Below are 57,527 nucleotides of genomic sequence, written 5' to 3'. Positions count from 1 at the left end.
AGTTAACTTCATTGACTTTCAACAGCGCAAAGTAACGTTCACCCTCTTTGGGCGGGCGAATCTTACCAGAGATGGTATCACCAGTGCGGAGGTTGAAACGTCGGATTTGGCTGGGGGAAACGTAGATGTCATCAGGACCGGCGAGGTAGGAGCTGTCTGCGGAGCGGAGGAAACCAAATCCATCCTGCAAAATCTCCAGCACACCGTCGCCAAATATATCTTCGCCACTCTTAGCGTGCTGCTTCAGGATGGCAAAAATGATGTCCTGCTTGCGCATACGAGCCTGGTTCTCAAGCCCCATATTTTCGCCGAGAGTGATCAGCTCAGAAACCGGCGTATTCTTTAATTCGGTAAGATTCATAGTGGTGTGGGTTCTTAAACTCGGGGTAAATCTCGAACTTAATTTGTGAATGGTATGGCAGGGTCATCCATGCCTGTTTTAGCGGCCATCAACTCATGTCTGTTCGCTGCCTGCTTACGGGAAGAACACAGAACTGAAACGACAAGACGGATTGAGTGACAAGCCCGGAATCTATCTACTTCTCTCGCGGCGATGGTGCTCAGCGGGAAGTATCGGGTACAAACTACAAAGGTATGTTTAAAACGAAGTCAAAACAAACTTAGCACGACTGAAGCCGGGCGTCCAGCGATCCCAAAAAATTAGGAACGCAGCACGCCAGGCTGGGTTTGCGCTGGATTATGCCAGGTTGGCGTCCAGGAACTCTTTCAGTTGACCCTTAGACAGCGCACCGACTTTGGTGGCTGCTACTTCGCCGTTTTTGAACAGCAGCAGGGTCGGAATACCGCGGATACCATACTTAGGCGCAGTGCCCGGGTTCTGGTCGATATTCAGTTTGGCAACGGTCAGTTTGCCCTGATACTCGTCAGCGATTTCATCCAGAATCGGAGCGATCATTTTGCACGGACCGCACCACTCTGCCCAGAAATCGACGAGGGTCAGCCCTTCAGCTTTAAGTACATCCGTGTCAAAACTGTCGTCAGTCAGGTGAATAATTTTATCGCTCATATTTAACTCCACAGGAATAAGCCTGGCGTGCTGATGTAGCATGAAACTACAACGTATTGATGCCACATTAACCAACTAAAGGTTGACTTTATTTCACCGGATACGCTTTCGTAAAGCAATAGTAAGCTGATATTCTACCACACTATGAGCAAAACACATTTAACAGAACAGAAGTTTACCGACTTCGCCCTGCACCCTAAGGTGATCGAAGCCCTTGAAAACAAAGGCTTTCATAATTGCACACATATCCAGGCGCTGGCGCTCCCGCTAACGCTGGCTGGTCGTGATGTAGCAGGACAGGCGCAAACCGGTACCGGGAAAACGATGGCGTTTCTGACGTCAACGTTTCATTATCTTCTCTCTCATCCGGCGATCGCAGACCGCAAGGTGAACCAACCGCGCGCGCTGATCATGGCGCCAACCCGTGAACTGGCGGTGCAGATCCATGCGGATGCCGAACCCCTGGCGCAGACTACCGGCCTGAAATTAGGCCTCGCCTACGGCGGCGATGGCTATGACAAACAACTTAAAGTCCTGGAAAGCGGCGTCGACATTCTGATCGGCACCACCGGGCGTCTGATCGATTACGCAAAACAGAACCACATCAACCTTGGCGCGATTCAGGTGGTGGTGCTGGATGAAGCCGATCGTATGTATGACCTGGGCTTTATCAAAGACATTCGCTGGCTGTTCCGTCGTATGCCTGCGGTCACTGAACGTCTCAACATGCTGTTCTCCGCCACCCTGTCCTACCGCGTACGTGAACTCGCTTTTGAACAGATGAACAACGCTGAATATGTGGAAGTCGAACCGGAGCAAAAAACCGGCCACCGCATCAAAGAAGAGCTGTTCTATCCGTCTAACGAAGAAAAAATGCGTCTGTTGCAGACGTTGATTGAAGAAGAGTGGCCGGATCGCGCCATCATTTTCGCCAATACCAAACACCGTTGCGAAGACATCTGGGGCCATTTAGCCGCCGACGGGCACCGTGTAGGCCTGCTGACAGGCGACGTGGCGCAGAAAAAACGCCTGCGTATTCTGGAAGAATTTACCCGTGGCGACCTGGACATCCTGGTAGCGACTGACGTGGCCGCGCGCGGTCTGCACATTCCAGCCGTTACGCACGTCTTCAACTACGATCTGCCGGATGACTGTGAAGACTACGTGCACCGTATTGGCCGTACCGGCCGTGCGGGCGCAAGCGGTCATTCCATCAGCCTGGCCTGCGAAGAGTACGCGCTGAACCTGCCGGCGATTGAAACTTACACCGGCCACTCTATTCCGGTCAGCAAATACAATCCGGACGCGCTACTGAAAGATCTGCCGAAGCCGTTGCGCCTCACCCGCGCCCGTCCAGGCAATAATCAGCGCCGCCCTGGCGCACCGCGTAATCGTCGTCGTCCGGGTTAAAAAAAGATGCTCACCACTACTTCGCTATACGCCGCAATAGATTTAGGCTCTAACAGCTTTCATATGCTGGTTGTACGCGAGGTGGCGGGGAGCATACAGACCCTGAGCCGCATCAAACGCAAAGTCCGCCTGGCGGCGGGTTTGAGCAGCGATCTTGTGCTCTCGCCCGAAGCCATGGAGCGCGGCTGGCAATGCCTGCGTCTGTTCGCAGAACGTTTGCAGGACATCCCGCAGGTACAAATTCAGGTGGTCGCCACGGCGACGCTGCGCCTGGCCGTCAACGCCCATGTCTTTATCACGAAAGCGCAGGAAATCCTTGGCTGCCCGGTGCAACTCATCAGCGGCGAGGAGGAAGCGCGCCTGATTTATCAGGGCGTGGCGCACACCACCGGTGGCGACGATCGCCGTCTGGTGGTGGATATTGGCGGCGCCAGCACCGAACTGGTGACCGGCACCGGCGCGCAGGCCACGTCCCTGTTCAGCCTGTCGATGGGCTGCGTCACCTGGCTTGAGCGTTACTTCACCGACCGTAATCTGGCGAAAGAGCATTTCGACGAGGCGGAACGCGCCGCGCGCGAGGTGATCCGCCCGGTATCGGGCGAACTGCGCGCGCACGGCTGGAAAGTCTGCGTCGGCGCGTCCGGCACGGTGCAGGCGCTACAGGAAATCATGATGGCGCAGGGCATGGACGAGCGCATCACGCTGGCCAAACTTCAGCAGCTCAAACAGCGCGCCATTCAGTGTGGTCGTCTTGAGGAGCTGGAAATCGAAGGCCTGACGCTGGAGCGGGCGCTGGTTTTCCCGAGCGGGCTGGCGATCCTTATCGCCATCTTCACCGAGCTGGATATTCAGTGTATGACTCTGGCAGGCGGCGCGCTGCGCGAAGGCCTGGTGTACGGCATGCTGCATCTGTCGGTGGATCAGGACATTCGCAACCGCACGCTGCGTAACATTCAGCGCCGTTTTATGGTCGATACCGAACAGGCTTTGCGCGTCGCGCAGCTGGCAACCCGTTTTGCCGCGCAGGTGGAAGGCGTCTGGGATCTCCAGCCGCTGTCGCGCGATCTGCTGGTCAGCGCCTGTCAACTGCACGAAATCGGCCTCAGCGTCGATTTTAAATCCGCGCCGCAGCACGCTGCCTATCTGGTACGCAATCTGGATCTGCCGGGCTTCACCCCTGCACAGAAAAAGCTGCTGGCGACCCTGTTGCTTAACCAGACCAGTACGGTCGATCTCTCCTCGTTGCATCAGCAAAACGCCGTGCCGCCGCGCGTGGCGGAACACCTGTGCCGTCTGCTGCGTCTGGCGATTATTTTCGCCAGCCGTCGTCGTGACGATTTGTTGCCGGCCATCACCCTGACGGCGGTGGAAGAAAGTCTGACGCTGTCCCTGCCGCATGACTGGCTGACCAGCCACCCGCTGGGCGCTGAGCTTATCGATCAGGAGTGTCAGTGGCAGAGCTACGTCCACTGGCCGTTAACCGTCCTGTAACGCCTTTTTATTCCACCCTCTGCCTGCGCATAAAAATTCATCATAACCACAGCCAGCAGCATTTTATTCCATCACACCTGCCTTTGCCCGATTTGCACCGCGCCTGCGCTGGCGTTAAGGTGGGGCAAATTCAAAGAGACCGACAGACCACCTGCTATGACATTTTCACTTTTCGGCGACAAATTCACCCGCCATTCAGGCATCACCCGCCTGATGGAGGATCTCAACGACGGCCTGCGCACGCCTGGCGCCATCATGCTCGGCGGCGGCAACCCGGCGCAAATCCCGGAAATGACCGATTATTTCCACCAGCTGCTTGCCGATATGCTCAGCTCCGGCAAAGCCACTGATGCATTATGCAATTACGACGGTCCACAGGGTAAGTCAGAGCTGCTGGTCTGCCTTGCACAAATGCTGCGGGAAACTCAGGGCTGGGATATTGAGCCGCAGAATATTGCACTGACAAACGGCAGCCAGAGCGCGTTTTTCTACTTGTTCAATCTGTTCGCGGGTCGTCGTGCCGATGGAAGCACCAGAAAAGTGCTGTTCCCGCTGGCGCCGGAATACATCGGCTATGCCGATTCCGGCCTGGAAGAAGATCTTTTCGTCTCGGCGCGCCCCAACATTGAACTGCTGCCGGAAGGCCAGTTTAAATATCACGTTGATTTCGAACACCTGCACATCGGGGAAGAAACCGGCATGATCTGCGTATCGCGTCCGACCAACCCGACCGGTAACGTGATCACCGATGATGAGCTGATGAAGCTGGACGCGCTGGCGAATCAGCACGGCATTCCGCTGGTCATCGATAACGCCTATGGCGTGCCCTTCCCCGGGATCATCTTCAGCGATGCGCGCCCGCTGTGGAACCCGAACACCGTGCTGTGTATGAGTCTCTCCAAGCTCGGCCTGCCCGGCAGCCGCTGCGGGATCATCATTGCGGATGAAAAAATTATCTCGGCGATCCGCAATATGAACGGCATTATCAGCCTCGCGCCCGGCGGTATCGGCCCGGCAATGATGTGCGAGATGATCAAGCGTAACGATCTGCTGCGCCTGTCCGAAACGGTTATCAAACCCTTCTATCAGCAGCGCGTACAGGAGACGGTTGCGACAATACGCCGCTATTTGCCGGAAGAGCGCTGCCTGATCCACAAGCCGGAAGGAGCCATTTTCCTCTGGCTGTGGTTTAAGGATCTGCCGATCACCACCGAACTGCTGTACCAGCGTCTGAAAAAACGCGGCGTACTGATGGTGCCGGGCGACTACTTCTTCCCGGGCCTCGACAAACCCTGGCCGCACACGCACCAGTGTATGCGCATGAACTATGTTCCTGATCCGGACAAAATCGAGGCAGGCATTAAAGTGCTTGCCGAAGAGATTGAATTCGCCTGGCAGGAAAGTCAGGTTTAAAAAGAATATATCCGGGCTTGTGTGATCAAGTCCGGAATATTTCGCCGCCCGTAGTTACGCCCCATATTAAAATAATGTTTTTGATGCGATATATCCGCATCAGTTATTAGCATGCTTATTAACTTATAAATAATTTAATTGGGGCTACATATCCTTGTGGGGTTTCAGCGCCGCTTACGCTTCCACATAAAAAATAAATATATTGATAAACAAGGATTTTTTTAAATACACTTTATTTGATTATTAGGAATAATCACAATTTATTAACTTTATTTAAAAATACATGCAACAAAAGTTGTTGCCGTCAAAAAGCTACTTACACTCATTAATACGCCGTCCGGCGTTTTATTTAGTGGAGTATGATCATGGCTACTAATAACGTTAGCCACCTGAGCGTCATTACGGTGGCCGTACTTCTTGCATTCTCATTATCTGCCTGTAGCGGCGGCGGTTCTCATTCCAGTGTGAAAAAAACGCCAACCGCAGGGACGAGCACAGGAGCGGGGACTAACGATGGGACGTCAACGGCGAACAACGGCTCGGGCGGCGGAGGTTCCGGCGGTACGGGTACAGGCGCTGGCGGCAGCGGCGCGAATGGCGGAGCTGGAGGTTCCGGCACAGGTACAGGTGGATCGGGTTCCGGCGGCAACGGATCGGGTTCTGGCGGCAGCGGATCCGGCGGCAGTACAGGTGGTGGTGGCGGTACGGGTGGCGGTGGCTCTGACGGCGGCTCAGGCGGCACAGATACTGCCGCTAACGGCGCGGTCAGCACCATTCTCAGCGATACCGGTGAAACCCTTTCCGGTGTAGGTACCACGCTCGATAATCTCGGTAGCCAGTTACCCACCAGCAATCCGGTGACCTCCACCGTGGCGACCACCGTCAGCGGCGTTGGCACCGCCATTGATACCACCGGCAGCGGCATCACCAACGGTATCGGCGATCGTTCAAACGTCAACGGTGTGGGCACCACATTAAGCGGCGTGACCACTACAGTGACCTCGCTGGGCGGCACCGTGTCTGACGTCGGCACCAATCTTGCCAGCACAACCTCAGGATCGTCACTAAGCGGCGTAACCGGCGCGGCGGGGGCCGTCGTTAACAGCACCGGTCAGGTCGTCAGCGGTACGGGCACCGCATTAACGAACGTCGTGCAGAGTGATGGGGTGTCCCGCCTTACCACCGGCACCACCACGCTGGTCAAAAACACCACCGCAGGCGTGGAACGTGTTACTCAGGGCGTGGGCGGCGCTACCGGTCTGGGCACGCCGGTCAACAATCTGCTAACCAGCGTAGGCACAGGCGTTACCAGCGTGGGCAACAATGTCAGCAGCAGTAATTCCGGACTGAGCGGCGTCGGCCAGGTGGTCAGCAATCTCGGCCAGACGGTGACGGATGGCGGCGGCGTGGTAAAACCGGCCACCGTGACCACGCCTCCGGCCAGCTCAACGGGTGGTATCGCAGTGGATGCGACGGCGGATGCCAGTAAAACCGGTCTGGTAGCCAATGTCGGCGCCACGGTCAATAACCTGACTGCCGGACTGACCGCCAGCGCCGGGACGACAACCAGCAATGACACCAGTGGAACGACCGCCTCAGGTCCGCTTAGCGGCGTGACCGGTATCGTTGGCGGACTATTAAAACCGAAACAATAACACGCTGTACCGTGCCCCCGCCCGGGGGCACGTTTTCCTGAAGGGAATGCATCATGAGACTACACCTCTGCTATGCGCTCATGTGCGGCGCGGTGCTCGGCATCGCCCGGGCGGATACCCTCCCCGCCATTATCGATCCGGTTAACCCGTCAAAAGCCGTTCCCGGTGAACAGGATCCCACCGCGGTTCAACGCCGTGTGCCGACGGTGACGGTGCCGAAATCCGCCACGCAGCTCACCCCGGATACGCCGATCCTGGTCAAACATATTCAGTTTATTGGCGGCAAGCTTTACCCGCTGAAAAGCCTGCTTGCCCCCTTTCGCCCTTATGCGGGCAAAACCGTACCGCTGAAAGAGATCATCCGGCTGGTGAATGACATTACCACCCGCTACCGGGCCGATGGCTATCCGCTCTCTTATGCCTGGCTGCCGGACAATAATTTTCACCATGGCAAAATTAACATCGTGCTGGTCGAAGGGTATGTTGCCCACAGTGATATTAAGAGCAACAACGCCAGCATCGCCGCACGCCTGAAGCGGCTGGCGGAAAAAATGATGACCGAAAAGCCATTGCGACAGGAAACATTCGATCGCTACAGCCTGCTGATGACCCGCACGCCGGGCACCAAAGTGGATGTGAATGCGCAGCTGCCGAAGAATATTTATGGCGCGGCGGCGATGAAAGTGGACGCCAGCCAGCCGCGTATCTGGGATCTCTCTTCCACGCTCGACGTGCGCAGAGGCGAAAACCTGGCGCTGGTCAACGGCACCTTGAGCAACCTCACAAGTTATGGCGATCAGCTCGGCGTCGCCACTTTTATCCCGCTGGACGGTGAAACCCGCAAGACTTATGTCGGGCTTAATTATCAGCAGTTCCTCACTGACGAAGGGCTGAGTATGCAGCTTCGGGGCAGCTTTTATCGTGACGATCCTGAGGAGTTCACTCCCTTGCTTAATCTTAACGGGTTCACGGTGGATGCCCGCCAGCAATCAACGCAATACAACGGCGGTATCAGTTTTGGCTATCCGCTGCTGCTCACCCGCCAGAAGCAAATCAGCCTTTCCGGCGGCGTGGACTACACCAACAAACGTAACGATATCGACCTGCGGGCGCGCGGCTTCGGGCAGACCATTCCGCTGGAATCCCAGAGCCAGCATACCCGTTATCCGGCGCTGGATCTGGGGATCACCGGTTACCGGGAATTCAGTAAGGCCAGCATTAACGCCCGGCTGAACCTGCGCCAGGGGCTGGATACCTTTGACGCGGACGTCTCCCCCGCAGCGGGTACCGATCTCAGCTTTACCCGCTGGAAAGGCAACCTTGATGCAGGCTGGATGATGACGGAGAAATGGCGACTGAGTTCATCCATGGAAGGCGTCTGGTCTGATACGACGCTGCCGGATCCGGAGCGCGTACAGTTCGGCGCACAGCGTTTCGGGCGCGGCTATCAGGACGGCGAAGCCAGCGGCGATTACGGCTATGGCGGTCAACTGGAGCTGCGCTACCTGCACAGTCGTAAAGAGAGCAAATGGCTGGCGACGGTACAACCCTATGTGCTGGCCGACACCGCACGCACCTGGTATAACGCGTCCGGCTTTCGCCAGCAGCGGTTAAGCTCGGTGGCGGCAGGCGTGATGGTCGGCGATAACAAACACTATACGCTGGCGGTGGAAGCCGCCCGTCCCACAGGCGATCTGCCCACCGACAACCGCCGTCGCGACTGGCGCTATAACCTCACAGTGACGTGGAATTTTAATAACTTACGTTAATGGAGTGACTGAATTTTCTGTAAACCGATAATAATTTCATGAATTTATATGTTCCTTGCAGTAGCGCCGTTTCCAGACGGCGGGCGTTAAGCCGGTGTGCTTACGGAAAATTTTTCTGAAATAGCCGACATCGCTGAAGCCGCACAGCGTGGCAATCTCTTTCAGCGAACACGCATCGCTGAGTAAAAACTTTTCTGCCGTCCGCACCCGCTGGCGGTGGATCGCTTCCGTCAGCGTGAGGTGAAACGTCCGCCGGTAAACGCGCCCGAGGTAATCGGCATTGCAGTGTAATTCCCGCGCGAGCGTGGCGGTGGAAACGGGCAGATGATACTGCGTACGAATAAGCTGCTGCGCTTTCCAGGCAAAAGACACTCCCCGATCGTCTTGCTGCGTTTCGGCACTTCCGGTCAGGGTAATTTGTTGCAGGATCAGTAATAAAATAAGTTCCAGAGCGACACTGCGCGTTAATTTTTCCTGTTCGCTCAGAAACTGGCGGAACAAGGAAATAACATATTGCGGATCCTCTGGCGTAGTATGCTGCGGTACGGTAAGCGTTAGCGTCGACTCAACAGGCAGGCTGCTTTCCTGCACTTCAAAATGCAGCCAGTAGAATTTAAGATCGGCGGGAAAATCCTCCACGCCTACGTGACGCCGCTGTGGCCATAATAATAGACTTTGCCCGGCGCTAACCTTAAATAGCTGCCCTTCTTCCTCGATCGTCAACGTCCCCTTTTCGACGAAAATCACTTCCCATGAATTCAGTTTACGAGCCGGATGACGCCCCATACCGCGTGAAATAAATAAACCGCCATTTTGCACTTTAATCGGATGTATTATGGATAAATTAAGCATGAATATTCAATTTCCTGTTCTTATCGCCAATAATTAAAGGCTTATAAATTGATTATTAATGAATTATTCCCCGTCAGCTCGATCGGCTTCACACTTTTCCGATGAGGTCGGGATCGTCATCTTTTTATACTTCTTTGTTGCCTTGTGGGCGGTAATAATCCGGGCAGAATTAATAAGGTCATAACCCATAATAACGGCCTGTGGTGTTTCACGGGCAACGTAAAAACGGCCTCTCCACGCTGCGAGGAGTTATCGATGACCTCTACATCTCTGTCTGAAACAGATATCGCCCATTCTAATCACGACGCCCTATTATCGGTACGCGAAAAAATAGGTTACGGCCTGGGCGATGCCGGCGGCACGGTTATTACCTGCCTGATAATGAATTTCCTTACCTTTTTTTATACCGATATTTTTGGACTAACACCGGCGTTGGTCGGCACGCTGTTTATCGCCTTACGCGTCTTTGATGCTATTTCCGATCCGGTGATGGGCATTATTGCCGACCGTACGCAAAGTCGTTGGGGACGATTTCGTCCCTGGCAGCTGTGGGTGGCCATACCGATTGGCATTATTGGTTTCCTGACCTTCACCGTACCGGATGCCAGCATGGGCGTAAAAATTGCCTGGGCGTTCGGCACCTATCTGCTGCTGTCCGTGGGCTACACGGCGATTAACGTTCCTTACTGCGCGCTAATCAATACCATGACGACACGGCACAATGAGGTGATTTCGTGCCAGTCCTGGCGCTTCGTACTGTGCGGCGTGGCGGGTTTTCTGGTCTCGGTTGGTCTGCCGTGGATGGTGGACGTGCTGGGCAAGGGCGACGCCGCCCGGGGTTATCAGCTGGGCGTTGGCGTGCTGTGCACGCTCGCCGTGGTGATGTTTTTATGCTGCTTTTTCTGGGTCCGTGAACGCGTGCCGCTGGCGCTGATGGGTAAATTTACCCTGCGCGAACACCTTGCCGGGCTGCGTAAAAACGATCAGCTGTTACTGATGCTGGTGATGTCATTCCTGCTGATCAACGTGTTCAATATTCGCGGCGGCGGCTACATGTATTTCATCACCTACGTGCTGGAGGGCAGTACGGCTTATACCTCGCTGTTTTTTACCATGGTGACTTTCGCCTCGATTTTAGGCTCGGTGATTGTTAACCCCCTGACCCGACGTATTGATGCCGTAAAACTGTATTACTACACCAATCTGGTCCTGGCCGCGCTGGCTGTCGGGATGTGGTTTTTACCGGGCGGCCCGGCGTATCAGACACTATGGCTGGCGGTCATTCTTGGTAACGGCGTGATCCTCGGCTTCACGCTGCCGCTGCACTTTTCGCTGATGGCCTTTTCCGATGACTACGGTGAATGGAAAACCGGCGTCCGTTCTTCCGGCATGAACTTTGCCTTCAACCTGTTTTTTATCAAGCTCGCCTGGGCATCCAGCGCCGGGATCATCAGCCTGCTTTTTATCGTCGTCGCCTACCAGCCCGGCGCAGACAATCAAACTCCCGCCTCGCTACAGGGCATTACGGCGATGGAAACGCTGTTGCCCGCCCTTTTCCACCTGCTGCTGGCCGTCACTATTCGTGCCTGCAAACTTAATAACCCGATGATGTCGCGTATTGCCACCGATTTGCGTCAGCGCCATGTTCAGTCTTGAGGAGAAGATAATGAAAGTAATGGAAACCGACCTGCACACGCTCAAGGTCACCGATCCGTTTTTAGGCGAGTATCAGCGTCTGGTACGCGATGTGGTGATCCCTTACCAGTGGGATGCACTGAATGATCGTATTCCGGATGCCGATCCCAGCCATGCGATTGCTAATTTCCGCATCGCCGCTGATCTGCAGGAGGGAGAATTTTACGGCATGGTTTTTCAGGACAGCGATGTGGCGAAATGGCTCGAAGCCGTCGCCTGGTCCCTGTGCCAGAAGCCCGACCCCGAACTGGAAAAGACTGCCGATGATGTCATTACGCTCATCGCCGCCGCACAGTGTGATGACGGGTACCTCAATACCTGGTTCACGGTTAAAGCGCCCGGCGAGCGCTGGACGAATCTTGCGGAATGCCATGAATTGTACACTGCTGGCCATATGATCGAAGCGGCGGTAGCTTATTTTCAGGCCACCGGGAAACGTGTTCTGCTCGACGTGGGCTGCCGTCTTGCCGATCACATTGATCGTGTATTTGGCCCGGGCGTGGACCAGCTGCAGGGCTATGATGGGCATCCGGAAATCGAACTGGCCCTGATGCGCCTGTATGAAGTCACCGGCGAGACGCGTTATCGCGATCTCGTGGCCTACTCCGTTGAACAGCGCGGCACTCAGCCGCATTTTTATGACAGTGAATTCGAGAAGCGTGGCGGCACCTGGCACTGGCCGAATCATGGCACCGCGTGGATGGTGAAAGACAAGGCCTATAGTCAGGCGCACGTACCGCTTTCAGAACAGGACAGTGCCATCGGTCATGCGGTACGTTTTGTCTATCTGATGACTGGCGTGGCGCATCTGGCGCGTCTGGCCGGAGATGAGCAAAAACGTCAGGATTGTCTGCGGTTGTGGCAAAACATGGCACGCCGTCAGCTCTATATTACCGGCGGCATCGGCTCGCAGAGCCGTGGTGAAGCGTTCAGTCACGATTACGATCTGCCGAACGATACGGTGTATGCAGAAAGCTGCGCCTCCATTGGCCTGATGATGTTTGCCCGGCGGATGCTGGAAATGGAAGGCGACAGCCATTATGCCGACGTCATGGAGCGCGCACTATACAACACGGTGCTCGGCGGGATGGCACTGGACGGCAAACACTTCTTTTACGTTAATCCACTGGAAGTGCAGCCCCGTTCGCTGCCATTTAATCATATTTATGACCACATACAACCGGTGCGCCAGCGGTGGTTTGGCTGCGCCTGCTGTCCGCCGAATATCGCCCGTCTGCTGACCTCCATCGGCCATTACATTTATACCCCACAGGCAGATACCCTGTTTATTAATTTATACATTGGCAACCGGGCAGAGATTCCGGTTGGGGAGCGAACGTTGCGCTTACAGCTGAGCGGCAATTACCCGTGGCAGGAAAATCTTACCCTGCGTATCGAGTCGCCGGAGCCGGTGGAACATATCCTGGCCCTGCGCCTGCCGGACTGGTGCCCCAACCCGACAATTACGCTGAATGGCGGCCCGGCCATGGGTGAGATTCGCAAAGGTTATCTGCATCTTCGCCGTGTCTGGCAGGAAGGCGATACGCTTTCCCTGACGCTGCCAATGCCCGTGCGTCGGGTGTATGGCAACCCGCTGGTGCGCCATCAGGCTGGTAAAGTCGCCGTACAGCGCGGACCGCTGGTGTATTGTCTGGAACAGGCCGATAACGGCGAAGAGCTGCATAATCTCTGGCTGCCGGAGGACAGTGTCTTTACTACGCTGGACGGTAAGGGAATTTTTGCGCATAAAGTGCTGATTCAGGCGGATGGTTATAAACGTACCGCCGCACAGGCCGAGCAGCAACCGCTGTGGCATTACGATACTTCTCCCGTCAGACGTACCCCTCAGAAGCTGACGTTTATTCCCTGGTTCAGTTGGGCGAATCGAGGCGAAGGAGAGATGCGTATCTGGGTGAATGAAGAGTAACGGCATATTAGATCCGCGCGGGAATTCAGCCCATAATAGTAATTCATTAAACTCAACAGGATGTTGTATGGATACTGAAAACCGCGCGGTGACCGACATGAAACGTATTAAGGCCCGCAGCATTTATCGTTTACTGCTTATCGGCCTGAGTATTCCCATGGCCGTACTGGGCTTTATCTTTGGCTTATTCGCCTGCTTTGGCTACGACACCGTGAGCTGGAACCAGCAGTATATTCATGGTTTGCTTGCACTGCCGGTCGGGCTGCTTATCGGCATTCTTATGAGTGCGATCATGACGGCCATTCTTGGCTCACTGAGCTGCCTTGGGCTTTGGATCTACAGCCGCTTCAGGCCGCTGAGAATCGCTGTACTGGATTAATCTATCCTGCCACCCCGTCATAATTTAAGAATAAGTGAAGGTGTTTATTACCTTACTTTACGTTGCGCTGGCCTGCCTGAACCATACTTAGCCTGAGCGGTTATCACAGGAAAAAAACTATGCAGTATTTTATTGGTTTTGACGTGGGTGGTACACACATCAAGCACGGCGTGATTGATGAGAATGGCGAGGAACTGACCTCGGACGAGTACGACACGCCGGAAGACGTTGAGACGTTTAAGCAGAAATGGCAGGCGGTGGTTGAGGGCTATCAAAAGGAGCACGACATCGTCGCCGTTGGCATCAGTTTCCCCGGATACATCAACATCCGTACCGGCGTTGCCATGAAAGCCGGAGCGCTGGACTTTATGGACGGCATTAACCTGCGCGAGCTGTTTGCGGAACTCAGCGATCTGCCGGTGATTGTCGAGAACGATGCCAACTGTGCCGCGCTGGGCGAGCGCTGGCTGGGTGCGGCGCAGGATTACGACAACGTCGTCTGTATCACCGTCGGCACCGGTATCGGCGGCGGCATTATCTTTGACGGCGAACTGTATCGCGGATCGCATTTCCGCGCCGGCGAGTTTGGCGTGATGCCGGTCGGTAACGACGGCGAATGCATGCATGAAGTGGCGTCCGCCAGTGGTCTGATGGAAGCCTGCCGCCGTGCGCTGGCGCTGTCCGCCGAAGAGATGCCTCACGGCAAAGAGATTTTCGAACGTATGGACAGTGACGTGCATCTGCGCGAAGCCGTTAATCAGTGGGCGCGCTTTCTGTCGCGTGGCATTTACAGCGTGATTTCCATGTACGATCCGCAGGTCGTGCTGATTGGCGGCGGGTTAAGCGAGCAGGAGAAAGTTTATCAACTGCTCGATCGCCATCTGGAAACCTTCGAGATGTGGGAATTTCTGAAAGCGCCCATCCTGCCGTGCAAGCTGGGTAACCAGGCGGGCAGGCTCGGCGCGGTATGGCTGGCAAAACAGCAGGTTAAAGCCGGGTAAAAACCCGGCTGGATTCAGCTATTTTCCGGGAACAGCTGTGCATCCCGCAGCAGATGGTCGTTGCCGCGTCGGCGGGTAAAGCCGATGCGGTCAAAATATTCGAGGATCTGGATCGCCAGCTTACGCCCGACGTTCAGCCGATCGCGGAAATCTGCTGCGCAGGTTGATCCCCGCGCCTGATCCAGTTCGCGGATCATACTGGCAAAGGCGACGATCCGATCGTTACGGTAATAGCGATCTTTGACGATCGCCGTTATCAGTCCCTGCTGCGCCGCCTGTCGTAATACACTCCGCATTAACTGCTCATCCGTGCCCGTTTCCCGCGCCAGATCGCGTACCCACCAGGGTTCATCAGCAAACAGCGGTGCCGCACGCTGCCAGATCGTCGCCTGCTCTTCGGTAAAACCGGCTTTGTGTTCCGGCAGATGCAGCCAGCCATGATGGCTGGCAATGTCGCCGCTTTCCCGCATCCGCTCGATTAACGTCAGCACCAGCGCGTCGTCTTCCATCGGCAGCGCCATGCGCCGCAGACGCTCGCGTCCGGGGCCGGGCTCGTCTTTATGCTGTTCGTGATAGGTTGCCAGGGTGTCGAGCAGTTTGCGCTGCCAGCCTGCGGCCACTGCTGCGCTCAGTACGCTATCCCCCGACTGGATCAGCCCGTCATTGCGGGTTAAGGCGTCAATTCCGCTGCGGCTTAACTGCCGCGCCCAGCCGAAGCGGCTCAGGGAGACGGCACCGCGGATCAGGTGCGCCGCCAGCGCGCTGGCATCGTCCTGCGCGGCGGCAAGCGTGGCGAGCCAGTCCAGATACGCTGTTTTACGTTTGCCACGGCGGGGCGGATCGAGCATCACCACCCGCGCGCCAGCCAGCGTGATACGCGCCGAAATATCACGCAGCACCAGCCGATCGTTATCCGCCAGCCACAGCGGGCTGTCGAGCACCAGCTCGGCCAGATCGTCGGTCAGCAGCGAGACGCGGCCGGTGATATGGCTGGCGGCATGGTGAATATGTAATGGCTGCCACTGCGTCAGGGGCGTATGACTTTGCAGCGCCACGATAACGCGGGACGACGGCTCCGACGCCGCCTCGCTGAGCAACCAGTCGCCGCGGTTAAGCGCCTCTTTTTCAGCATCGCCGGTAATGTTCAGGGCGATACGCTGCCCGGCGATTGCATGATCGACCGGCTGGTTTTGCGCATGCAGACCGCGCACGCGCATGGGTTTGTTGATGCCGGTCAGCCACAGGGTATCGCCGGTGCGCACCTCGCCCGACAGCGCCGTGCCGGTCACCACCAGCCCTGCGCCCTTCACGGTAAAGGCGCGGTCAATCGCCAGCCGGAAACGCTGATGCTGCACGTGTTCCCGCTCCGGGAGATGGAGCAGATGCTCGCGCAGTTCATCGATGCCGCGTTGGGCGGTCGCGGCGGTGATAAATAGCGCCGCGTCGGTAAAGCCGTATTCACGCAGCGTGGCGCGCACCTCGTCCTGGACGGCGGCAATGCGCGCCTCGTCCACCCGGTCGGCTTTGGTCAGCGCCACGGTCAGGGTTGGCTGGCCGGTCAGCTGCAAAATCGCCAGATGTTCGCGGGTCTGCGCCATCACGCCATCATCACAGGCCACCACCAGCAGCGCGTGATCGATACCGCCGACGCCTGCCAGCATATTGGCGAGAAACTTTTCATGGCCCGGCACATCAATAAATCCTGGTACGCGGCCATCAGCCTGCGGCCAGTAGGCATAACCCAGATCGATGGTCATGCCGCGCTTTTTCTCTTCCGGCAGGCGGTCGGCATTTACACCGGTGATCGCTTCCAGCAGTGTCGTTTTGCCGTGATCCACATGTCCGGCGGTGGCAATAATCATTTCAGTAACATCTCCAGAAAACGGGTTTCGTCCTCAAGACAGCGTAAATCGAGCCACAGGCGGCCATCGGTGATGCGGCCAATCACCGGGACTTCACCTGTGCGCCATTGCGCCGCGAGCGTTTCAAGCCTGCTGCCGCGCCCGTCCTGCGGGGTGAAGGTCAGGGCCACGCTCGGCAGCCGATCCACCGGCAGGGAACCGCTGCCAATCTGCGACAGACAGTCTTCGATCTGCACATGGAAGTCAGAAAAATGCGCGGCCAGTACCGGCTGAAGTTTTTCCGCCAGGGCGCGGATCGTCGCGGTATCGCGGGTCAGCAATCGCAGCGTCGGCAGATCCTGCGTGAGTTTTTCCGGATGCAGGTAGAGGCGCAGCGTGGCCTCCAGCGCGGCGAGGGTCATCTTGTCTGCCCGCAGCGCGCGTTTTAACGGGTGCTGTTGCAGACGGGCAATCAGCGCTTTTTTGCCGACGATGATCCCGGCCTGCGGGCCGCCGAGCAGTTTATCGCCGGAGAAGCTGACCAGGCTGATGCCCGCGGCGATCAACGCCTGCGGCATGGGCTCTTTCGGCAGGCCGTACTGGCTGAGATCCACCAGCGAGCCGCTGCCTAAATCCACCACCACCGGCACGTCCCGCTCGTTGCCAATAGCTACCAGTTCCGCTTCGTCCACGGCTTTCGTAAAACCTTCGATCTGATAATTACTGGTATGCACTTTCATCAGCAGCGCAGTATTGTCGTTGATGGCCTGACGATAGTCTTTCGCGTGGGTGCGGTTAGTGGTGCCGACTTCATGCAGCTCGCAGCCTGCCTGGCGCATGACGTCCGGAATGCGAAATGCGCCGCCAATCTCCACCAGCTCGCCGCGCGACACCACCACTTCCTGGCCGCTGGCCGTAGCCGCCAGCATTAACAGTACCGCCGCCGCGTTGTTATTGACGATACAGGCGTCTTCCGCCCCCGTCAGACGGCACAGCATGGCGGCCAGCGCGCTGTCACGATGTCCGCGCCCGGCACCATCCAGATCGTACTCCAGCGACACCGGAGAACGCATCGCCTGTGCCACCGCCTCGATCGCCGCTTCCGCCTGTAATGCCCGCCCGAGATTGGTGTGCAGCACGGTGCCGGTCAGGTTGATCACCGGACGGATAGCGCTCTGCTGCTGATGGTGAAGATGCTGACGTGTGGCCCCGGCCCAGTCAGCGCTCCAGTCCGGCAGCGTCTGGCTGTCGTGAATGGCGGCGCGGGCCTCGTTCTGCAACAGGCGCAGCGCCTCCACCACCCGCGTATGGCCAAAAGTTGCTAACAGCGGGCGGAAGGCGTCATCACGCAATAAACGGTCGGTTGCCGGGATCTGGCTGAACAGGGAACGATTTTCAGGGGTCATGACACTGCCTTGCTGTGATTGGCCCCTCCGTCGGGAAGGGGTCGACGTGAGGGGATTGTACAGCGTCTTTGCTCAGGCTGTCATAATGCGTATCAAGCCTTTGGCGGTTCGGTGCGGGCAAAGCTTTCGCGCTGGAAGAGCGTTTCCACCAGCTTCACCAGCTGCGGACGCTCCACGCACCAGCCCGGCGACACGCGGCGGAAATTCAGATAGCCAATCGCACAGGCGACAGCGATGTTCGCCAGATCGAGGGACTGCGACTGCAACACGCCGTTGGCGGCGTATTGTTCCAGGGCATCCAGCGCGCGGCTGATTTTTTCCCGCTGGCGCACCAGTTCGCTTTCCGACTGCTGTGCTGCCGGACGGGCCTGCTCGCGCACGGAGGTCAGCGCCGCATCCATAATGCCGTCCGCCAGCGCTTCCAGCTGGCGCACCCGTAATGCCGCTTTCGCATCGGTGGGCAGCAATGCAGGCGCCATACCCAGCTGTTCCAGATATTCCGCAATAATGGGGGAATCAAACCAGGTTTCGCCGTCATCAGTCACCAGCGCGGGTACTTTACCAAGCGGGTTAAATTGCGAAACGCCATTCTCTGCGTTATAGGGCATTTCGTTGATGAATTCGAAGGTGATGCCTTTTTCCAGCAAGATCACGGAAATCTTCCGCACGAAGGGGCTGGTGTAGCTGCCAATCAGTTTCATGGCCGTGTCCTTAATCGCCTGTGAAGAGATAATTATGGCCCACCGCCGCACAAAAGGCAGGGGCGCTTTCATAAATGTGAAAAGTCTGTTCCGTAAGGTGTCGGCGGTGTAAGGAAGTTACATCTGCCGTCTGCGTCTACATCACAGTTTGCCTTTGATCACAGTCAGAAAACTCCTGACAAAAATATCTTGTGATTAAGATCACAAATAAATAACAAAGTCATGAAACGCAAATGTGATTAACATCACATTAACAGCCATTCTGCGTCGATTTTTTCGGCGGTGTTCTTTTTTTACACCACTGTTTTGTGAAGTTGATCACGCCTTATCCCCGGATACACCCTATGTTTATGTGATTCAGATCACACCAAAGGGCGCTATCTGGACAGAAAGACGATTCGGTGCCAGATTTCGCCTCACACACATCATGGGTCCGGCTACCTCTGCCGCCACATTAACAACAAACCTCGGGCTTCCGGCCTGTGCGCTAGCAAACATAAGAAGGGGTGTTTTATGTCATCCGATATCAAGATCAAGGTGCAAAGCTTTGGTCGGTTCCTTAGCAATATGGTAATGCCCAACATCGGCGCGTTTATCGCCTGGGGTATTATTACTGCACTCTTTATTCCGACAGGATGGTTACCTAACGAAACGCTGGCGAAACTCGTCGGCCCGATGATTACTTATCTGCTGCCGCTGTTGATCGGTTATACCGGTGGTCGTCTGGTTGGCGGCGAGCGTGGCGGCGTGGTCGGTGCTATCACCACCATGGGCGTTATCGTGGGCGCAGATATGCCGATGTTCCTCGGCGCGATGATTGCCGGTCCGCTGGGCGGTCTGTGCATCAAGAAATTTGATGCCGCGGTAGATGGTAAGATCAAATCCGGTTTCGAAATGCTGGTGAATAACTTCTCCGCCGGCATCATCGGTATGATCCTCGCCATTCTTGCCTTCCTCGGCATTGGCCCGGCGGTTGAAGTGCTGTCTAAGGCACTGGCTGCGGGCGTTAACTTCATGGTTGTCCATGACATGCTGCCGCTGGCGTCCATCTTTGTTGAACCGGCGAAAATCCTGTTCCTCAACAACGCCATCAACCACGGTATCTTCTCGCCGCTGGGTATTCAGCAGTCTCACGATCTCGGCAAGTCTATCTTCTTCCTGATCGAAGCAAACCCGGGTCCGGGTATGGGCGTGCTGCTGGCGTATATGTTCTTCGGTCGCGGCAGCGCGAAACAGTCTGCGGGCGGTGCGGCAATCATCCACTTCCTGGGTGGTATCCACGAAATTTACTTCCCGTACGTGCTGATGAACCCGCGTCTGCTGATTGCGGTGATCCTCGGCGGTATGACTGGCGTGTTCACCCTGAGCGTGCTGGGCGGCGGTCTGGTGTCTCCGGCGTCTCCGGGTTCTATCCTGGCGGTGCTGGCAATGACGCCGAAAGGTGCCTATTTTGCTAACCTCGCGGCAATCTTCGCAGCGCTGGTCGTCTCTTTCGTTATCTCCGCCATTCTGCTGAAAACCAGCAAAGTGAAAGAAGACGACGATATTGAAGCCGCAACCCGTCGCATGCAGGACATGAAAGCCGAGTCCAAAGGCGCCTCTCCGCTGACTGCGGGCGAAGTGTCCAACGACCTGAGCCATGTGCGTAAAATCATCGTCGCCTGTGATGCCGGTATGGGCTCGAGCGCCATGGGCGCAGGCGTGCTGCGTAAGAAAGTGCAGGATGCGGGGCTGACTAACATCTCCGTGACCAACAGCGCGATCAACAACCTGCCGGGCGATGTTGACCTGGTGATCACGCACCGCGACCTGACCGAGCGTGCGATGCGCCAGGTGCCGCAGGCGCAGCATATTTCGCTGACCAACTTCCTCGACAGCGGCCTGTACACCAGCCTGACTGAACGTCTGGTTGCCGCACAGCGCCACGTGCAGAATGAAGAGAAAGTGCGCACCAGCCTGCAGGACAGCTTCGACGAAAGTAACAGCCACCTGTTCCGTCTGGGCGCAGAAAACATCTTCCTGGGCCGCACGGCGAGCACCAAAGAAGAAGCCATTATTTTTGCCGGTGAGCAGCTGGTAAAAGGCGGCTACGTTGAGCCGGAGTATGTGCAGGCGATGCTGGATCGCGAAAAACTGACCCCGACCTATCTGGGTGAGTCCATCGCCGTGCCGCACGGTACGGTGGAAGCGAAAGACCGTGTTCTGAAGACCGGCGTGGTATTCTGTCAGTATCCGGAAGGCGTGCGCTTCGGTGATGATGCCGACGACATTGCCCGTCTGGTTATCGGTATCGCCGCCCGTAACAACGAGCACATCCAGGTGATCACCAGCCTGACCAACGCGCTGGACGACGAATCTGTGATTGAGCGCCTGACGCACACGCAGAGCGTTGAAGAAGTGCTGGCCCTGCTGAACAAGTAAAGGTACGCCCTTTTCCCTCTCCCATTGGGAGAGGGTTAGGGTGAGGGGAATTCGCCTCCTCACCCCAGCCCTCTCGGGTAAAAACATTGATGAAGGTAATTCTATGAAAGCATTACATTTTGGCGCAGGTAATATCGGACGTGGTTTCATCGGCAAACTGCTGGCGGACGCGGGGATTGAGCTGACATTCGCCGATGTGAATCAGGCAGTGCTCGACGCCCTGAATGCCCGTCATAGCTATCAGGTTCACGTTGTCGGTGAAAATGAACAGGTGGACACTGTTTCCGGCGTTAACGCGGTCAACAGCACTGGCGATGAAGTCATCGATCTCATCGCGCAGGTGGATCTGGTGACCACGGCGGTTGGCCCGGTGGTGCTGGAGCGTATTGCTCCTGCCATCGCCAAAGGTCTGTCAAAACGTAAAGCCCAGGGTAACGACACGCCGCTGAATATCATCGCCTGTGAAAACATGGTGCGCGGCACCACGCAGCTGAAAGGCCACGTGTTTAACGCGCTGGCGGAAGAGGATAAAGCCTGGGTGGAAGCGCATACCGGCTTTGTGGACTCCGCTGTAGACCGTATCGTGCCGCCGTCGGCCTCCGCTACCAACGATCCGCTGGAAGTCACCGTGGAAACCTTCAGCGAATGGATCGTCGACCAGACGCAGTTCAAAGGTACGCCGCCGAATATTCCGGGCATGGAACTGACCGATAACCTGATGGCCTTCGTGGAGCGTAAGCTGTTCACCCTGAACACCGGCCACGCCATTACCGCCTATCTCGGCCAGCAGGCCGGTTTGCAGACTATCCGTGATGCCATTCTCGACGAGAAAATCCGTACTGTGGTAAAAGGTGCGATGGTGGAAAGCGGCGCAGTGCTGATCAAACGTTATGGCTTTGAAACGCAGAAACACGCCGCCTATATCCAGAAAATTTTGGGTCGTTTCGAAAACCCCTATCTGAAAGATGATGTGGAGCGCGTTGGCCGTCAGCCGCTGCGTAAACTGAGCGCGGGCGATCGCCTGATCAAGCCGCTGCTGGGCACGCTGGAATACGACCTGCCGCATCACAACCTGGTGCTGGGTATTGCCGCCGCGATGCACTATCGCAGCGAGCAGGATCCGCAGGCGATTGAGCTGGCGCAGTTGATTGAAGAGAAAGGCCCGCAGGCGGCTCTGGCACAGATTTCCGGGCTGGACGCGGCGAGCGACGTCGTGACCGAGGCCGTTAACGCGTACAACGCAAAGGCATGATGCCAAACCCGGCGCGGAGCTTTCCGCGCCCGAACAACAGATTGTCGGATATGCAGGCAATAATGGAAGAAACCCAGGCCTTTGAAAACCGTGTGCTTGAGCGTCTTAATGCAGGCAAAACCGTACGCAGCTTTTTGATCGCCGCCGTCGAGCTACTGACCGAGGCGGTGAACATTCTGGTGCTTCAGGTTTTTCGCAAAGACGATTACGCGGTGAAATATGCCGTTGAGCCGCTGCTGGACGGCAACGGCCCGCTGGGCGATTTGTCGGTGCGTTTGAAACTGATTTACGGGCTTGGCGTCATCAGCCGCCCGGAATACGAGGACGCCGAGCTGCTGATGGCGCTGCGGGAAGAGCTGAATCACGACGGCAACGAATACGCTTTCACCGACGACGAGATCTTGGGCCCCTTCGGTGAGCTGCACTGCGTCGCCGCCCTGCCCCCCGCGCCGCAGTTTGATCTCAGCGATGCCGATCTCTATGCCATGCAAAAGCAGCGTTATCAACAGGTTGTACGTTCCACCATGGTGCTTTCCCTGACAGAGCTGATCTCCCGCATCAGCCTGAAAAAAGCCTTTCAGAAGTAACCGCCCGCGGTTTAGTGTATCCTTAGCGCAATATCTCCCCGATTCAGAGTCCAATTGTCATGAAAGAAGTTGAAAAGAGTGAAATTAAACGCCTGAGCGATCGCCTTGACGCTATCCGCCACCAGCAGGCTGATATTTCGCTGGCCGAAGCCGCCGATAAATACGCCGAGCTGGAAAAAGAAAAAGAGACGCTGGAAGGCGAAATCGCCCGTTTGCGCGCCCTGCACGGGCATAAGCTGAGCAAAGAAGCGCAGAAACTGGCGGATATGCCGTTCCGTCGCGCCATCACCAAAAAAGAACAGGCCGACATGGGCAAGCTGAAAAAAAGCGTGCGTGGCCTGGTGGTGGTGCATCCAATGACCGAATTAGGTCGCGAAATGAAGTTGACCGAGATGACCGGCTTTTCGAAAACCGCATTCTGATCCCCTGCTTTCTGGCCTCTCCCCATATGCGGGAGAGGTTTTTATCTGCGCTTCCCTTCTGATGTGGTCCTACCAATCCTGCCCCTGAGTCCTGTTCCGCTCACAGATATATCATTTCCTGTCACACATGCATTGCCAGTCAATAACATTTGGTTAACCATTCATTGTCATTAACCCTACAAACCTTAACTGGCAGGGCCACTTTTACAGACAGTGTGACGCGCAGACGAGCGCAGACTCGCCGCGCGACAGGATAAATGGCCCTCAGGAGATCTTCATGAGCCTCTGGCAACAAAATTACGATCCGGCAGGGAACCTGTGGCTGTCGAGCCTTATCGCCTCGTTACCGATCCTGTTTTTCTTTTTCGCCTTAATTAAGCTCAAGCTGAAAGGCTACGTCGCCGCCAGCTGGACGGTTGCCATCGCGCTGGCCGTTGCCCTGTTCTTCTACGATATGCCGGTGGATAACGCCCTCGCCTCGGTGGTGTACGGCTTCTTCTATGGCCTGTGGCCGATTGCGTGGATCATCGTCGCGGCGGTCTTTGTCTATAAAATCTCGGTCAAAACCGGCCAGTTTGAGATCATTCGCTCGTCCATTCTCTCCATTACGCCGGACCAGCGCCTGCAAATGCTGATCGTCGGCTTCTCGTTCGGGGCCTTTCTGGAAGGGGCCGCGGGCTTTGGCGCGCCGGTCGCCATTACCGCCGCGCTGCTGGTGGGGCTGGGCTTTAAACCACTGTATGCCGCCGGGCTGTGCCTGATCGTCAACACCGCGCCGGTGGCGTTTGGCGCGATGGGTATTCCCATTCTCGTGGCAGGCCAGGTGACCGGCCTCGACAGCTTTGAAATCGGCCAGATGGTGGGCCGTCAGCTGCCGTTCCTGACCATCATCGTGCTGTTCTGGATCATGGCGATTATGGACGGCTGGCGCGGCGTGAAGGAAACCTGGCCTGCGGTGATCGTGGCGGGCGGCTCCTTTGCCATCGCCCAGTACCTCAGCTCTAACTTTCTCGGGCCGGAACTGCCGGACATTATCTCCTCGCTGGTCTCGCTGGTGTGCCTGACGCTGTTCCTGCGCCGCTGGCAGCCGGTGCGCATTTTCCGTTTTGACGACGTAAATGCCACCACGGGCGATGCCGCCGTTACGCCGAAATATTACTCCCGCGGTCAAATCATACGTGCCTGGTCGCCATTCCTGTTCCTGACTGCCACCGTCACCCTGTGGAGCATTCCGCCGTTCAAAGCGCTGTTTGCCCCTGGCGGCGCGATGTATGACTGGGTGATTAATATCTCCGTGCCGTATCTGGATAAGCTGGTGGCGCGTATGCCGCCGGTGGTGAGCGCGGCCACGCCTTATGCGGCGGTGTATAAGTTTGACTGGTTCTCCGCCACCGGCACGGCCATTCTGTTCGCGGCGCTGATCTCCATCGTCTGGCTGCGTATGAAGCCGAAAGAGGCGCTTTCCACCTTCGGCAGCACGCTGAAAGAGCTGGCGCTGCCGATCTACTCCATTGGTATGGTGCTGGCGTTCGCGTTTATCTCCAATTATTCCGGGCTGTCCTCGACGCTGGCGCTGGCGCTTTCCCATACCGGCAGCGCCTTTACCTTTTTCTCGCCGTTCCTCGGCTGGCTGGGGGTGTTCCTGACCGGCTCCGATACCTCATCGAACGCGCTCTTTGCTGCCCTGCAGGCGACCGCCGCCCAGCAAATTGGCGTCTCGGATGTGCTGCTGGTGGCGGCGAATACCACCGGCGGCGTGACCGGCAAAATGATTTCGCCGCAGTCTATCGCCATCGCCTGCGCGGCGGTGGGGCTGGTGGGTAAAGAGTCCGATCTGTTCCGCTTTACTGTTAAACACAGCCTGATTTTCACCTGCATGGTGGGTGCGATCACTACACTTCAGGCATACGTTCTGACCTGGATGATCCCATGATAGTGATGCCCGTGCGTCTGTCCGACACCATCGCCGATCGCTTACGTGCGCTGATAGACGAACAGCAGCTTGAGCCGGGGGCGCGTTTGCCCGCCGAGCGCAAACTGGCCGCCGAGCTGGGCGTCTCCCGCAATTCCCTGCGGGAGGCGATTGCGAAGCTTATCAGCGAAGGCGTGCTGCTCAGCCGACGCGGCGGCGGCACCTTTGTGCGCTGGCCGCAGGAAGACTGGTCAGAGCAAAACATTGTCTACCCGCTGAAAACCCTGATGGCAGACGATCCGGACTACAGCTTCGATATTCTGGAAGCCCGTCATGCCATTGAGGCCAGCACCGCCTGGCACGCCGCCCTGCGCGCCACCGCTGCGGATAAAGAAAAAATTCAGCTCTGCTTTGACGCCACCCTGAGCGATGACCCGGATCTCGCTTCGCAGGCGGACGTGCGCTTTCACTTAGCCATCGCCGAAGCTTCGCACAATGTAGTGCTGTTGCAGACCATGCGCGGCTTTTTCGATCTGCTGCAACTGTCAGTGAAACAGAGCCGCCAGCGGATGTATTTCGTGCCGCCGGTGTTCGCGCAGCTCACCGAACAGCATCAGGCAGTGATGAACGCGATTATGGCCGGTGACGCCGACGGCGCGCGTAAAGCGATGATGCTGCATCTGGAATTTGTGCATACCACCATTAAACGATTCGATGAAGATCAGGCCCGCCAGGCGCGTATCACCCGTCTGCCCGGTTAACCCAATAAACTGTCAGGGAGAAACCCATGATTATTTCCGCCGCCAGTGATTACCGCGCCGCCGCGCAGCGCATCCTGCCACCCTTTCTTTTCCATTACATCGACGGCGGTGCCTACGCGGAATATACGCTACGCCGCAACGTGGAAGATCTCTCGCAGGTGGCGCTGCGTCAGCGCGTGCTGAAAAACATGTCCGATTTGAGTCTGGAAACCACGCTGTTTAATGAAAAACTGTCGATGCCGGTGGCGCTGGCTCCGGTCGGGCTGTGCGGCATGTACGCGCGGCGCGGCGAAGTGCAGGCGGCAGCGGCTGCCGATGCGAAAGGCATCCCTTTCACCCTGTCGACGGTATCCGTCTGCCCGATTGAAGAGGTCGCCCCGACCATTAAGCGTCCGATGTGGTTCCAGCTGTACGTGCTGCGCGATCGCGGCTTTATGCGTAACGCGCTGGAGCGCGCCAAAGCGGCAGGTTGTTCAACGCTGGTGTTTACCGTGGATATGCCGACGCCAGGCGCGCGTTACCGGGACGCCCATTCCGGCATGAGCGGCGCCAACGCGGCGATGCGCCGTTACTGGCAGGCGGTGACGCATCCGCAGTGGGCGTGGGATGTCGGCGTCAATGGCCGTCCTCACGATCTGGGCAACATCTCCACCTACCTCGGCAAGCCGACCGGGCTGGAAGATTATATTGGCTGGCTGGCGAATAACTTCGATCCATCGATTTCCTGGAAAGACCTGGAGTGGATCCGCGAATTCTGGGACGGCCCGATGGTGATCAAAGGGATCCTCGATGCAGAAGATGCGCGCGATGCGGTGCGCTTTGGCGCAGACGGCATTGTGGTATCGAACCACGGCGGCCGCCAGCTGGACGGCGTGCTCTCGTCTGCCCGCGCGCTGCCCGCCATTGCCGATGCGGTGAAAGGTGACATTGCGATCCTTGCAGACAGCGGCATTCGTAACGGGCTGGACGTGGTGCGAATGATTGCGCTCGGCGCGGACACCGTGCTGCTGGGCCGTGCCTATCTGTATGCGCTGGCGACCCACGGCCAGGCAGGGGTGGCGAACCTGCTTAACCTGATCGAAAAAGAGATGCGCGTGGCGATGACGCTGACCGGGGCGCGTTCTATCAGCGAAATCAGCCGCGACTCGCTGGTGCAGAACGTTGAGCATGAATCGGTGTTTGCGCCGGTGAAAACAGGCGATGCCGCCTGATTTTTGCTATGCTGCCCGCCATTATTGAGGGGGCAGCATGCTGAACATCGTCTTATTCGAACCTGAAATCCCGCCGAATACCGGGAACATTATCCGCCTGTGTGCCAACACCGGGTTTCGCCTGCACATCATCGAGCCAATGGGCTTTACCTGGGATGACAAGCGTCTGCGCCGCGCCGGGCTGGATTATCATGAATTTACCGCGGTGGTGCGTCACGCTGACTACGCCGCTTTTGTGGCGGCGGAAAATCCGCAGCGGCTGTTTGCCCTGACAACCAAAGGCACGCCAGCCCACAGCGCGGTGAGTTATCAGGACGGGGATTATCTGATGTTTGGTCCGGAGACGCGCGGTCTGCCTGCCGCAATCCTGGATGCGCTGCCCAAAGAGCAGAAGATCCGCATCCCGATGATGCCGGACAGCCGCAGCATGAACCTGTCTAATGCCGTCTCCGTGGTGGTGTATGAAGCCTGGCGTCAGCTTGGCTATCCGGGCGCGGTACTGCGCAGCTAGCGTTAAATACCGTCGCCGTACTCGAAGCGGTGATTCGCGCCGTTAAAATGCTGATCCATATCCATCGCGGGTTTGTCTGACTCCGGCTTGCCGACAATGCGGGCCGGTACGCCCGCCACTGTGGTGTGCGGCGGCACCGGTTGCAGCACCACCGAACCCGCGCCAATCTTCGCGCCGCGCCCGACTTCGATATTGCCGAGAACTTTAGCCCCGGCGCCAATCATTACGCCTTCACGGATCTTCGGATGGCGATCGCCGCTGGTTTTGCCGGTCCCGCCGAGCGTGACCGACTGCAAAATCGAAACGTCGTCTTCCACCACTGCCGTTTCCCCCACCACAATGCCGGTGGCATGGTCGAGCATAATGCCGCGGCCAATCTTCGCTGCCGGGTGAATATCCACCTGGAAGGACACCGATACCTGATTTTGCAGGAAAATCGCCAGCGCGCGGCGGCCCTGATTCCACAGCCAGTGACCGATGCGGTAAGACTGCAGGGCGTGAAAACCTTTCAGGTAGAGCAGCGGCGTGGAGTATTTATCCACCGCCGGATCGCGGGTGCGCACCGCCTGAATATCGCAGGCGGCGGAGGCGATCATTTCCGGATCGGCGGCGTAGGCTTCTTCCACCACTTCACGAATGGCGATGGCGGGCATGATTGGCGACGCGAGTTTGTTCGCCAGCATATAGCTCAGCGCGCTGCCGAGGTTTTCGTGTTTGAGTAAAGTCGCGTGATAAAAACTGGCCAGCATTGGCTCACAATCGGCCAGCGCCCGGGCTTCGGCTTTAATATTATTCCAGACGAGATCCAGTTCTTCACACGGCATTGCATACTCCAGGCGAAATAAAATGACCGGCCACTCTGCGATGGCCGTGTCAGTGATGAGGATTAGGGAGCCGGATGGCTGGTACGCTCATCCTTACGGGAGCGGCCTAACAGGGTCAATGCTGCCTCGCGCGCATTTTTTCCGCAATACAATACTTGATAAATTTCCTCGGTTATTGGCATTTCGACACCAAAGCGGTGTGCCAGCTCGCGGACTTCTTTGGTATTGCGGTACCCTTCAACCACCTGGCCGATGCTCTCCTGTGCGGTTTTTACGTCCATGCCCTGACCTAACGCCATCCCAAAACGACGGTTACGGGACTGGTTGTCGGTGCAGGTTAAGACCAGATCGCCCAGCCCCGCCATGCCCATAAAGGTGGAGGGATCGGCGCCCAGCGCTACGCCCAGACGGGACATTTCGGACAGACCACGGGTGATCAGCGCGGTACGCGCATTCGCGCCAAAACCGATGCCGTCAGACATGCCCGCGCCGATAGCAATGACGTTTTTCACCGCCCCGCCCAGCTGCACGCCGATAAAATCCGGGTTGCTGTAGACACGGAAACTTTTGCCGCAGTGCAGCAACTGCTGCAAATCCTCAGCGAAAACCTCATCGGTGGAGGCAAGTGAGATGGCCGTCGGCAGACCTGCCGCCAGCTCTTTGGCGAAGGTTGGCCCGGAAATTACCGCCAGCGGAATGGCATCGCCCAGCGCTTCACGCGCCACGTCCTGCAACAGACGGCCCGTTTCGGCCTCTAAGCCTTTGGTCGCCCATACCACGCGCGCGTCGTCGCGCATCAATGGTTTGATTTGTCGCAGCACATCGCCAAAGACATGGCTTGGCACCACCACGAGAATATTGCGGCTTGCGGCAAGCGCCGTGGCTAAGTCGCTCTCAAGGTGCAGCGTGTCGGGGAAAGGCACATCCGGGAGGAACGCCACGTTGCAACGGTCGTGTTGCAGTGTCGCGATATGTTTGGGATCGTGGCCCCAAAGCACCACTTCGTGGCCATTTCTTGCCAGGGTAATGGCAAGAGCGGTGCCGTAAGAGCCGGCACCGATCACAGTCATATGAGCATTTATCGTACTCATCAGGCATCCTGAGGTTGTTCGGTACCTTCGCCTGCCTGCTGCTGCAAATAGTTCATGAACAGCGCATCGAAGTTGACCGGTGCAAGGTTCAGCTGCGGGAATGTACCGCGGGAAACCAGGCTGGTGATGCATTCACGGGCATACGGGAACAGAATGTTCGGGCAGTATGCGCCTAAGCAATGCGCCATCTGGGTACCTTCGATACCGCCAACGGAGAAGATACCAGCCTGCTGGACTTCGCACAGGAAGGCCGTTTCTTCGCCCAGGCTTGCGGTCACGGTGACGCGCAGCACCACTTCATAAACGTCTTCAGCGAGCTGGCTGGAAGCTGTATCCAGATCCAGTTTCACTTCTGGCTGCCAGTCTTTCTGGAAAACGTGCGGCGCGTTTGGCGCTTCGAAAGACACATCCTTGGTATAAATACGCTGGATCTGGAAAGCCATTTCGGTGTTATTTTGTTCTGACATGAGTAGTCCTTAGTGTTGTCCTAAATACGCTCTAGCGTAACAGGGGATCGAGTCCACCACGCGCGTCCAGCGCATACAAGTCGTCACAGCCGCCAATGTGCTGTGCATCAATAAAAATCTGCGGCACGGTCGTACGGCCACTACGTTGAATCATCTCTTCGCGCTTCACCGCATCGCCATCAATCGGCAGCTCTTCGAAGGCAACGCCTTTGCTGTTGAGCAATGCTTTTGCGCGATGGCAAAACGGGCAGGTCGCTTTGGTGTAGATTTCAATGTTGGCCATGACAGCACTCCACTTATGATTTATTTACCGCGAACAAGCGGGAGGTTTTCACCACTCCAGCCAGCTACGCCATCTTTCAGTACATAGACTCGTTCGAAGCCCGCTTTATTCAGCTCGTTCGCCGGAGCCTGGGCCTGCATACCGGCACCATCTACCACAATAATGGGTTTGCTTTTATTTTTCTCAAGCTCGCCGAGGTTATTGTTTTTGATATCGTTAGGCAGCACGTTGTGCGCGCCCGCGATGTGGCCTTTGCGGAAATCATCACGCTGGCGCAGATCCACAACCACCGCATCTTCTTTGTTGATCAGACGCGTTGCTTCACCACGCGTGATGACTTTAACTTTCGACACCAGACCCTTAAAGGTGGTGAACAGCACCGCCGCCAGTAAGACAACCCATGCGATACAAAGTATGGGGTGACGGCTAACAAATTGCATAATTTCTTGCATGGAGGGCAACAACTCCCGACTCAATGATTAAAAACCAGGAAAGGAGTATACCTGTGCGGTGTAGCAAATACAGCCAGCGAGCACAACGGAATGCATTTTCTGCGGCGCGTTACGAAAAAAATGCCTGAAGCCATTAAAAACACAGCCCTTCCCCACCTCATTCTTTGATCTTCTGCGGCTATTTGATCGATTCAGCTGTAGTAAAATTACGCAAATTTTTGACTCATAAGCATGAGGTTGTCGCAATGTCGGTTTCTAAAAAACCTATGGTACTGGTGATCCTGGATGGCTATGGCTATCGTGAAGACCAGCAGGATAACGCTATTTTTAACGCTAAAACGCCGGTCATGGATGCCCTGTGGGCGAAACGTCCGCATACGCTGATTGACGCATCCGGCCTGGAAGTGGGTCTGCCGGACCGTCAGATGGGCAACTCTGAAGTCGGTCACGTCAATCTGGGCGCGGGCCGTATCGTCTATCAGGATCTGACCCGTCTGGACGTAGAAATCAAACAGGGCACCTTTTTCAGCAACCCGGCGCTGACCGCTGCGGTGGATAACGCCACCGCCAACGGCAAAGCCGTGCATATCATGGGCCTCCTGTCAGCGGGCGGCGTGCACAGCCATGAAGATCACATTCTTGCGATGGTCGAACTGGCAGCTCAGCGCGGCGCAGAAAAAATCTATCTGCATGCTTTCCTGGATGGCCGCGATACCCCGCCACGCAGCGCAGAATCGTCCCTGAAACGCTTCGAAGACAAATTTGCTGAACTGGGCAAAGGCCGCGTCGCCACTATTATTGGTCGCTACTATGCGATGGACCGCGATAACCGCTGGGATCGCGTGGAACAGGCGTACAACCTGCTGACGCAGGCGAAAGGCGAGTTCCAGGCCGACAGCGCGGTCGCAGGTTTACAGGCGGCATATGCCCGTGATGAAAACGACGAATTCGTTAAAGCGACGGTGATCCGCGCCGAAGGCCAGGCAGATTCCGTGATGGACGACGGCGATGCGCTGATTTTTATGAACTTCCGTGCCGACCGCGCCCGCGAAATCACCCGCGCCTTTGTGAATGCCGATTTTGACGGCTTCGCCCGTCAGAAAGTGGTGCAGTTAAGCGATTTCGTCATGCTGACCGAATACGCCGCCGACATCAAAACGACGGTGGCTTACGCACCGGCGTCCCTGGCGAACACCTTTGGCGAGTGGATGGCGAAGCATGACAAAACCCAGCTGCGCATCTCCGAAACCGAGAAATACGCCCATGTGACCTTCTTCTTTAACGGCGGCGTTGAAGAGTCGTTTGCCGGCGAAGATCGCATTCTGATCAACTCCCCGAAAGTGGCGACTTACGACCTGCAGCCGGAAATGAGCAGTGCAGAATTAACTGAAAAACTGGTCGCGGCAATTAAAAGCGGTAAGTATGACGCCATCATCTGCAACTACCCGAACGGCGATATGGTAGGGCATACCGGCGTCTTTGAAGCGGCGGTTGCCGCTGTCGAAACCCTGGATAACTGCATCGCGCAGGTCAGCGAGGCGGTAGAGTCCGTGGGCGGTCAGCTGCTGATTACCGCGGATCACGGCAATGCTGAGCAGATGCGCGACCCGGCAACCGGCCAGGCGCATACTGCCCACACTAACCTGCCGGTGCCGCTGATCTATGTGGGCGACAAAACCGTGAAAGCGGTGGATGGCGGCAAACTTTCCGACATCGCGCCGACCATGCTGGCGCTGATGGGCATGGAAATCCCGCAAGAGATGACTGGTAAGCCGCTGTTCATCGTGGAATAATCGCTCCCCATGAGGGGAAAGGCGATTTTTTCAAACACCTGGACTGTGTCGATCCGGTCCGTGATCTACGCCAGCGCGCTCAGCGCTGGCGTATTGTTGTGCGCCTTTTCAGCCCACGCGGATGACCGCGACCAGTTAAAATCCATTCAGGCAGACATTGCCGCCAAAGAACGTGCCGTTCGTAAGCAACAGCAGCAGCGCAGCACTCTCCTCGCCCAGTTAAAAGCGCAGGAAGAGGCGATCTCTGGCGCCGCCCGCGCCCTGCGCGAAACCCAGAACACTCTCGGCCAGCTCAATAAACAAATTGATGAGATGAATGCGTCTATCGCCAGACTGGAGCGTCAGCGCGCCAGCCAGGAGCGTAATCTGGCCGCGCAGCTTGATGCGGCATTCCGTCAGGGCGAACACAGCGGGATGCAGATGATCCTCAGCGGCGAAGAAGGCCAGCGGTCGCAGCGTCTGCAGGCCTATTACGGCTATCTGAATCAGGCGCGTCAGGAAACCATCGCCCAGCTCCAGCAAACCCGCGAAGAAGTGAACTCTCAGAAAGCCGAGCTGGAAGAGAAGCAGAGCCAGCAGCAAACCCTGCTTTATGAGCAGCAGGCACAGCAGGCTAAGCTTGAGCAGGCGCGCAACGAGCGTAAGAAAACCCTCGCAGGCCTGGAGTCGTCCATCCAGCAGGGCCAGCAACAGCTGAGCGAACTGCGGGCTAACGAATCACGGCTGCGCAATACCCTTGCCCGCGCCGAAGCCGCCGCCAGAGCGCGGGCGGAACGTGAAGCGCGCGAAGCCCAGGCGGTGCGCGATCGCCAGAAAGACGCCTCGCGCAAAGGCACCACCTATAAGCCGACGGAAAGCGAACAGTCGCTGATGTCCCGCACCGGCGGCCTGGGGTCGCCACGCGGCCAGGCCTACTGGCCGGCACGGGGCACTATCCTGCATCGTTATGGCGAACAGTTACAGGGTGAGCTACGGTGGAAAGGGATTGTGATCGGCGCCTCTGAAGGCAGCGAAGTAAAAGCCATTGCCGATGGCCGTGTGATCCTCGCCGACTGGCTGCAGGGCTATGGTCTTGTGGTGGTGGTTGAACACGGTAAAGGCGACATGAGTCTTTACGGCTATAATCAGAGCGCGCTGGTCAGCGTGGGCACGCAGGTGCGTGCCGGTCAACCGATTGCCCTTGTGGGCAGCAGTGGCGGTCAGGGCAGACCTTCACTCTATTTCGAAATTCGCCGCCAGGGTCAGGCGGTCAATCCACAACCGTGGTTGGGAAGATAAGTTTTGCTTCAATTTCGTCGTCTGATTGTTGCTGTTGTCAGCGTTCTGGTTTTCACCGCCCCGGCGTTTGCCGGAAAACTCGCCATCGTGATCGATGATTTTGGTTATCGTCCGCACAACGAAAATCAGGTGCTGGCGATGCCTGCCGCCATCTCTGTTGCCGTGCTGCCTGATGCGCCTCATGCGCGGGAAATGGCTACCAAAGCGCATAACCTGGGCCACGAAGTGCTGATTCATCTGCCGATGGCCCCGCTCAGCAAACAGCCGCTGGAAAAAGACACCCTGCGCCCGGACATGAGCAGCGATGAAATCGAGCGCATCATCCGCAACGCGGTAGACAGCGTGCCCTATGCCGTTGGCCTGAATAACCATATGGGCAGCGCCATGACCTCCAGCCTGTTTGGCATGCAGAAGGTGATGCAGGCGCTGGCGCGTTACGATCTCTATTTTCTCGACAGTATGACCATCGGCAACAGCCAGGCAATGCGCGCGGCGACGGGCACCGGCGTAAAGGTGATCAAGCGTAAAGTGTTCCTCGACGATACCCAGAACGAAGCCGATATTCGCCGCCAGTTTAACCGCGCGGTGGAGCTGGCGCGGCGTAACGGCTCGGCGATCGCCATCGGCCACCCGCACCCGTCGACAGTGCGCGTCCTGCAACAAATGCTGCCCACTTTGCCGCCGGATATCACGCTGGTGCGTCCGGGCAGCCTGCTGAACGAGCCGCAGATCGACACCTCAAAACCTGTGCTGACGCCGCCCGCCAGCCAACCGCAGGCACCGCGCAACCCGTTCCGCGGCGTGAAGTTGTGTAAACCGAAGACAGCCCCTGAGCGCGTTGATGCGACGCGATTCTTTAGCGTGCTGAGCGAAAGCATCAGCGAGAGTCCGCTGGTGAAATACGTGCAGGGCCAGTGGCAGGGATGGGGCAAAGCCCGCCAGCAGGCGGGCTGATGATCAGATCAGGCGGCGATTTTTTTGCGTTTTCGGCAACGCCGCCTTTTCATCCTGATGAATATACCAGGCTTTGAAATATTTCAGAAAACTATAAAGCGTGGCATATAAACCGGTTACCACCCCGACTTTCCCGCTACGCCATGCCCCGCTAAACAGATACCATTTAAAAAACGCGCCTATGGCGCTTATTATGCCGCGCCCGATTGACGGTTTCACCTGCTGATATTTCACCAGCCGCGAGGTATAGCTGTTGAGTTTGTTGAAAACTTCATGCAAAGAATAAAAGGTGTCGTGGCGCACGCGTCCGGGAATTTTTACCGAGGTGCTAAAGCCTTCGACTTTATCGTCCACCGGCCGATCGTTAAAACGCGCATGCTGTCGGTTGAATAATCGCACCGGAAAATCGGGGGACGACACCGGATAAAGGGTTCGCACTTCTTCCCCCAGCACATACCAGTAACGGGAAAGCCGCCACGCCTGGTCAGGGGGAGGCGTCTCTCCCGCTTTCAGACGTAAAATAAAATCAATGGTTTCGGGATCCAGCACTTCATCGCTGTCCAGACATAACACCCAGTCATTGGTCGCCAGACTGATGGCATAGTTCATCTGCGCGCCATGCATAGTGTAAGGGTGGTGGTGAATAACCAGTTCATATTCATGACATATATCCAGGGTGGCATCGCTGCTCCCGGAATCCACGACAATAATTTCATCCGCCACCGCTAAAACGGGCGGCAGAACCTCACGTAATAATCGCGCTGAATTACAGGTCAGCAGACACACGGATAAGGTGAACATACAGTCAATCGCACCTGTGAATAGGATCGTCAATGCATGTTATAACCGGATATTAAAAAAGGTGATAAAGAAATCATGCTTTCGCTATTAAAAATGCAGAAAGATGTGATGGGGCTAAAAAGGCACCCGAAGGTGCCTTTTATTTAATCCCAGCTCAGAATGACTTTTCCTGACTGGCCGGAACGCATGGCGTCGAAGCCTTCCTGGAACGCGTCAATGGGGAAGCGATGAGTGATGATCGGTGTTAAATCCAGACCAGACTGGATGAGCGCCGCCATTTTGTACCAGGTTTCGAACATCTCACGACCGTAAATGCCTTTAATGAACAGGCCTTTAAAGATCACTTTATTCCAGTCGATGGACATTTCTGACGGCGGTATACCCAGCAGCGCAATACGCCCGCCGTGGTTCATGGTGTCGAGCATGGTGCGGAACGCTGCCGGCGCGCCGGACATCTCCAGACCCACGTCAAAACCTTCGGTCATGCCCAGCTCGGCCATCACGTCGTTCAGGCTCTCGTTGGCAACGTTGACCGCGCGGGTGACGCCCATTTTACGCGCCAGATCCAGACGGTATTCATTCACATCGGTGATGACGACATGGCGCGCGCCGACGTGTTTCGCCACCGCCGCCGCCATGATGCCAATCGGGCCTGCGCCGGACACCAGCACATCTTCGCCCACCAGATCGAAAGAGAGCGCGGTATGCACTGCGTTGCCGAACGGATCGAAAATAGACGCCAGTTCATCGGAGATATTGTCCGGGATTTTGAAGGCGTTAAACGCCGGGATCACCAGATATTCAGCAAAGCAGCCCTGACGGTTGACGCCCACGCCGATAGTGTTGCGGCACAGATGCGTACGACCACCGCGGCAGTTACGGCAATGACCACAGGTGATATGCCCTTCGCCGGAAACGCGATCGCCGATTTTAAAGCCTTTCACTTCCTGACCGATGCCGACCACCTCGCCGACATATTCATGGCCCACGACCATAGGTACCGGGATCGTCTTCTGTGACCATTCGTCCCAGTTATAAATATGCACATCCGTGCCGCAAATTGCGGTTTTACGGATTTTAATCAGCAGATCATTATGTCCGACGTCTGGCTGCGGTACATCGGTCATCCAGATCCCTTCCGCTGGCTTCAGCTTGGATAAGGCTTTCATTACAGGTCCTCAGGCAATCACGCCAAGTTTTTTACCGATGCGGGTAAAGGCTTCCACCGCACGTTCGATTTGCTCAGGGGTATGCGCCGCCGACATCTGGGTGCGAATACGCGCCTGACCTTTTGGCACCACCGGGAAGAAGAAGCCGGTGACGTAAATGCCTTCTTTTTGCAGTTCGCGGGCAAAGTTTTGCGCGACAACGGCGTCACCCAGCATCACCGGGATGATGGCGTGATCGGCCCCCGCCAGCGTAAAGCCTGCGGCGGTCATTTTTTCGCGGAACAGGCGCGCGTTGGACCACAGACGGTTACGCAGCTCGCTGCCTTCCGCCAGCATCTCCAGCACTTTGATGGAGGCGGCGACAATCGCCGGGGCCAGCGAGTTGGAGAACAGATACGGACGGGAGCGCTGACGCAGCCATTCCACCACTTCTTTGCGTGCCGCCGTATAACCGCCGGATGCGCCGCCGAGGGCTTTACCGAGAGTGCCGGTAATGATGTCGACACGGCTCATCACATCGCAATACTCATGGGTGCCGCGGCCGTTTTCGCCGACAAAGCCTACCGCGTGGGAATCATCCACCATCACCAGCGCATCGTATTTGTCCGCCAGGTCGCACACGCCTTTCAGGTTGGCGATCACGCCGTCCATTGAGAAAACGCCGTCGGTGGCGATCAGCACGTGACGCGCGCCGCCGTCGCGGGCTTCTTTCAGACGCGCTTCCAGCTCCTGCATATCGTTATTGGCGTAACGGAAACGCTTCGCTTTACACAGTCGCACACCATCAATGATCGAGGCGTGGTTCAGCGCGTCGGAAATAATGGCGTCTTCCGCGCCCAGCAGGGTTTCAAACAGACCGCCGTTGGCGTCGAAACAGGAGGAGTACAGGATCGCATCTTCCATGCCGAGAAATTCAGCCAGCTTCTGCTCCAGCACTTTATGGCTGTCCTGCGTCCCGCAAATAAAACGCACCGACGCCATGCCGAAACCATGTGAATCCATGCCCGCTTTGGCGGCCGCGATCAGGTCCGGGTGGTTCGCCAGGCCCAGATAGTTGTTGGCGCAAAAGTTGATCACCTGGCTGCCGTCGCCGACGGTAATGTCCGCCTGCTGCGCCGAAGTGATGATCCGTTCTTCTTTAAACAACCCTTCCGCACGCGCGGTTTCCAGGTCATGGCTTAACTGTTTGTAAAAATCCCCACGCATTGCAATTCTCCAGACTGGACAAATTTCGGCACATATTACCCAAAGCTATACGTTGATACGAGATGACGCATCATCCATTGTTCATTTTGCAGCATAAATCACGTGTCGTCGGGAAGGTTGGCGGTGAATGGCTGAAGGGTCTGCAATGTGATGGTATGATAAGAAATATTCGTGTCCGGGATTGTCCCGGCGCGCCTCAATTCAAAGGTCACAGTTATGATTATCGTTACCGGCGGCGCAGGCTTTATCGGCAGCAACATCGTTAAAGCGCTGAATGACAAGGGCATCACTGACATTCTGGTCGTGGATAACCTGAAAGATGGCACTAAGTTTGTAAACCTGGTGGATCTGAATATCGCCGACTATATGGATAAAGAAGACTTCCTGATCCAGGTGATGGCAGGCGAAGAGTTCGGCGATATCGAGGCGATTTTCCATGAAGGCGCCTGCTCGTCCACCACCGAGTGGGACGGCAAGTACATGATGGACAACAACTATCAGTACTCTAAAGAGGTGCTGCACTACTGCCTGGAGCGCAACATTCCGTTCCTGTACGCCTCCTCTGCGGCGACTTACGGCGGCCGTACCTCTGACTTTATTGAATCCCGCCAATATGAAAAGCCGCTGAACGTCTACGGCTACTCCAAGTTTTTGTTTGATGAATATGTGCGCCAGATCCTGCCGGAAGCGACGTCTCCTGTCGTCGGTTTCCGCTACTTCAACGTCTATGGCCCGCGCGAAGGTCACAAAGGCAGCATGGCGAGCGTGGCCTTCCATCTCAACACCCAGTTGAACAATGGCGAAACGCCTAAGCTATTCGAAGGCAGCGAAAACTTTAAGCGCGATTTCGTCTACGTGGGCGACGTGGCGGCGGTCAACCTGTGGTTCTGGGAAAACGGCGTGTCCGGTATTTTCAACCTCGGCACCGGCCGTGCAGAGTCCTTCCAGGCGGTGGCTGATGCGACCCTGGCGTTCCATAAAAAAGGCAGCATTGAGTACATTCCGTTCCCGGAAAAACTGAAAGGTCGCTACCAGGCGTTCACCCAGGCGGATCTGACTAACCTGCGCGCCGCAGGCTACGATAAGCCGTTCAAAACCGTGGCCGAAGGCGTGACGGAGTATATGGCCTGGCTGAACCGCGACGCCTGACGATGAAGATCCTTGTGGTAGGCCCGTCATGGGTGGGCGACATGATGATGTCGCAAAGTCTCTATCGCACGCTCAGGGCGCGCTATCCTCAGGCGATTATTGACGTGATGGCACCCGCGTGGTGCCGTCCGTTATTGTCGCGCATGCCGGAAGTCAACGAGGCGATTGCCATGCCGCTGGGACACGGTGCGCTTGAGCTTGGCGAGCGGCGCAGGCTCGGGCACAGCCTGCGTGAGCGACGTTACGATCGCGCTTACGTCCTGCCGAACTCCTTTAAATCCGCGCTGGTGCCGTTCTTTGCGGGCATCCCGCACCGTACCGGCTGGCGCGGTGAAATGCGTTATGGCGTGCTCAACGACGCCCGCGTGCTGGATAAACAAGCCTGGCCGCTGATGGTGGAACGCTACGTGGCGCTGGCCTGGGACAAAGGCGTGATGCAGTCGGCGAAAGATCTGCCGCAGCCGCTGCTGTGGCCGCAGTTGCAGGTCACGGAGGCGGAAAAAGCCCGGACCTGCGATGCGTTCGGCCTTTCCGCTGAACGTCCCCTCATCGGCTTTTGCCCCGGCGCGGAATTCGGCCCGGCCAAACGCTGGCCGCACTACCATTACGCAGAGCTGGCTAAGCAGCTGATCGACGAAGGTTATCAGGTGGTGCTGTTCGGATCGGCGAAAGATCACGACGCCGGTAATGAGATCCTCGCCGCCCTGAGCATTGAGCAGCAGGCCTGGTGCCGCAACCTCGCCGGTGAAACTCAGCTGGAACAGGCAGTGATTTTACTCGCCGCCTGTAAAGCCGTGGTGACGAATGACTCCGGCCTGATGCACGTCGCCGCGGCCCTGAATCGCCCGCTGGTGGCGCTGTACGGCCCCAGTAGCCCCGACTTTACCCCGCCGCTGTCGCATAAAGCCCGGGTTATTCGTCTGATCACCGGCTATCACAAAGTCCGCAAAGGCGACAGTGAGCAGGGCTATCACCAGAGCCTGATCGACATTACGCCTGAGCGGGTGCTTAATGAACTTAATGCGTTACTGCTGGCGGAAGAAGGGTAACGGATGCGGGTTCTGATCGTAAAAACCTCGTCGATGGGCGATGTGCTGCATACGCTGCCCGCGTTAACCGACGCCATGCAGGCTATTCCGGGCATTCGTTTTGACTGGGTGGTTGAAGAGGGCTTCGCGCAGATCCCCGGCTGGCATGCCGCCGTTGATCGCGTGATCCCGGTGGCGATCCGCCGCTGGCGTAAGGCGTGGTTTTCCGCGCCGATCCGCGCCGAACGGCAGAAATTTCGTGACGCCGTCCGCGCTGTACAATACGACGCTATTATTGATGCGCAGGGCTTAGTGAAAAGCGCAGCGCTGGTGACGCGCCTGGCGCGCGGCGTGAAGCATGGTATGGACTGGCACAGCGCCCGCGAGCCGCTGGCGAGCCTGTTTTATAATCGTCGTCATGCCATCGCCAAAGCGCAGCACGCGGTGGAACGCACCCGCGAGCTGTTCGCCCGTAGTCTGGGTTATGCCCGACCGCAAACCCAGGGTGATTACAGCATTGCGCAGCACTTCCTGACCGACCAGACGCAACCTGCTTCTTACGCCGTGTTCCTGCATGCCACTACCCGCGATGATAAGCACTGGCCTGAGTCCCACTGGCGCGAGCTGATCGCCTTGTTGCAGCCCACCGGACTGCGCATCAAGCTGCCCTGGGGAGCCGCCCACGAAGAAGCGCGCGCAAAACGGCTGGCGCAGGATATGGATCACGTTGAGGTACTGCCGCGCATGAGTCTGGAAAAGGTGGCGCGCGAACTGGCAGGCGCTGCCTTTGTGGTGTCGGTGGACACCGGATTAAGCCATCTGACCGCCGCTCTTGATCGTCCTAATATCACGTTATATGGCCCGACCGATCCGGGATTAATTGGCGGTTATGGCAAAAATCAGGTCGTTTGCCGCCCTGAACATTCATCGCAGTTAAGCGATCTCCCCGCCGCTGCGGTCCTGGAAAAATTACAGCCCTTGCTGGCAGCAGAGAATGTCCATGTCTGACTTTTTCACGGCTGAACGCCCGCCGAAACGGGTACTGATCATCAAGCTTCGTCATCATGGTGATGTGCTTTTAACCTCGCCGCTGTTTACCGTGCTGAAAAAAAACTGGCCGGGCGTGGAAGTGGACGCGCTGGTCTATGACGATACACAGGCGATGCTCACCAGCCACCCCTATATCGATCGGGTGCACACCATCGGGCGCAACTGGCGTAAACAGGGCTGGCTGAAGCAGCTGAGCCTGTATCGCCAGCTGCGTAACTCCCTGAAAGCGCGGGATTATGACGTGCTAATCAACCTGACCGAGCACTGGCACGGCGCACGGCTGGCGCGCAAGCTGAAGCCGCGCGTTTCCGTCGGCTTTAAGCCGGATAAACGTAGCGGGCTGGCGCGCTGGCGCTGGGTGAAATCTTTTACCACGCTCTATCCGGCGATCCAGGACAACAGCCGTCACATGGTGGAAGTGAACCTCGACGCGCTCCGGCGCATTGGCATCCATCCGGCGAGCGTGGAAGACAAACGCACGCTGTTCGTGCCGGGCGAGGACGCGGAAACCTCCGTGCTCAACAAGCTGGCGGGGTTTGGCCTGGTGGGGAAAGATTATGTGCTGGTGCATCCCACCTCACGCTGGATGTTCAAGGCCTGGCAGATTGACAAGCTGGCGGCCACCGTGGATGCCATTGCCGCACGCGGCATTCCGGTGATCCTCTCCGCTGCGCCATCGAAAGAAGAAACCGCCTATATGGATCAGCTCCGCGCCGCGCTGACGCAGCCGGTGTTCGATCTCAGCGGACAGCTGAATCTGAAAGAGCTGGGCGCGCTGATGAAACATGCGCGGCTCTACTTTGGCGTCGACTCGATGCCGATGCATCTGGCCAGCGCCGTGGGGACGCCGACGGTGGCGATTTTTGGTCCGACCGGGGCGATTAAGTGGGCGCCCTGGGGCGTGGCCTATCGGGTAATTATCGCAGGCTTCACCTGCCAGCCCTGCGGGAAAGCAGGCTGCGGCGACAGCGGCGTGTCGGACTGCATCACCGCCATTACGCCACAGCAGGTGCTGAGCGCCATTGATACGCTGCTACTGGAAAATCCGGCATGAAACTGGCGATTGTCCGACAGACCTATAACCCCAACGGCGGCGCGGAGCGGTTTGTTTCCCGTGCCCTGAATACCCTGGCGGGCGACAGTTCGCTGGACGTCACGCTGATCGCCCGCCAGTGGGAGAACGCCACCGGCTGGCAGACGCTGACCGTCGATCCGCCCTTCCGTAACCGCACCGCCCGGGAAGCTGGCTTTGCCCGCGCGGCGTCTCAGCTGTTTAACCGCTTCGACATTGTGCAGAGCCACGAGCGTATTCCCGGCGCCACCATTTTCCGCGCCGGTGACGGCGTGCACGCCACATGGCTTGAACAGTACAGCCGCATTCTGTCGCTGCCGAAGCGCTGGTCGCAGTCCTTCAGCCCCTATCACCGCTACATTTTGCAGGCGGAGCAGGCGATGTTCACCCATCCGGCGCTGCGCAAAGTGATCTGCAACTCTAAGATGGTACGGGATGACATTGTTCGTCGCTTCCGTCTGCCCGCTGACAGGCTGACGGTGATTTATAACGGCGTCGATACCGCCCATTTCCATCCGGACGTACGCAAACTGACGATGCGGGAGACGCTGGCGATCCCAGCCGATGCGCCGGTGCTGGCCTACGTCGGTTCCGGCTTTGCGCGTAAAGGCGTGGCGACAGCGCTGGCGGCCATCGCGGCGCATCCCGGCGTCTGGCTGCTGGTCGCCGGACGCGATAAAAATGCCCGTAAATTTGAAAAGCAGGCGCAGTCGCTGGGCGTGGCGGATCGGGTAAAATTTCTCGGCCCGGTGGCGGATGTGCGCCAGGTCTACGGCACGGCGGATGCGCTGATCCTGCCTACCCTGTACGATCCCTTTCCAAATGTCTGCGTGGAAGCGCTGGCCTGCGGATTACCGCTGTTTACCAGCCCCGGATGCGGGGCGGCGGAATGGATCCGCGAAGGGGAAAACGGCTGGGTGCGCGATGCGCTGGACGTTTCCGGCTACCGGCAGGCTATCGGCGAATGGCTGTCGGGTCGCGAGGCGGGAAAAGCGTACGCCATCAATGCCCGCACCACCGCCGAGCCCTGGACGCTCGACCGCATGGCGCAGGAGTTACAGGCGCTTTATCGCGAACTATTACGCTGAATCGCGTCGGAAAAAACCTTTTCCATCGCGCTTAACATGCAGTCCCGCGTGAGATGGGCGAGAAGATAATCATACCCCTGCTGCGCCAGCTGATCGCGAAGCGCAGCATCTTTATGCAGCGTGACAATCGCATCACGCAGCGCCCCGGCATCACGCTGGCCGACCAGCAGGCCGGTCTGGCGGTCAATCACCGCATCCGCCGTACCGCCCGCGTCGGTGGCAATAGTAGCGATGCGGCTGGCGAGGGATTGCAGCACGCCCTGCGGCACGCCTTCCATATCGTGGGACGGGCTTAACGCAATATCAAACGCCGGGAACCACTTCTCCGGCGCAGCCTGATGCCCCGCCATCAATACGCGATCGGCTAAACCCAGCCGCGCAATCGTCTGCTCCAGCGCCGCACGGTGTGGACCTTCGCCGACAATCGCCAGCTTGATCGCCGGATTAGGGATCTGCGCCAGCGCCTCCAGCAATACGCCGTGACCTTTGTTGGGGCGCAGGTGCGACACCACGCCGAGCCAGAAATCATCCGCCGACAGACCGCACTGCTGGCGCGCCGCCTGTTTATCCGCCGGATGAAAACGTGCCGGATCGACGCCGCTGGGTACGGAGGTGGTTTGTTCCAGCGGCACGCCAATCGCCGTCATCTGATGCCGCAGCGCTTCGCCCGTGGTGACGATATGCGCGCAGGCGGTGCGGAACAGCCAGCGGCTGCCGGCATTATTGCGCGGTAAACCGGATGCATGACGGGTGCGCACCAGCGGCACCGGGCGTGAGAGCGTCAGGTTCGCCAGCGCCACCAGCCAGGTATCGGCTGAGTTATGGCTATTGACCACGTCCACAGTCTGCCGGTTGGCCTGCAGCCAGCGGCGTAACGCCAGCAGGTTCGGCACATTTTTCCGCCTGAGCGGAAGCGTCACCACCGTCAGCCCGGCATTCTGCGCCAGCGCATGCAGCGGCGCGCTCTCCGGACAAAGAATGGTCACCTGATGACCACGCTGGATCATACCCAGTGACTCATTGATGATGCGCAATGGCTGACCGCCCTTACCGCCATCGGCTTCTGTGTGAACAATATGCATACGCTTCCTGTGAGTGGCTAACGACCTCATTAATCGAATCATTATATACTTGCAGGCCCGCCTGACGCACATTCATCGCCCGCTCAGTGATAATCTTACTTACAAACATTATTCTTCTTAAGTTGTGCTATCTATGGTAATTTTCCTGCGCTTTCACAAATCTCTCCGCCCTGTCGTGGAATTCTTGTGCTGCTGCGTTACTACCCGGTCACCACGCCGAAATCCTTAACTAGCCTAAATAATTATGACGAAAACTCGTAACATCCTGACAGGCCTGTTAGTTCTCTATACATTAGCATTATGCTTCGCCTGGCCGATTCCTAACGATCAATTACCGTTTCATCGAAATGGCCTGATTTATCCTTTAATTGCTTTATCTGTTGGCCTTTTCTTTTCTTCACCTGAAGCCCGCACTCGTTTAAATTTCAGACAGATTAAGTTTGTTCTTATTGCCGTCTGGGTATTAACTTTCTTTATTCTGATTAATGGCTTTGTTGTCACTCCCGATATTAAAGAAATGGTTTCGGCGTGGAGCGGCCAGTGGTTACGACCGGTCCTGCTATTTTGTGCCGGTATGGTCATGTTACCTGCCATACAAACCGCCTTCCCCAACTTTTCCGCGGCCCGTCTGTTTACGCTGATCGTTTTATTCTTCTGGGGCGTCATCTGTATCCATCTGCTGGATACCCTCTGGCTGTACTGGCGTGATGGGTATATTCACTGGGGGGAAACACGGATTGTCTTTAACCGCACCCGTATGAGCTTCCAGGTGAATATGATCACCGGTTTTCTGATTGCCGAGTTGCTGGCCCGTGGCTTATTACACCAGCGTTTTCTGCGTCTGAAGACGCCGTTTTTGATAGCGATTTTACTATCCAACCTGGTTTGTACAGCGCTCGTCGATACACGCTGGGGAACCATTGGGCTGGTAGGCAGCCTGTTTTCAACCTTTGTATTGCTCAGCATGCATCATATGCGCCGCAGCAAAGTTGTCCTGATGAGTGGTATTTTATTGCTGCTTATCGGTGCATCTTTGGTATTAGGTTATGCCTCCTGGAAAACCGATCCACGCTGGCAAACGCTTGAGAGCGATGCGGTTGCAGGCTGGAACGCACCGTTGAGCAGTTTTTGCTATAACAAAAATAAGGGAACTATACCTGTTAACAGTCAGGGCAGGCCGATGAATCACTCGAATGGTTGCCGTGCCAGCTTCTTCCATCAGGGCTGGGCAATTGTCGCTGAACATCCGGCAGGCATGGGTCCACGCAAAGAGGCCTTTAACTATATCCTGCGCCGGGATTTACAATCGGATAAAATTACCGTTCCGCACAGCCACTACGGCTTAATCGAATTTGGTCTGCAAAACGGCATTGCGGGGATTGCGGGCTGGCTGATTTTGCTGATGGGCTGCTGGTATATCGGATGGCGGCAGTTCCGCCGTGGCAATACCATGGCAGGCATGTTCCTGCTGCTGTTCACGGTAGGCTTCTTCTCACGTACGCTGGTCGATCATAACCTTAAGGATCACTACCTTGAGCAATATATGATGCTCACTGGCCTGCTTATCGGCATCTGCTCGTTGACGCCGCGCAATGAGAAACAATCCACTTCCTGACGGTAATGTTCCTGCACCAGTGGTTTTCTTTATCACTTAGTAGATAATAGCCACCGCTGGTGCTGCCATACCCCGGCAGAACTCATTCAGATAATGGCTGTCGAAAAGCCACCGCATTGCCCGCTTTTACGGAGAAAGCATGTCAGATACCCCGCAATTGAGCCTCGTTGTCGCCGTCTATAATGGTGAAAAGTTTCTGAGCGCTTTTTTTGACAGCATCAAAAGTCAGAACCTGAACAGCCTCGAATTGATTATCGTAAACGACGGTTCGACCGATAATTCTGCGGCGATCATTGCCCGCTACGCCGATAAATTCAGCGATTATCAGGTTATCGATCAGCCCAATCAGGGGGTTTCAGCGGCACGCAATACCGGGCTGGCGGTTGCCCGAGGTGAGTACATTGCGTTTCCGGATATTGACGATGTGATCTATCCGGGGATGTATAACCGCCTGCTGGAAATAGCCAGAAAGGGCGATCTGGATGTGGCAACCTGTAATGGCACCTACATTTACGATGATGGCCGCCCGGCGAAGAAGATTTTCCCGTCCGATAAGCTGCCCTCAACGGGCGTGCTGGATGGGCCGACCTGGCTGCAAAAAGCGCTGTCGTCACGTAAATTCCTGCATGTGACCTGGCTGAACATCTATCGCCATGCTTTTATCAAAGCGCAGGGTTTTACCTTCGAGCATGGTCTGCGCCATCAGGATATTCCCTGGACAACGGAAGTGCTGCTGACCGCGAAACGTGTGCAGTACATCGACGAAACCTATTACGACTACCTGATTCATTCGGCTTCCGTGTCCCATACTCCGGGCACCGACGACACCCGTATGCGCTCGGCTCGCCACTACATGAAAATCCTTGAGATGCTGCATGCGATTAACCAGCGTTATCCGCAACAGGTTAAGCGCGTACCCGCCTGCCACTGGCAAATTGCCAAAGAGGGGCTGGGTATTCTGCACAGCATCAATAACATTGAGGATGCGGCGAAAAAGCGTGAGATCACCGCAGAGCTGTTTTCCCGCGGGATCTGGTCCATGATCTGGCAAAACGCGCGCGGTTTCCGTCAGCGCTGGCGTCTGGGACGCCGTTACTTTCGTCTTAAGAAACTGATTAAATAAAGCGAACCTATGAATAAGCTTAAATTGCACGCCGTATCCCGGGCGGATTTTATCGCCAAAAACTACGCCGATTTTGATGCGCTGCTTGCCGCAGGAACGGATCCGAACACCATTCCTGAACGTTTCTATTGCGGCGGACGCGGTGGCTGGACATTCCAGACCACGCTGGCTCTGAAGCACTATTACGGTGATGCAATCGAGTGTTCATTCGGTTCCGAATGCCGTCCTGATGCGATCAATCTGATGCATAACGATGACTTCGGCTCACGGGTCAAACCCTGGAAAGGCGTCACTGTCGTCGCCCGCGCCGACCGCCCGCCGGTAATAGGCGCTGACTATGTTGTCGATCAGAACCCGGAAGTTGACGGCCACAGCAACCGCATTTTCGTGCCCTACTGGCCGCAGCCAGGCGTTCAGCCGCGCGAGCGCACCGATGATAGCGTGCAGACGGTGGCCTACTTTGGCCGGGTGGACAGCTTCCCGGAAGAGTACCGCAGCGAAGCGTTTAAACAACGTCTTGCAGAACAGGGCATCACCCTGCGTATCTCCTTTGATAACTGGGTGGATTACCGCGATGTGGATGTCTGCGTGAGCTTCCGCAAATCTCATGACCACAAGCTGGCCCGTAAGCCAGCCAGCAAACTCATCAATAACTGGCTGGGTAAAACAGTCATGGTGTGCGATGACGAGCCGTCATTCCGCGCTATTCGCGAGAGCGAACTGGATTATCTGATTGCCAAAAACCCTGACGAAGCCTTTGCCGCCATCATGCGACTGAAAAACTCGCCGGAGTTATTCCGTCAAATGCGCGAGCAGGGCGAAAAACGGCTACAGGTTTACTCCCGTGAAGCCGTAGCTGCCCGCTGGTATGCCTTGTTTGAGGATATCTGGCGTAAAGGCTTACATAACCGTCCGACGGTCGTCCGCGCGGTGCGCTTTGGTTTCGGTAAAGCCATTCGTCCCCTGACCAAGAAATTCTAAAACCATTCGGGTTAAAACATGTTCAGATCGTCATTGCTGTCCCGCCCTTCGCTGGGACGAAATCTGCTTAAGACCATTATTCTTACGCTGATTTTTACGGCGTTTTTTGCGCTTTCCGAAATTATTGTCAGCCTTAAAGACACAGCATACAGCCCGAAATCGGGTGATATTGCGCTGTATGTGATCATCTCTCTGCTTGCGGCGGTCAGCATTCGTTTTATGCTGACGCGCGTGCTGCTGGCGATCACCTATATCGTGCAGCTATCTGAGGCTATCTACCACCAGTTTTATGGGCAGTTCTATGGCCCGAGCGAAGTGTGGCTGGCGTTTGTTGAAACGAAAGATATTGCCAGCGGTATTACCGACAGCCTCGGTGCGCTGGGCATTTATTTTGTGATCATGCTGGTGGCGATCGTCTTCGCGCTGGTGTTTGCCCGCCGTATTGGGCCGCACTGGCACAAATGGGTTGCCGCCCCCTGCCTGCTGGCGATAGCGGTGATGTTTTTAGGCCAGTTCTACAAAGCCATCGACGGCCAGATGTATAAATTCAATCCTGACCTGCGCCACTCCCTGCTGCGCAACGGCCTGTCAGCGATGAGCTTTAGCGCGGTAAGGCTGATCCCCGAAGCGCTGTCGGGCGAAAACCAGAATATCGCCCATTACGAGCCTTACCAGGTCACGCCGGTTGCAGACCACCAGAACGGGAAATATTCGGTGATCCTGGCCATTGGCGAGAGTCTGAACCCGCATCATGTCAGCGCGCTCGGCTATGAAAGAGAGACCACGCCAGAACTGAAAGCGCTGATGGATCAATACCAGGGCAGTGGACGTCTGATTGTCTCTAACGCCGTCTCCACACGTGTCGCCATTCCGATGCTGGTCAATAACCTGCGCGAGCCGGATAACTTCTCAGCGTATAAAAGCAAAGCGACCAATATTTTTGCCAATGCGAAGAAACAGGGTTATCAGACCGCGTTTATTTCAGCGCAGGGTCTGGAAGGGCTGAGCAACTGGATTGGCATTCATGACATCGATTTTTGGGAAGATACGCAGGTGCGTCCGGCCCCGGATGTGGGCGCTGACCGGATCCTCACCCCGTCCGTTGAAAAAGCCCCGCTGGACTGGAATAAACCCTTCATGATGGTGCTGAACAGCCGCGCACCGCATATTCCTTATGAGCGGAACATTCCGGCCGGATTCGCGAAGTTTTCCACCCCGCATCTTGATGATGACGTGGCGCAGAAAAAGAATGAATATGACGATGCCGTTCGTCTTTACGACAAGGAGCTGGCTTCTGCGATCCGTACGGTGATGGCGAAATCGAAACTGCCGGTGCTGGTCTTTATCACCTCCGATCATGGTGAACGCGTCGGGGACGGCGGGCTGTTCGGGCACTCCGTCGTGGAAATGCCGATTGCGCAGGTGCCGTTCATCTATTTCAGTAACGATCCGGCGATGTCGCTGAAAAACATCAGCCCGCAGATGCCGCTGAACCATTTCCAGCTGGCGACGCTGATCAATAAAGTGCTGGGTTATCAGGTGACGAACCCGAATCAGAAAGATGACAGCTACTTCATCACCGGCGGTGATATTCGGGGTCTTTCGGAGCGGATCACCTATCATCTGAACGAACTCCCGCCAGCAGAGCAGTAATCGTTTTTCCCGCGCACAGGGCTTTTCTGCCCTGTGCCGTCCAGTGGTTCTTCGTTTTCCCCTTTCGCATTGTACGAAACAGTGGCAAAAGCGTGACCAAAAGCGCCAAAAGTATAGCTTTAGCCCGCTTTAATGCTTAGAATTTGCCCGCCGAAACTCAAAAAACGGATAATCGCTTGGAATTGTTGTATACCGCCCTGCTCTATCTTATCCAGCCGCTGGTGTGGCTGCGTTTGTTGCTTCGCAGCCGCAAGGCTCCTGCGTATCGTAAACGCTGGGCTGAACGCTATGGCTATTGCAGTAACAAAGTGAAGCCGGACGGTATTCTTCTGCATTCTGTGTCGGTGGGGGAAACCCTGGCGGCCATTCCGCTGGTGCGTGCGCTGCGCCACCGTTATCCATCTCTGCCCATCACCGTGACCACCATGACGCCCACCGGCTCGGAGCGCGTGATGTCGGCCTTCGGCAAAGATGTGCACCACGTCTATCTGCCTTACGATTTACCCTGTGCGATGAACCGTTTTCTGGCGACCGTGCGACCAAAACTTGTCATCGTTATGGAAACCGAGCTGTGGCCGAATATGATTTCCGCGCTGCATGCCCGTAAAATCCCGCTGGTGATCGCCAATGCGCGTCTGTCGGAACGCTCAGCAAAAGGCTACGGCAAGCTGGGCAACTTTATGCGCCGTCTGCTGGGCAAAATTACCCTGATCGCCGCCCAGAATGACGAAGACGCCGAGCGCTTCCTGAAGCTCGGCCTCAAGCGTAATCAGCTGGCCGTTACCGGCAGCCTGAAGTTTGATATTTCCGTTACGCCGGAACTGGCGGCGCGCGCTATTACGCTGCGCCGACAGTGGGCGCCGCGCCGTCAGGTGTGGATCGCCACCAGCACCCACGATGGCGAAGAAGAGATTATTCTTCAGGCGCACCGCAAGCTGCTGGAAACCTTCCCCGATTTACTGCTGATCCTGGTGCCGCGCCATCCGGAGCGTTTTAAAGACGCGCGCGATATGGTGCAGAAAGGCGGCTTCAGCTTTACCCTGCGCAGCACCGGCGAGATCCCGTCCGGCAGCACGCAGGTGGTGATTGGCGATACCATGGGCGAGCTGATGCTGCTGTACGGCATTGCCGATCTGGCGTTTGTGGGCGGCAGCCTGGTGGAGCGCGGCGGCCATAACCCGCTGGAGCCGGCGGCGCATGCCATTCCGGTGCTGATGGGCCCGCACACCTTCAACTTCAAAGATATTTGCGCCAAGCTTCAGCAGGCGGATGGCCTGATCACCGTTACCGATGCAGATTCGCTGGTGAAAGAAGTCTCGACCCTGCTGACCGATGAAGATTATCGCCTGTGGTACGGCCGCCATGCCGTTGAGGTGCTGCACCAGAATCAGGGCGCGCTCTCACGACTGCTGCAACTCCTGCAACCATATCTGCCGCAGCGGAGCCACTAATGCGCCTCTCGGTGGTGATGATCGCCAAAAACGGCGCCGATCTGTTGCCGGATTGCCTGGCTTCGGTGGCCTTTGCCGATGAGATCGTGCTGCTGGACTCCGGCAGCACCGATGACACCCTCACTATCGCCCGCAACGCCGGGGTCAAGGTCTTCACCAATACCGACTGGCAGGGCTACGGTATTCAGCGCCAGCGGGCGCAGGCGTATGCCACGGGCGATTATGTGCTGATGATCGACACCGACGAGCGCGTCACGCCGGAACTCGCCCGGGCCATTCAGGGCGTGCTGGCCTCCCCTGCGCCAGATACCATCTACAGCATTGCCCGCCGTAACTATTTTCTTGGCCGTTTTATGCGCCACAGCGGCTGGTACCCGGATCGCGTGATGCGTCTGTATCCGCGCGAAAAGTATCAGTACAACCGCAATGCCGTGCATGAATCCCTGGAAAGCGCAGGTGCGTCGGTGGTAAACCTGCAGGGCGATCTGCTGCATCTGACCTGCCGCGACTTTGCCAGTTTCCAGCAAAAGCAGTTCAGTTACGCCACCGCCTGGGCGAAAGAGCGCCATCAGCAGGGCAAGAAGACCAGCATTACAGGTATCTTTGCGCATACGATCGGCGCGTTTATGAAAACGCTGGTGCTGCGCGGCGGCGTGCTCGACGGCAAACAGGGCTGGCTGCTGGCCGTGGTGAATGCGCAGTATACTTTTAATAAATATACCGGGCTGTGGGCGCTGAACCACGGCTACTCAGAAAAGAGCGCGCCATGACGACAAAAGCCATTTATCCCGGCACTTTCGATCCCATCACCAACGGCCATGTTGACATCATCACCCGTGCGGCCTGCATGTTTGACAAGGTCATCATGGCGATTGCCGCCAGTCCGGGGAAGAAACCGCTGTTTAGCCTGGATGAACGCGTTGAAATGGCGCGTCAGGCCACCGCGCATCTGGCTAACGTTGAAGTCGTCGGTTTTAGCGATTTGATGGCGAATTTCGCCCGCGATCAGCAGGCCAATATCCTCATTCGCGGTCTGCGGGCAGTGGCTGACTTCGAATATGAAATGCAGCTCGCTCAAATGAACCGTCATCTGATGCCGGATCTGGAAAGCGTCTTCCTGATGCCGTCAAAAGAGTGGTCGTTTATTTCGTCATCGCTGGTCAAGGAAGTGGCCCGTCATCATGGCGACGTCACCCACTTTCTGCCTGCGCATGTGCATCAGGCGCTACTCGCTAAGCTACAGGCGTAGCGCCCGCACGCTTTACTTCTGGCAGTTGCGGCAGTAAAAAGTAGAGCGCTGGGCATGTTTGCTGGCCACAATGGGCGCGGCGCAAATCCGGCACGGCTGGCCTTCGCGGCCATACACCTGCAACTCCTGCGCAAAATAGCCGGGTTTACCGTCGCTTTGCAGAAAGTCTTTCAGCGTGGTGCCGCCCTGCTCGATAGAGCGCAACAGTACGGCCTTGATCACCCGCACCAGTAATTCGCACTCCTCCGCCGACAGCGACGACGCCAGACGATCGGGATGGATCCCGGCGGCAAACAGTGATTCACTGGCGTAAATGTTACCGACCCCCACCACCAGCTTGTTATCCATCAGCCAGGGTTTGATAGCGATTTTCTTTTTCGCGCTTTTCTGGCGCAGATAGTCTGCGTTAAAGGCGTCGCTGAGCGGCTCGGGGCCTAAATGCGCCAGCACGTTATGGCCTTCAAGGGACGACGTCCACAGCCAGGCGCCAAAGCGGCGGGGATCGGTGTAGCGCAGCACTTTGCCGTTGCTCATCACCAGATCGACATGGTCATGTTTTTCGGCTGGCATTTCATACGGCAGGATGCGCAGGCTGCCGGACATGCCAAGATGGATGATGATCCAGCCGTCAGGCAGCTCCAGCAGCAGATATTTGGCGCGACGCTGCACGCTCAGCACCGGTTTGTCGCTCAGGGCATGGATTTCATCGGAAACAGGCCAGCGCAGGCGTCCGTTGCGCACGACAGCATGCAGAATAGTTTCACCCACCAGATGCGGCTCAATGCCACGGCGGCTGGTTTCCACTTCAGGTAATTCAGGCATGATTTCTCCGGAGGCTGAATGCAAAAAACCCCGCACAGGCGGGGTTCTTGTACATCAAAGCGAAAATTATTTAATTTTTGCTTCTTTGTAAAGCACGTGCTGACGGACAACTGGATCGAATTTTTTCAGTTCCAGTTTTTCCGGCTTAGTGCGCTTGTTCTTCGTGGTGGTATAGAAGTGACCAGTACCAGCAGAAGAAACCAGCTTGATTTTCTCACGAATACCTTTAGCCATGATTTATTTCCTCTAAGTACTTAGTACTTTTCGCCACGGGCACGCAGTTCGGACAGAACTGTATCAATGCCTTTTTTATCGATTACACGCATACCTTTAGCAGATACACGCAGTGTGACAAAACGCTTCTCGCTCTCAACCCAAAAACGGTGAGAGTGCAGGTTCGGCAGGAAACGGCGTTTGGTCGCGTTCAGTGCGTGGGAACGGTTATTACCGGTCACCGGACGCTTGCCAGTAACTTGGCAGACTCGGGACATGTCTATTCTCCAAAAATCAAATTAGCTCGAGCTTCGTATAGGGTTATGGCGCCTCGTCAGGCTGCAAACCTGGCCTCTGGCGGTTCAATGTGAACCCACAATGCCAGGCCCATAATGCCAAACCCGAGATTCTCAAAGGTGGCGTAGTATACGCTGTGTAATCGATGTGCTCAAGTCCCGAACAGACAAAGATCCCAATGGATCGCGTAAAGTGGCCTAAATCCAGCCACGTTCGGCAAATGAAACATACTCTCCACGGCCAATTACCAGATGGTCTACCACCCGGATGTCCATGAACTGGCAGCACTTTACCACATGTTCGGTGATGATTTTATCGGATTTACTGGGCTCCGCGCTGCCCGAAGGATGATTATGCGCAAGGATCACGCCGACGGCATTAATTTTAATGGCTTCGCGGACAATTTCACGCGGATGCACCTCAACATTGGCGATAGTGCCGGTAAAAAGGCGGCAATGCTTGAGGATCCGGTTCTGGTTATCAAGATAGATCACCATAAAGATCTCGCGCTCTTCCGCCGTTAACTGACTTTTTATAAAGGCTAATGCGACATCCGGGGACATGATGGCAAACTCCTCTGCCACCTTAACCTCATAGAAACGGCGCGCCAGTTCGGCAATGCCTTTCAGTTGGGCATACTTTGCCAGCCCAATGCCGCCCACCTCGCTGAACGTTTCAAATTCCGCGGTCAGCAGACCATACAGCGAGCCAAAATGCCCCAGCAGATGGTGCGCCAGCGCCATGACATTTTTTCCGGGTGTGCCGGTGCGTAAAAACAGCGCCAGTAATTCAACGTCGCTGAGCGATTTGACGCCAAACAGCAGCGTTTTTTCACGCGGTAGTATAGATAGCGTTTCTTCCATAATGTCACCTCCCTGTTGAGCGCCTATCCTGCCACAAAGCGGGTTAACGGCTTTGCGTAGCGCCTCGCAAAGTGCGCAATGCGCAAAAGCACGCCAAATGGAGGATTGTGATAAAATGCCCGCCTTCTGGTGAAATCCAACAGGAAAGAATCATGATGAGTCTGGCCGGTAAAAAAATCGTTCTTGGCGTCAGCGGCGGTATCGCAGCCTATAAAGCGCCGGAGCTGGTGCGCCGTCTGCGCGATCGCGGCGCGGAGGTGCGTGTCGCCATGACCGAGGCCGCCAAAGCCTTTATTACGCCTATGAGTTTGCAGGCGGTGTCAGGCTATCCGGTTTCCGACAGCCTGCTCGATCCGGCAGCCGAAGCGGCAATGGGACATATTGAGCTGGGAAAATGGGCCGATCTGGTGATCCTGGCCCCGGCCACCGCGGATTTAATCGCCCGCGTTGCCGCCGGGATGGCCAATGACCTGGTGTCGACCATTTGTCTTGCCACCCCGTCTCCGGTCGCCGTGGTGCCAGCCATGAACCAGCAAATGTACCGCGCCGCCGCCACCCAGCATAATCTGGGCGTCCTGGCTTCCCGCGGCTTGCTGCTGTGGGGGCCGGACAGCGGCAGCCAGGCCTGCGGCGATGTCGGTCCGGGGCGAATGCTCGACCCGCTGGAGATTGTCGATCTGGCCGCGGCGCATTTTTCGCCTGTCAAAGACCTGCAACATCTGAATATCATGATTACCGCAGGCCCGACCCGGGAGCCGCTGGATCCGGTGCGCTACATCACCAATCACAGTTCCGGGAAAATGGGCTTCGCTATTGCTGCTGCTGCCGCCAGACGTGGCGCGAACGTCACGCTGGTCAGCGGGCCGGTCACGCTTGCCACGCCGCCGCAGGTTAAGCGCATTGACGTCACCACGGCGCTGGAAATGGAAGCGGCAGTACAGGCCAATGTGCAAACGCAGCAGATTTTTATTGGTTGCGCCGCTGTGGCAGACTACCGTGCCGCCGCCGTTGCCGATGAGAAGATTAAAAAGCAAGGCGATGAAATCACACTGAAAATGGTGAAAAACCCGGATATCGTAGCGGGCGTCGCCGCGCTGTCCGCGCATCGCCCCTATGTTGTTGGATTTGCTGCCGAAACGAATAATGTGGAAGAATACGCCCGGCAAAAGCGCAGCCGTAAAAATCTGGATCTGATTTGCGCCAATGACGTTTCCGGCGCGCAGCAGGGTTTTAACAGCGATAACAACGCACTGCACCTGTTCTGGCAGGACGGCGATAAAGTCTTACCGCTTGAGAGCAAGGCACTTCTGGGCCAACAACTACTGGACGAGATCGTTACCCGTTATGATGAAAAAAATCGACGTTAAGATTATGGACCCGCGTGTTGGGCAGGAATTTCCGCTGCCAACCTATGCCACCTCCGGCTCTGCCGGTCTTGACCTGCGCGCCTGTCTTGATGACGCCGTAGAACTGGCGCCGGGCACCACCACTTTAGTTCCGACCGGACTGGCGATCCACATTGCTGACCCAACGCTGGCAGCGGTGATCCTGCCGCGCTCAGGGCTGGGACATAAACATGGCGTGGTGCTGGGTAACCTGGTGGGCCTGATCGACTCCGATTATCAGGGGCAACTGATGGTTTCCGTCTGGAACCGCGGACAAACCAGCTTCACCATCGAACCTGGCGAGCGCATCGCCCAGATGGTTTTTGTGCCGGTGGTACAGGCAGAATTTAATCTGGTGGAAGATTTCGACGCCACCGTACGTGGTGAAGGCGGCTTCGGCCATTCAGGCCGTCAATAAGCGGCTTTATAAACGCATCCCACAGCGCCATAAAGTAATAACATTACCGCAAACTTCAGTTTGCGGTCGCTGCGTGGATGCCCGCCTGACAAGTGCTTATTTTCAGGGGTATTTTGGAACATGGCAGAAAAACAAACTGCGAAAAGGAATCGTCGCGAAGAAATACTTCAATCTCTGGCATTGATGCTTGAATCCAGCGACGGCAGCCAGCGCATCACGACGGCGAAGCTGGCAGCCTCCGTTGGCGTTTCAGAAGCGGCGTTATATCGTCATTTTCCCAGTAAAACGCGTATGTTCGATAGCCTGATTGAATTTATCGAAGATAGCCTGACCACGCGTATTAACCTGATCCTGAAAGACGAAAAAGACACGACCACGCGTCTGCGTCTTATCGTGCTGCTGGTGGTGGGATTTGGTGAACGTAATCCAGGCCTGACGCGCATTCTGACCGGTCACGCGCTGATGTTTGAGCAGGATCGTCTGCAGGGTCGCATTAACCAGTTGTTCGATCGTATTGAATCGCAACTGCGCCAGGTGCTGCGCGAGCGGAAAATGCGTGAAGGCGAAGGCTATACCGTGGATGAAGCACTGCTGGCAAGCCAGTTACTGGCCTTCTGTGAGGGAATGCTGTCGCGCTTTGTACGCAGCGAGTTCAAATACCGTCCGACAGAAGATTTTGACGCCCGCTGGCCGCTAATGGCCGCGCAGCTGCAGTAACGTTAAGTATGCCCGGTACGCGTCGCGCCACCGGGCAAAATTTATTTAAACGCCAAATTCATCGCGGTACGCCTGTACCGATGCCAGATGATCCGCCATCTCAGGCTTTTCTTCCAGATACGCAATCAGGTCTTTCAGCGTGATGATTGAAATCACCTGGCAGCCATAGTCACGCTCGACTTCCTGGATCGCCGAAATCTCGCCGCGTCCGCGCTCCTGACGGTCAAGGGAGATCAGCACACCCGCCAGGGTCGCGCCATGCGCCTGAATAATCTCCATCGACTCGCGGATGGCGGTTCCGGCAGTGAT

General features: G+C 56.6%; 55 protein-coding genes (2 of these 55 cut by a window edge). 35 read left to right on the top strand and 20 right to left on the bottom strand.

All coding sequences use genetic code 11. The features are described 5' to 3' along the window. Together rho and trxA are read right to left on the bottom strand one after the other, a co-directional pair. Positions 1-361: the 5' end (the start) of a transcription termination factor Rho gene (gene rho / locus ACQUTD_RS10550; RefSeq protein ID WP_072571082.1), read on the bottom strand. It extends 899 nt beyond the left edge of the window; the window shows 361 of its 1,260 coding nt (coding positions 1-361); it begins with the start codon at positions 359-361; its stop codon lies beyond the left edge, outside the window. Positions 362-697: 336 nt separating this feature from the next. After that, positions 698-1,027: a thioredoxin TrxA gene (trxA, locus tag ACQUTD_RS10545; RefSeq protein WP_042394997.1), complete on the bottom strand. Its 330-nt coding sequence runs from the start codon at positions 1,025-1,027 to the stop codon at positions 698-700. A 144-nt stretch (positions 1,028-1,171) separates the two neighbouring features. On the opposite strand from trxA, the gene rhlB reads away from it, so the two are divergent. From rhlB to ACQUTD_RS10520, 5 genes are all read left to right on the top strand, one after another. After that, positions 1,172-2,437 (top strand): ATP-dependent RNA helicase RhlB, encoded by a 1,266-nt coding sequence (rhlB, locus tag ACQUTD_RS10540; protein ID WP_072571081.1) that lies wholly within the window; start codon positions 1,172-1,174, stop codon positions 2,435-2,437. Between the two features lie 6 nt (positions 2,438-2,443). Beyond that, on the top strand, positions 2,444-3,928 hold the full coding sequence (gene gppA, locus ACQUTD_RS10535; RefSeq protein WP_318377345.1) for a guanosine-5'-triphosphate,3'-diphosphate diphosphatase: 1,485 nt from the start codon (positions 2,444-2,446) through the stop codon (positions 3,926-3,928). 156 nt (positions 3,929-4,084) lie between these two features. Then, positions 4,085-5,341 carry a valine--pyruvate transaminase gene (avtA, locus tag ACQUTD_RS10530; RefSeq protein WP_473275253.1) on the top strand — a complete coding sequence of 419 codons (1,257 nt, stop codon included), beginning with the start codon at positions 4,085-4,087 and terminating at the stop codon, positions 5,339-5,341. Between the two features lie 365 nt (positions 5,342-5,706). Further along, positions 5,707-6,996, top strand: coding sequence for a collagen-like triple helix repeat-containing protein (locus tag ACQUTD_RS10525; RefSeq protein WP_473275256.1), 1,290 nt, complete (start codon positions 5,707-5,709; stop codon positions 6,994-6,996). A 53-nt stretch (positions 6,997-7,049) separates the two neighbouring features. Then, positions 7,050-8,765, top strand: coding sequence for a POTRA domain-containing protein (locus ACQUTD_RS10520; protein ID WP_473275257.1), 1,716 nt, complete (start codon positions 7,050-7,052; stop codon positions 8,763-8,765). A gap of 36 nt (positions 8,766-8,801) precedes the next feature. Here the strand turns inward: ACQUTD_RS10520 and ACQUTD_RS10515 are convergent, their stop codons facing one another. Beyond that, entirely contained in the window at positions 8,802-9,617 is an 816-nt protein-coding gene (locus ACQUTD_RS10515; RefSeq protein ID WP_321988246.1) for an AraC family transcriptional regulator, read from the bottom strand. A gap of 255 nt (positions 9,618-9,872) precedes the next feature. Between ACQUTD_RS10515 and ACQUTD_RS10510 the strand changes: the two genes are divergently transcribed. From ACQUTD_RS10510 to ACQUTD_RS10495, 4 genes are all read left to right on the top strand, one after another. Next, a complete protein-coding gene (locus ACQUTD_RS10510; protein WP_473275265.1) occupies positions 9,873-11,273 on the top strand; it encodes a glycoside-pentoside-hexuronide (GPH):cation symporter in 1,401 nt (466 codons plus the stop codon). Positions 11,274-11,283: 10 nt separating this feature from the next. Further along, a complete protein-coding gene (locus ACQUTD_RS10505) occupies positions 11,284-13,239 on the top strand; it encodes a beta-L-arabinofuranosidase domain-containing protein (RefSeq protein WP_473275268.1) in 1,956 nt (651 codons plus the stop codon). Between the two features lie 67 nt (positions 13,240-13,306). After that, on the top strand, positions 13,307-13,618 hold the full coding sequence (locus tag ACQUTD_RS10500) for a hypothetical protein (RefSeq protein WP_072571074.1): 312 nt from the start codon (positions 13,307-13,309) through the stop codon (positions 13,616-13,618). 119 nt (positions 13,619-13,737) lie between these two features. Then, positions 13,738-14,619: an ROK family protein gene (locus tag ACQUTD_RS10495; RefSeq protein WP_473275270.1), complete on the top strand. Its 882-nt coding sequence runs from the start codon at positions 13,738-13,740 to the stop codon at positions 14,617-14,619. A gap of 14 nt (positions 14,620-14,633) precedes the next feature. Here ACQUTD_RS10495 and selB read toward each other — a convergent pair whose 3' ends face one another. The 3 genes from selB to ACQUTD_RS10480 all read right to left on the bottom strand — a co-directional run bounded on the left by selB (position 14,634) and on the right by ACQUTD_RS10480 (position 18,567). Next, on the bottom strand, positions 14,634-16,481 hold the full coding sequence (gene selB, locus ACQUTD_RS10490) for a selenocysteine-specific translation elongation factor (protein WP_473275273.1): 1,848 nt from the start codon (positions 16,479-16,481) through the stop codon (positions 14,634-14,636). Next, on the bottom strand, positions 16,478-17,866 hold the full coding sequence (gene selA, locus ACQUTD_RS10485; protein WP_473275276.1) for an L-seryl-tRNA(Sec) selenium transferase: 1,389 nt from the start codon (positions 17,864-17,866) through the stop codon (positions 16,478-16,480). The genes selB and selA overlap by 4 nt, the downstream gene beginning before the upstream one ends. A 92-nt stretch (positions 17,867-17,958) precedes the next feature. Continuing rightward, positions 17,959-18,567 (bottom strand): glutathione S-transferase, encoded by a 609-nt coding sequence (locus ACQUTD_RS10480; RefSeq protein WP_318374233.1) that lies wholly within the window; start codon positions 18,565-18,567, stop codon positions 17,959-17,961. Between the two features lie 513 nt (positions 18,568-19,080). Here ACQUTD_RS10480 and ACQUTD_RS10475 point away from each other — a divergent pair. From ACQUTD_RS10475 to trmL, 8 genes are all read left to right on the top strand, one after another. Next, the gene (locus ACQUTD_RS10475; RefSeq protein WP_473275281.1) at positions 19,081-20,988 is read left to right on the top strand and encodes a PTS mannitol transporter subunit IICBA; all 1,908 of its coding nucleotides are present in this window, start codon (positions 19,081-19,083) and stop codon (positions 20,986-20,988) included. A 103-nt stretch (positions 20,989-21,091) separates the two neighbouring features. Then, positions 21,092-22,240, top strand: a complete 1,149-nt coding sequence (gene mtlD, locus ACQUTD_RS10470) for a mannitol-1-phosphate 5-dehydrogenase (protein ID WP_473275282.1) — start codon at positions 21,092-21,094, stop codon at positions 22,238-22,240. After that, positions 22,237-22,827, top strand: a complete 591-nt coding sequence (gene mtlR / locus ACQUTD_RS10465) for a mannitol operon repressor MtlR (protein ID WP_072571067.1) — start codon at positions 22,237-22,239, stop codon at positions 22,825-22,827. Before mtlD ends, mtlR begins: the two co-directional genes overlap by 4 nt. A gap of 59 nt (positions 22,828-22,886) precedes the next feature. Continuing rightward, entirely contained in the window at positions 22,887-23,249 is a 363-nt protein-coding gene (locus ACQUTD_RS10460; RefSeq protein ID WP_318362560.1) for a YibL family ribosome-associated protein, read from the top strand. Between the two features lie 277 nt (positions 23,250-23,526). Beyond that, on the top strand, positions 23,527-25,182 hold the full coding sequence (lldP, locus tag ACQUTD_RS10455) for an L-lactate permease (protein ID WP_473275287.1): 1,656 nt from the start codon (positions 23,527-23,529) through the stop codon (positions 25,180-25,182). Next, the gene (lldR, locus tag ACQUTD_RS10450; RefSeq protein WP_473275290.1) at positions 25,179-25,922 is read left to right on the top strand and encodes a transcriptional regulator LldR; all 744 of its coding nucleotides are present in this window, start codon (positions 25,179-25,181) and stop codon (positions 25,920-25,922) included. Before lldP ends, lldR begins: the two co-directional genes overlap by 4 nt. A gap of 26 nt (positions 25,923-25,948) precedes the next feature. Continuing rightward, positions 25,949-27,133 carry an FMN-dependent L-lactate dehydrogenase LldD gene (gene lldD, locus ACQUTD_RS10445; protein WP_321988256.1) on the top strand — a complete coding sequence of 395 codons (1,185 nt, stop codon included), beginning with the start codon at positions 25,949-25,951 and terminating at the stop codon, positions 27,131-27,133. A 37-nt stretch (positions 27,134-27,170) separates the two neighbouring features. Next, positions 27,171-27,644 (top strand): tRNA (uridine(34)/cytosine(34)/5-carboxymethylaminomethyluridine(34)-2'-O)-methyltransferase TrmL, encoded by a 474-nt coding sequence (gene trmL / locus ACQUTD_RS10440; RefSeq protein WP_072571062.1) that lies wholly within the window; start codon positions 27,171-27,173, stop codon positions 27,642-27,644. A 2-nt stretch (positions 27,645-27,646) separates the two neighbouring features. On the opposite strand, the gene cysE is transcribed toward trmL, so the two are convergent. The 5 genes from cysE to ACQUTD_RS10415 form a co-directional block, all read right to left on the bottom strand. Next, on the bottom strand, positions 27,647-28,468 hold the full coding sequence (cysE, locus tag ACQUTD_RS10435) for a serine O-acetyltransferase (protein WP_072571061.1): 822 nt from the start codon (positions 28,466-28,468) through the stop codon (positions 27,647-27,649). A gap of 62 nt (positions 28,469-28,530) precedes the next feature. Beyond that, complete coding sequence (gene gpsA / locus ACQUTD_RS10430) at positions 28,531-29,559, bottom strand: NAD(P)H-dependent glycerol-3-phosphate dehydrogenase (protein WP_473275294.1); 1,029 nt, start codon at positions 29,557-29,559, stop codon at positions 28,531-28,533. Then, a complete protein-coding gene (gene secB / locus ACQUTD_RS10425; protein ID WP_072571059.1) occupies positions 29,559-30,026 on the bottom strand; it encodes a protein-export chaperone SecB in 468 nt (155 codons plus the stop codon). Before secB ends, gpsA begins: the two co-directional genes overlap by 1 nt. Before the next feature lie 31 nt (positions 30,027-30,057). Then, entirely contained in the window at positions 30,058-30,309 is a 252-nt protein-coding gene (grxC, locus tag ACQUTD_RS10420; protein WP_218336023.1) for a glutaredoxin 3, read from the bottom strand. A gap of 20 nt (positions 30,310-30,329) precedes the next feature. After that, positions 30,330-30,761: a rhodanese-like domain-containing protein gene (locus ACQUTD_RS10415; protein WP_473275298.1), complete on the bottom strand. Its 432-nt coding sequence runs from the start codon at positions 30,759-30,761 to the stop codon at positions 30,330-30,332. 245 nt (positions 30,762-31,006) lie between these two features. Between ACQUTD_RS10415 and gpmM the strand changes: the two genes are divergently transcribed. From gpmM to ACQUTD_RS10400, 3 genes are read left to right on the top strand one after another with little or no spacing between them, the layout of a single operon-like run. After that, positions 31,007-32,554: a 2,3-bisphosphoglycerate-independent phosphoglycerate mutase gene (gene gpmM / locus ACQUTD_RS10410; protein ID WP_473275299.1), complete on the top strand. Its 1,548-nt coding sequence runs from the start codon at positions 31,007-31,009 to the stop codon at positions 32,552-32,554. Positions 32,555-32,563: 9 nt separating this feature from the next. Next, positions 32,564-33,832, top strand: a complete 1,269-nt coding sequence (gene envC / locus ACQUTD_RS10405; protein ID WP_473275300.1) for a murein hydrolase activator EnvC — start codon at positions 32,564-32,566, stop codon at positions 33,830-33,832. A gap of 3 nt (positions 33,833-33,835) precedes the next feature. Next, complete coding sequence (locus tag ACQUTD_RS10400; protein WP_473275303.1) at positions 33,836-34,786, top strand: divergent polysaccharide deacetylase family protein; 951 nt, start codon at positions 33,836-33,838, stop codon at positions 34,784-34,786. Between the two features lie 3 nt (positions 34,787-34,789). Here ACQUTD_RS10400 and ACQUTD_RS10395 read toward each other — a convergent pair whose 3' ends face one another. The 3 genes from ACQUTD_RS10395 to kbl form a co-directional block, all read right to left on the bottom strand. Then, positions 34,790-35,587 (bottom strand): glycosyltransferase family 2 protein, encoded by a 798-nt coding sequence (locus tag ACQUTD_RS10395; RefSeq protein WP_072571047.1) that lies wholly within the window; start codon positions 35,585-35,587, stop codon positions 34,790-34,792. A 143-nt stretch (positions 35,588-35,730) separates the two neighbouring features. Beyond that, positions 35,731-36,756: an L-threonine 3-dehydrogenase gene (gene tdh, locus ACQUTD_RS10390; RefSeq protein ID WP_318374916.1), complete on the bottom strand. Its 1,026-nt coding sequence runs from the start codon at positions 36,754-36,756 to the stop codon at positions 35,731-35,733. Between the two features lie 9 nt (positions 36,757-36,765). After that, a complete protein-coding gene (gene kbl / locus ACQUTD_RS10385) occupies positions 36,766-37,962 on the bottom strand; it encodes a glycine C-acetyltransferase (RefSeq protein WP_318374917.1) in 1,197 nt (398 codons plus the stop codon). Positions 37,963-38,178: 216 nt separating this feature from the next. Between kbl and rfaD the strand changes: the two genes are divergently transcribed. The 5 genes from rfaD to ACQUTD_RS10360 are packed head-to-tail and all read left to right on the top strand — an operon-like array spanning position 38,179 to position 43,349. Then, positions 38,179-39,111, top strand: coding sequence for an ADP-glyceromanno-heptose 6-epimerase (gene rfaD / locus ACQUTD_RS10380; RefSeq protein ID WP_473275306.1), 933 nt, complete (start codon positions 38,179-38,181; stop codon positions 39,109-39,111). Positions 39,112-39,113: 2 nt separating this feature from the next. Beyond that, positions 39,114-40,160: an ADP-heptose--LPS heptosyltransferase RfaF gene (gene rfaF, locus ACQUTD_RS10375; protein WP_072571040.1), complete on the top strand. Its 1,047-nt coding sequence runs from the start codon at positions 39,114-39,116 to the stop codon at positions 40,158-40,160. A 3-nt stretch (positions 40,161-40,163) separates the two neighbouring features. After that, on the top strand, positions 40,164-41,147 hold the full coding sequence (rfaC, locus tag ACQUTD_RS10370; RefSeq protein ID WP_473275309.1) for a lipopolysaccharide heptosyltransferase RfaC: 984 nt from the start codon (positions 40,164-40,166) through the stop codon (positions 41,145-41,147). Next, positions 41,140-42,243, top strand: coding sequence for a putative lipopolysaccharide heptosyltransferase III (gene rfaQ / locus ACQUTD_RS10365; RefSeq protein ID WP_318374920.1), 1,104 nt, complete (start codon positions 41,140-41,142; stop codon positions 42,241-42,243). The genes rfaC and rfaQ overlap by 8 nt, the downstream gene beginning before the upstream one ends. Beyond that, a complete protein-coding gene (locus ACQUTD_RS10360) occupies positions 42,240-43,349 on the top strand; it encodes a glycosyltransferase (RefSeq protein ID WP_473275312.1) in 1,110 nt (369 codons plus the stop codon). Before rfaQ ends, ACQUTD_RS10360 begins: the two co-directional genes overlap by 4 nt. Here the strand turns inward: ACQUTD_RS10360 and ACQUTD_RS10355 are convergent. Further along, entirely contained in the window at positions 43,328-44,431 is a 1,104-nt protein-coding gene (locus ACQUTD_RS10355; protein WP_473275316.1) for a glycosyltransferase, read from the bottom strand. The genes ACQUTD_RS10360 and ACQUTD_RS10355 overlap by 22 nt on opposite strands. Before the next feature lie 244 nt (positions 44,432-44,675). Between ACQUTD_RS10355 and ACQUTD_RS10350 the strand changes: the two genes are divergently transcribed. From ACQUTD_RS10350 to coaD, 7 genes are all read left to right on the top strand, one after another. After that, entirely contained in the window at positions 44,676-46,046 is a 1,371-nt protein-coding gene (locus ACQUTD_RS10350) for an O-antigen ligase family protein (RefSeq protein ID WP_473275318.1), read from the top strand. Positions 46,047-46,185: 139 nt separating this feature from the next. Next, a complete protein-coding gene (locus ACQUTD_RS10345) occupies positions 46,186-47,169 on the top strand; it encodes a glycosyltransferase (RefSeq protein WP_473275321.1) in 984 nt (327 codons plus the stop codon). Between the two features lie 9 nt (positions 47,170-47,178). Then, positions 47,179-48,150: a glycosyltransferase family 1 protein gene (locus ACQUTD_RS10340; RefSeq protein WP_473275327.1), complete on the top strand. Its 972-nt coding sequence runs from the start codon at positions 47,179-47,181 to the stop codon at positions 48,148-48,150. Positions 48,151-48,168: 18 nt separating this feature from the next. Then, complete coding sequence (locus ACQUTD_RS10335) at positions 48,169-49,803, top strand: sulfatase-like hydrolase/transferase (RefSeq protein WP_318362544.1); 1,635 nt, start codon at positions 48,169-48,171, stop codon at positions 49,801-49,803. A 176-nt stretch (positions 49,804-49,979) separates the two neighbouring features. Continuing rightward, complete coding sequence (gene waaA / locus ACQUTD_RS10330; protein ID WP_473275331.1) at positions 49,980-51,254, top strand: lipid IV(A) 3-deoxy-D-manno-octulosonic acid transferase; 1,275 nt, start codon at positions 49,980-49,982, stop codon at positions 51,252-51,254. After that, a complete protein-coding gene (locus tag ACQUTD_RS10325; RefSeq protein WP_473275333.1) occupies positions 51,254-52,024 on the top strand; it encodes a glycosyltransferase in 771 nt (256 codons plus the stop codon). The genes waaA and ACQUTD_RS10325 overlap by 1 nt, the downstream gene beginning before the upstream one ends. Then, a complete protein-coding gene (gene coaD, locus ACQUTD_RS10320) occupies positions 52,021-52,503 on the top strand; it encodes a pantetheine-phosphate adenylyltransferase (RefSeq protein ID WP_473275335.1) in 483 nt (160 codons plus the stop codon). Before ACQUTD_RS10325 ends, coaD begins: the two co-directional genes overlap by 4 nt. A 12-nt stretch (positions 52,504-52,515) precedes the next feature. On the opposite strand, the gene mutM is transcribed toward coaD, so the two are convergent. The 4 genes from mutM to radC form a co-directional block, all read right to left on the bottom strand. Then, a complete protein-coding gene (gene mutM / locus ACQUTD_RS10315) occupies positions 52,516-53,325 on the bottom strand; it encodes a bifunctional DNA-formamidopyrimidine glycosylase/DNA-(apurinic or apyrimidinic site) lyase (protein ID WP_072571018.1) in 810 nt (269 codons plus the stop codon). A gap of 66 nt (positions 53,326-53,391) precedes the next feature. Next, positions 53,392-53,559 carry a 50S ribosomal protein L33 gene (gene rpmG, locus ACQUTD_RS10310; RefSeq protein ID WP_003024094.1) on the bottom strand — a complete coding sequence of 56 codons (168 nt, stop codon included), beginning with the start codon at positions 53,557-53,559 and terminating at the stop codon, positions 53,392-53,394. Between the two features lie 20 nt (positions 53,560-53,579). Beyond that, positions 53,580-53,816: a 50S ribosomal protein L28 gene (rpmB, locus tag ACQUTD_RS10305; RefSeq protein WP_002436699.1), complete on the bottom strand. Its 237-nt coding sequence runs from the start codon at positions 53,814-53,816 to the stop codon at positions 53,580-53,582. Positions 53,817-54,032: 216 nt separating this feature from the next. Continuing rightward, positions 54,033-54,698 (bottom strand): RadC family protein, encoded by a 666-nt coding sequence (radC, locus tag ACQUTD_RS10300; protein ID WP_072571016.1) that lies wholly within the window; start codon positions 54,696-54,698, stop codon positions 54,033-54,035. Positions 54,699-54,853: 155 nt separating this feature from the next. Here radC and coaBC point away from each other — a divergent pair, with 155 nt between their 5' ends. The 3 genes from coaBC to slmA all read left to right on the top strand — a co-directional run bounded on the left by coaBC (position 54,854) and on the right by slmA (position 57,218). After that, positions 54,854-56,065: a bifunctional phosphopantothenoylcysteine decarboxylase/phosphopantothenate--cysteine ligase CoaBC gene (gene coaBC / locus ACQUTD_RS10295; RefSeq protein ID WP_072571292.1), complete on the top strand. Its 1,212-nt coding sequence runs from the start codon at positions 54,854-54,856 to the stop codon at positions 56,063-56,065. Continuing rightward, positions 56,043-56,501, top strand: a complete 459-nt coding sequence (dut, locus tag ACQUTD_RS10290; protein ID WP_473275341.1) for a dUTP diphosphatase — start codon at positions 56,043-56,045, stop codon at positions 56,499-56,501. Before coaBC ends, dut begins: the two co-directional genes overlap by 23 nt. A 120-nt stretch (positions 56,502-56,621) precedes the next feature. Next, positions 56,622-57,218 carry a nucleoid occlusion factor SlmA gene (gene slmA, locus ACQUTD_RS10285; RefSeq protein WP_072571012.1) on the top strand — a complete coding sequence of 199 codons (597 nt, stop codon included), beginning with the start codon at positions 56,622-56,624 and terminating at the stop codon, positions 57,216-57,218. A gap of 45 nt (positions 57,219-57,263) precedes the next feature. On the opposite strand, the gene pyrE is transcribed toward slmA, so the two are convergent. Continuing rightward, on the bottom strand, positions 57,264-57,527 hold the final stretch of the coding sequence (gene pyrE, locus ACQUTD_RS10280) for an orotate phosphoribosyltransferase (RefSeq protein WP_072571010.1). 378 nt of this gene lie beyond the right edge of the window; the window shows 264 of its 642 coding nt (coding positions 379-642); its start codon lies off the right edge, out of view; the stop codon is at positions 57,264-57,266.

The sequence above is a fragment of the Enterobacter sp. K510 genome (assembly GCF_055804875.1).
Note: the sequence above shows the minus strand (reverse complement) of the source record. Positions and strands in the feature narration are given on the sequence as shown.

Coding starts and splice junctions, on each gene's coding strand:
- ACQUTD_RS10415 (WP_473275298.1), bottom strand. CDS start 30,761: ATGCAAGAAATTATGCAATTTGTTAGCCGTCACCCCATACTTTGTATC.
- gppA (WP_318377345.1), top strand. CDS start 2,444: ATGCTCACCACTACTTCGCTATACGCCGCAATAGATTTAGGCTCTAAC.
- ACQUTD_RS10500 (WP_072571074.1), top strand. CDS start 13,307: ATGGATACTGAAAACCGCGCGGTGACCGACATGAAACGTATTAAGGCC.
- rfaF (WP_072571040.1), top strand. CDS start 39,114: ATGAAGATCCTTGTGGTAGGCCCGTCATGGGTGGGCGACATGATGATG.
- rfaC (WP_473275309.1), top strand. CDS start 40,164: ATGCGGGTTCTGATCGTAAAAACCTCGTCGATGGGCGATGTGCTGCAT.
- ACQUTD_RS10350 (WP_473275318.1), top strand. CDS start 44,676: ATGACGAAAACTCGTAACATCCTGACAGGCCTGTTAGTTCTCTATACA.
- gpmM (WP_473275299.1), top strand. CDS start 31,007: ATGTCGGTTTCTAAAAAACCTATGGTACTGGTGATCCTGGATGGCTAT.
- ACQUTD_RS10340 (WP_473275327.1), top strand. CDS start 47,179: ATGAATAAGCTTAAATTGCACGCCGTATCCCGGGCGGATTTTATCGCC.
- rhlB (WP_072571081.1), top strand. CDS start 1,172: ATGAGCAAAACACATTTAACAGAACAGAAGTTTACCGACTTCGCCCTG.
- trxA (WP_042394997.1), bottom strand. CDS start 1,027: ATGAGCGATAAAATTATTCACCTGACTGACGACAGTTTTGACACGGAT.
- rpmB (WP_002436699.1), bottom strand. CDS start 53,816: ATGTCCCGAGTCTGCCAAGTTACTGGCAAGCGTCCGGTGACCGGTAAT.
- ACQUTD_RS10475 (WP_473275281.1), top strand. CDS start 19,081: ATGTCATCCGATATCAAGATCAAGGTGCAAAGCTTTGGTCGGTTCCTT.
- dut (WP_473275341.1), top strand. CDS start 56,043: ATGATGAAAAAAATCGACGTTAAGATTATGGACCCGCGTGTTGGGCAG.
- mutM (WP_072571018.1), bottom strand. CDS start 53,325: ATGCCTGAATTACCTGAAGTGGAAACCAGCCGCCGTGGCATTGAGCCG.
- ACQUTD_RS10460 (WP_318362560.1), top strand. CDS start 22,887: ATGAAAGAAGTTGAAAAGAGTGAAATTAAACGCCTGAGCGATCGCCTT.
- trmL (WP_072571062.1), top strand. CDS start 27,171: ATGCTGAACATCGTCTTATTCGAACCTGAAATCCCGCCGAATACCGGG.
- slmA (WP_072571012.1), top strand. CDS start 56,622: ATGGCAGAAAAACAAACTGCGAAAAGGAATCGTCGCGAAGAAATACTT.
- radC (WP_072571016.1), bottom strand. CDS start 54,698: ATGGAAGAAACGCTATCTATACTACCGCGTGAAAAAACGCTGCTGTTT.
- selB (WP_473275273.1), bottom strand. CDS start 16,481: ATGATTATTGCCACCGCCGGACATGTGGATCACGGCAAAACGACACTG.
- ACQUTD_RS10515 (WP_321988246.1), bottom strand. CDS start 9,617: ATGCTTAATTTATCCATAATACATCCGATTAAAGTGCAAAATGGCGGT.
- rfaQ (WP_318374920.1), top strand. CDS start 41,140: ATGTCTGACTTTTTCACGGCTGAACGCCCGCCGAAACGGGTACTGATC.
- envC (WP_473275300.1), top strand. CDS start 32,564: ATGAGGGGAAAGGCGATTTTTTCAAACACCTGGACTGTGTCGATCCGG.
- ACQUTD_RS10355 (WP_473275316.1), bottom strand. CDS start 44,431: ATGCATATTGTTCACACAGAAGCCGATGGCGGTAAGGGCGGTCAGCCA.
- selA (WP_473275276.1), bottom strand. CDS start 17,866: ATGACCCCTGAAAATCGTTCCCTGTTCAGCCAGATCCCGGCAACCGAC.
- kbl (WP_318374917.1), bottom strand. CDS start 37,962: ATGCGTGGGGATTTTTACAAACAGTTAAGCCATGACCTGGAAACCGCG.
- coaD (WP_473275335.1), top strand. CDS start 52,021: ATGACGACAAAAGCCATTTATCCCGGCACTTTCGATCCCATCACCAAC.
- coaBC (WP_072571292.1), top strand. CDS start 54,854: ATGAGTCTGGCCGGTAAAAAAATCGTTCTTGGCGTCAGCGGCGGTATC.
- lldP (WP_473275287.1), top strand. CDS start 23,527: ATGAGCCTCTGGCAACAAAATTACGATCCGGCAGGGAACCTGTGGCTG.
- gpsA (WP_473275294.1), bottom strand. CDS start 29,559: ATGAGTACGATAAATGCTCATATGACTGTGATCGGTGCCGGCTCTTAC.
- tdh (WP_318374916.1), bottom strand. CDS start 36,756: ATGAAAGCCTTATCCAAGCTGAAGCCAGCGGAAGGGATCTGGATGACC.
- cysE (WP_072571061.1), bottom strand. CDS start 28,468: ATGCCGTGTGAAGAACTGGATCTCGTCTGGAATAATATTAAAGCCGAA.
- ACQUTD_RS10325 (WP_473275333.1), top strand. CDS start 51,254: ATGCGCCTCTCGGTGGTGATGATCGCCAAAAACGGCGCCGATCTGTTG.
- rpmG (WP_003024094.1), bottom strand. CDS start 53,559: ATGGCTAAAGGTATTCGTGAGAAAATCAAGCTGGTTTCTTCTGCTGGT.
- ACQUTD_RS10345 (WP_473275321.1), top strand. CDS start 46,186: ATGTCAGATACCCCGCAATTGAGCCTCGTTGTCGCCGTCTATAATGGT.
- ACQUTD_RS10495 (WP_473275270.1), top strand. CDS start 13,738: ATGCAGTATTTTATTGGTTTTGACGTGGGTGGTACACACATCAAGCAC.
- ACQUTD_RS10525 (WP_473275256.1), top strand. CDS start 5,707: ATGGCTACTAATAACGTTAGCCACCTGAGCGTCATTACGGTGGCCGTA.
- rfaD (WP_473275306.1), top strand. CDS start 38,179: ATGATTATCGTTACCGGCGGCGCAGGCTTTATCGGCAGCAACATCGTT.
- secB (WP_072571059.1), bottom strand. CDS start 30,026: ATGTCAGAACAAAATAACACCGAAATGGCTTTCCAGATCCAGCGTATT.
- mtlD (WP_473275282.1), top strand. CDS start 21,092: ATGAAAGCATTACATTTTGGCGCAGGTAATATCGGACGTGGTTTCATC.
- ACQUTD_RS10520 (WP_473275257.1), top strand. CDS start 7,050: ATGAGACTACACCTCTGCTATGCGCTCATGTGCGGCGCGGTGCTCGGC.
- lldR (WP_473275290.1), top strand. CDS start 25,179: ATGATAGTGATGCCCGTGCGTCTGTCCGACACCATCGCCGATCGCTTA.
- ACQUTD_RS10335 (WP_318362544.1), top strand. CDS start 48,169: ATGTTCAGATCGTCATTGCTGTCCCGCCCTTCGCTGGGACGAAATCTG.
- ACQUTD_RS10360 (WP_473275312.1), top strand. CDS start 42,240: ATGAAACTGGCGATTGTCCGACAGACCTATAACCCCAACGGCGGCGCG.
- avtA (WP_473275253.1), top strand. CDS start 4,085: ATGACATTTTCACTTTTCGGCGACAAATTCACCCGCCATTCAGGCATC.
- grxC (WP_218336023.1), bottom strand. CDS start 30,309: ATGGCCAACATTGAAATCTACACCAAAGCGACCTGCCCGTTTTGCCAT.
- ACQUTD_RS10510 (WP_473275265.1), top strand. CDS start 9,873: ATGACCTCTACATCTCTGTCTGAAACAGATATCGCCCATTCTAATCAC.
- lldD (WP_321988256.1), top strand. CDS start 25,949: ATGATTATTTCCGCCGCCAGTGATTACCGCGCCGCCGCGCAGCGCATC.
- ACQUTD_RS10395 (WP_072571047.1), bottom strand. CDS start 35,587: ATGTTCACCTTATCCGTGTGTCTGCTGACCTGTAATTCAGCGCGATTA.
- mtlR (WP_072571067.1), top strand. CDS start 22,237: ATGATGCCAAACCCGGCGCGGAGCTTTCCGCGCCCGAACAACAGATTG.
- ACQUTD_RS10505 (WP_473275268.1), top strand. CDS start 11,284: ATGAAAGTAATGGAAACCGACCTGCACACGCTCAAGGTCACCGATCCG.
- ACQUTD_RS10480 (WP_318374233.1), bottom strand. CDS start 18,567: ATGAAACTGATTGGCAGCTACACCAGCCCCTTCGTGCGGAAGATTTCC.